At 59.4% G+C, this 57,671-nt stretch carries 49 protein-coding genes (2 of these 49 cut by a window edge); 23 read left to right on the forward strand and 26 right to left on the reverse strand.

The genetic code is table 11. The features are described 5' to 3' along the window. The 3 genes from GUC22_RS19630 to GUC22_RS19640 form a co-directional block, all read left to right on the forward strand. Positions 1–671, forward strand: the 3' portion of a protein-coding gene (locus GUC22_RS19630) for an ABC transporter permease (protein WP_004100048.1). 385 nt of this gene lie to the left of the window's left edge; only the last 671 of its 1,056 coding nucleotides appear in the window; its start codon lies beyond the left edge, outside the window; its stop codon occupies positions 669–671. A gap of 60 nt (positions 672–731) precedes the next feature. After that, on the forward strand, positions 732–1,529 hold the full coding sequence (locus GUC22_RS19635) for an SDR family oxidoreductase (protein WP_004132240.1): 798 nt from the start codon (positions 732–734) through the stop codon (positions 1,527–1,529). Positions 1,530–1,728: 199 nt separating this feature from the next. Further along, the gene (locus GUC22_RS19640) at positions 1,729–2,514 is read left to right on the forward strand and encodes an SDR family oxidoreductase (RefSeq protein ID WP_004130297.1); all 786 of its coding nucleotides are present in this window, start codon (positions 1,729–1,731) and stop codon (positions 2,512–2,514) included. Positions 2,515–2,707: 193 nt separating this feature from the next. On the opposite strand, the gene GUC22_RS19645 is transcribed toward GUC22_RS19640, so the two are convergent. Then, positions 2,708–2,860 carry a Hok/Gef family protein gene (locus GUC22_RS19645; RefSeq protein ID WP_102649651.1) on the reverse strand — a complete coding sequence of 51 codons (153 nt, stop codon included), beginning with the start codon at positions 2,858–2,860 and terminating at the stop codon, positions 2,708–2,710. Between the two features lie 222 nt (positions 2,861–3,082). After that, positions 3,083–5,116 carry a choline transporter gene (locus GUC22_RS19650; protein WP_049131322.1) on the reverse strand — a complete coding sequence of 678 codons (2,034 nt, stop codon included), beginning with the start codon at positions 5,114–5,116 and terminating at the stop codon, positions 3,083–3,085. 128 nt (positions 5,117–5,244) lie between these two features. Here GUC22_RS19650 and betI point away from each other — a divergent pair, with 128 nt between their 5' ends. The 3 genes from betI to betA are packed head-to-tail and all read left to right on the forward strand — an operon-like array spanning position 5,245 to position 9,000. Continuing rightward, the gene (gene betI, locus GUC22_RS19655) at positions 5,245–5,838 is read left to right on the forward strand and encodes a transcriptional regulator BetI (protein WP_004132233.1); all 594 of its coding nucleotides are present in this window, start codon (positions 5,245–5,247) and stop codon (positions 5,836–5,838) included. Positions 5,839–5,848: 10 nt separating this feature from the next. Next, complete coding sequence (gene betB / locus GUC22_RS19660; RefSeq protein WP_160183735.1) at positions 5,849–7,321, forward strand: betaine-aldehyde dehydrogenase; 1,473 nt, start codon at positions 5,849–5,851, stop codon at positions 7,319–7,321. Positions 7,322–7,335: 14 nt separating this feature from the next. Then, positions 7,336–9,000, forward strand: coding sequence for a choline dehydrogenase (gene betA / locus GUC22_RS19665; protein ID WP_116943845.1), 1,665 nt, complete (start codon positions 7,336–7,338; stop codon positions 8,998–9,000). Positions 9,001–9,049: 49 nt separating this feature from the next. On the opposite strand, the gene GUC22_RS19670 is transcribed toward betA, so the two are convergent. Continuing rightward, positions 9,050–9,745 carry a GNAT family N-acetyltransferase gene (locus GUC22_RS19670; RefSeq protein ID WP_064362407.1) on the reverse strand — a complete coding sequence of 232 codons (696 nt, stop codon included), beginning with the start codon at positions 9,743–9,745 and terminating at the stop codon, positions 9,050–9,052. 186 nt (positions 9,746–9,931) lie between these two features. Continuing rightward, positions 9,932–11,269, reverse strand: coding sequence for an aspartate aminotransferase family protein (locus GUC22_RS19675; protein ID WP_064371454.1), 1,338 nt, complete (start codon positions 11,267–11,269; stop codon positions 9,932–9,934). Between the two features lie 182 nt (positions 11,270–11,451). On the opposite strand from GUC22_RS19675, the gene GUC22_RS19680 reads away from it, so the two are divergent. Beyond that, positions 11,452–12,216 (forward strand): SDR family NAD(P)-dependent oxidoreductase, encoded by a 765-nt coding sequence (locus GUC22_RS19680; RefSeq protein WP_049087080.1) that lies wholly within the window; start codon positions 11,452–11,454, stop codon positions 12,214–12,216. A gap of 497 nt (positions 12,217–12,713) precedes the next feature. Here GUC22_RS19680 and GUC22_RS19685 read toward each other — a convergent pair whose 3' ends face one another. From GUC22_RS19685 to GUC22_RS19700, 4 genes are read right to left on the reverse strand one after another with little or no spacing between them, the layout of a single operon-like run. Continuing rightward, positions 12,714–13,475, reverse strand: a complete 762-nt coding sequence (locus tag GUC22_RS19685) for an amino acid ABC transporter ATP-binding protein (RefSeq protein WP_024358860.1) — start codon at positions 13,473–13,475, stop codon at positions 12,714–12,716. Further along, a complete protein-coding gene (locus tag GUC22_RS19690; RefSeq protein ID WP_004132434.1) occupies positions 13,468–14,133 on the reverse strand; it encodes an amino acid ABC transporter permease in 666 nt (221 codons plus the stop codon). Before GUC22_RS19690 ends, GUC22_RS19685 begins: the two co-directional genes overlap by 8 nt. Positions 14,134–14,147: 14 nt before the next feature. Continuing rightward, the gene (locus tag GUC22_RS19695) at positions 14,148–14,789 is read right to left on the reverse strand and encodes an amino acid ABC transporter permease (RefSeq protein ID WP_004132432.1); all 642 of its coding nucleotides are present in this window, start codon (positions 14,787–14,789) and stop codon (positions 14,148–14,150) included. A 49-nt stretch (positions 14,790–14,838) separates the two neighbouring features. After that, positions 14,839–15,690, reverse strand: a complete 852-nt coding sequence (locus GUC22_RS19700) for a transporter substrate-binding domain-containing protein (protein ID WP_004132430.1) — start codon at positions 15,688–15,690, stop codon at positions 14,839–14,841. A gap of 234 nt (positions 15,691–15,924) precedes the next feature. Here GUC22_RS19700 and GUC22_RS19705 point away from each other — a divergent pair, with 234 nt between their 5' ends. Beyond that, positions 15,925–17,391, forward strand: a complete 1,467-nt coding sequence (locus tag GUC22_RS19705) for a PLP-dependent aminotransferase family protein (RefSeq protein WP_004132428.1) — start codon at positions 15,925–15,927, stop codon at positions 17,389–17,391. Between the two features lie 24 nt (positions 17,392–17,415). On the opposite strand, the gene GUC22_RS19710 is transcribed toward GUC22_RS19705, so the two are convergent. Both GUC22_RS19710 and GUC22_RS19715 read right to left on the reverse strand, forming a co-directional pair. Next, a complete protein-coding gene (locus tag GUC22_RS19710; protein WP_024358862.1) occupies positions 17,416–18,057 on the reverse strand; it encodes a LysE family translocator in 642 nt (213 codons plus the stop codon). A 308-nt stretch (positions 18,058–18,365) separates the two neighbouring features. Continuing rightward, positions 18,366–19,700, reverse strand: coding sequence for a PLP-dependent aminotransferase family protein (locus GUC22_RS19715; protein WP_004132425.1), 1,335 nt, complete (start codon positions 19,698–19,700; stop codon positions 18,366–18,368). A gap of 108 nt (positions 19,701–19,808) precedes the next feature. On the opposite strand from GUC22_RS19715, the gene GUC22_RS19720 reads away from it, so the two are divergent. Next, complete coding sequence (locus GUC22_RS19720; RefSeq protein ID WP_024358863.1) at positions 19,809–20,699, forward strand: DMT family transporter; 891 nt, start codon at positions 19,809–19,811, stop codon at positions 20,697–20,699. 468 nt (positions 20,700–21,167) lie between these two features. On the opposite strand, the gene GUC22_RS19725 is transcribed toward GUC22_RS19720, so the two are convergent. From GUC22_RS19725 to GUC22_RS19755, 7 genes are read right to left on the reverse strand one after another with little or no spacing between them, the layout of a single operon-like run. Beyond that, entirely contained in the window at positions 21,168–22,436 is a 1,269-nt protein-coding gene (locus GUC22_RS19725) for a Zn-dependent hydrolase (protein WP_064411375.1), read from the reverse strand. Beyond that, complete coding sequence (locus GUC22_RS19730) at positions 22,426–23,610, reverse strand: amidase (protein WP_049088996.1); 1,185 nt, start codon at positions 23,608–23,610, stop codon at positions 22,426–22,428. Before GUC22_RS19730 ends, GUC22_RS19725 begins: the two co-directional genes overlap by 11 nt. Before the next feature lie 17 nt (positions 23,611–23,627). Beyond that, entirely contained in the window at positions 23,628–24,638 is a 1,011-nt protein-coding gene (locus GUC22_RS19735) for an ABC transporter ATP-binding protein (protein ID WP_024358866.1), read from the reverse strand. Next, positions 24,628–25,671, reverse strand: a complete 1,044-nt coding sequence (locus tag GUC22_RS19740) for an ABC transporter ATP-binding protein (protein ID WP_004132154.1) — start codon at positions 25,669–25,671, stop codon at positions 24,628–24,630. Before GUC22_RS19740 ends, GUC22_RS19735 begins: the two co-directional genes overlap by 11 nt. 3 nt (positions 25,672–25,674) lie before the next feature. Then, positions 25,675–26,568: an ABC transporter permease gene (locus GUC22_RS19745; protein ID WP_004132151.1), complete on the reverse strand. Its 894-nt coding sequence runs from the start codon at positions 26,566–26,568 to the stop codon at positions 25,675–25,677. A 2-nt stretch (positions 26,569–26,570) separates the two neighbouring features. Further along, on the reverse strand, positions 26,571–27,524 hold the full coding sequence (locus tag GUC22_RS19750) for an ABC transporter permease (RefSeq protein ID WP_004100013.1): 954 nt from the start codon (positions 27,522–27,524) through the stop codon (positions 26,571–26,573). Between the two features lie 18 nt (positions 27,525–27,542). After that, the gene (locus GUC22_RS19755; protein ID WP_160183736.1) at positions 27,543–29,207 is read right to left on the reverse strand and encodes an ABC transporter substrate-binding protein; all 1,665 of its coding nucleotides are present in this window, start codon (positions 29,205–29,207) and stop codon (positions 27,543–27,545) included. 324 nt (positions 29,208–29,531) lie between these two features. Between GUC22_RS19755 and GUC22_RS19760 the strand changes: the two genes are divergently transcribed. Both GUC22_RS19760 and GUC22_RS19765 read left to right on the forward strand, forming a co-directional pair. Continuing rightward, positions 29,532–30,647: a YbdK family carboxylate-amine ligase gene (locus GUC22_RS19760; RefSeq protein WP_024358867.1), complete on the forward strand. Its 1,116-nt coding sequence runs from the start codon at positions 29,532–29,534 to the stop codon at positions 30,645–30,647. Positions 30,648–30,699: 52 nt separating this feature from the next. Continuing rightward, positions 30,700–31,419, forward strand: coding sequence for a phosphodiester glycosidase family protein (locus GUC22_RS19765; RefSeq protein ID WP_049085986.1), 720 nt, complete (start codon positions 30,700–30,702; stop codon positions 31,417–31,419). A 173-nt stretch (positions 31,420–31,592) separates the two neighbouring features. On the opposite strand, the gene GUC22_RS19770 is transcribed toward GUC22_RS19765, so the two are convergent. From GUC22_RS19770 to GUC22_RS19780, 3 genes are all read right to left on the reverse strand, one after another. Further along, the gene (locus GUC22_RS19770) at positions 31,593–34,685 is read right to left on the reverse strand and encodes an efflux RND transporter permease subunit (RefSeq protein WP_049131733.1); all 3,093 of its coding nucleotides are present in this window, start codon (positions 34,683–34,685) and stop codon (positions 31,593–31,595) included. A gap of 13 nt (positions 34,686–34,698) precedes the next feature. Next, positions 34,699–35,778 carry an efflux RND transporter periplasmic adaptor subunit gene (locus GUC22_RS19775; protein WP_049131734.1) on the reverse strand — a complete coding sequence of 360 codons (1,080 nt, stop codon included), beginning with the start codon at positions 35,776–35,778 and terminating at the stop codon, positions 34,699–34,701. Positions 35,779–35,847: 69 nt separating this feature from the next. Next, positions 35,848–38,571, reverse strand: a complete 2,724-nt coding sequence (locus GUC22_RS19780) for a cation-transporting P-type ATPase (RefSeq protein WP_049131735.1) — start codon at positions 38,569–38,571, stop codon at positions 35,848–35,850. A 492-nt stretch (positions 38,572–39,063) separates the two neighbouring features. On the opposite strand from GUC22_RS19780, the gene GUC22_RS19785 reads away from it, so the two are divergent. Further along, a complete protein-coding gene (locus GUC22_RS19785; protein WP_004135363.1) occupies positions 39,064–39,312 on the forward strand; it encodes a DUF1158 domain-containing protein in 249 nt (82 codons plus the stop codon). Here GUC22_RS19785 and GUC22_RS19790 read toward each other — a convergent pair. Then, complete coding sequence (locus GUC22_RS19790) at positions 39,241–40,863, reverse strand: alpha/beta hydrolase (protein WP_004135361.1); 1,623 nt, start codon at positions 40,861–40,863, stop codon at positions 39,241–39,243. The genes GUC22_RS19785 and GUC22_RS19790 overlap by 72 nt on opposite strands. 153 nt (positions 40,864–41,016) lie before the next feature. Between GUC22_RS19790 and GUC22_RS19795 the strand changes: the two genes are divergently transcribed. Beyond that, positions 41,017–43,161 (forward strand): TonB-dependent siderophore receptor, encoded by a 2,145-nt coding sequence (locus tag GUC22_RS19795; protein WP_004135359.1) that lies wholly within the window; start codon positions 41,017–41,019, stop codon positions 43,159–43,161. 36 nt (positions 43,162–43,197) lie between these two features. Here GUC22_RS19795 and GUC22_RS19800 read toward each other — a convergent pair whose 3' ends face one another. Both GUC22_RS19800 and GUC22_RS19805 read right to left on the reverse strand, forming a co-directional pair. Next, positions 43,198–43,539 carry a RamA family antibiotic efflux transcriptional regulator gene (locus tag GUC22_RS19800; protein ID WP_004130221.1) on the reverse strand — a complete coding sequence of 114 codons (342 nt, stop codon included), beginning with the start codon at positions 43,537–43,539 and terminating at the stop codon, positions 43,198–43,200. A 32-nt stretch (positions 43,540–43,571) separates the two neighbouring features. Beyond that, positions 43,572–44,672, reverse strand: coding sequence for an MBL fold metallo-hydrolase (locus GUC22_RS19805; RefSeq protein ID WP_049103412.1), 1,101 nt, complete (start codon positions 44,670–44,672; stop codon positions 43,572–43,574). 190 nt (positions 44,673–44,862) lie between these two features. Between GUC22_RS19805 and GUC22_RS19810 the strand changes: the two genes are divergently transcribed. The 9 genes from GUC22_RS19810 to GUC22_RS19850 all read left to right on the forward strand — a co-directional run bounded on the left by GUC22_RS19810 (position 44,863) and on the right by GUC22_RS19850 (position 51,475). Beyond that, complete coding sequence (locus GUC22_RS19810; protein WP_004135355.1) at positions 44,863–45,444, forward strand: TetR/AcrR family transcriptional regulator; 582 nt, start codon at positions 44,863–44,865, stop codon at positions 45,442–45,444. Beyond that, positions 45,444–45,812, forward strand: a complete 369-nt coding sequence (locus tag GUC22_RS19815; RefSeq protein WP_004135353.1) for an MmcQ/YjbR family DNA-binding protein — start codon at positions 45,444–45,446, stop codon at positions 45,810–45,812. Before GUC22_RS19810 ends, GUC22_RS19815 begins: the two co-directional genes overlap by 1 nt. 118 nt (positions 45,813–45,930) lie before the next feature. Further along, a complete protein-coding gene (nfsB, locus tag GUC22_RS19820) occupies positions 45,931–46,584 on the forward strand; it encodes an oxygen-insensitive NAD(P)H nitroreductase (protein ID WP_004135351.1) in 654 nt (217 codons plus the stop codon). A 248-nt stretch (positions 46,585–46,832) separates the two neighbouring features. Then, positions 46,833–47,267 carry a PTS sugar transporter subunit IIA gene (locus GUC22_RS19825; RefSeq protein WP_004099989.1) on the forward strand — a complete coding sequence of 145 codons (435 nt, stop codon included), beginning with the start codon at positions 46,833–46,835 and terminating at the stop codon, positions 47,265–47,267. After that, positions 47,260–47,730, forward strand: a complete 471-nt coding sequence (locus tag GUC22_RS19830; protein WP_004099987.1) for a PTS sugar transporter subunit IIB — start codon at positions 47,260–47,262, stop codon at positions 47,728–47,730. The genes GUC22_RS19825 and GUC22_RS19830 overlap by 8 nt, the downstream gene beginning before the upstream one ends. 14 nt (positions 47,731–47,744) lie before the next feature. Then, positions 47,745–48,488 (forward strand): PTS mannose/fructose/sorbose/N-acetylgalactosamine transporter subunit IIC, encoded by a 744-nt coding sequence (locus GUC22_RS19835; RefSeq protein WP_049085621.1) that lies wholly within the window; start codon positions 47,745–47,747, stop codon positions 48,486–48,488. A gap of 2 nt (positions 48,489–48,490) precedes the next feature. Further along, positions 48,491–49,345 carry a PTS system mannose/fructose/sorbose family transporter subunit IID gene (locus GUC22_RS19840; protein ID WP_004099982.1) on the forward strand — a complete coding sequence of 285 codons (855 nt, stop codon included), beginning with the start codon at positions 48,491–48,493 and terminating at the stop codon, positions 49,343–49,345. A gap of 17 nt (positions 49,346–49,362) precedes the next feature. After that, positions 49,363–50,424, forward strand: a complete 1,062-nt coding sequence (locus GUC22_RS19845) for an SIS domain-containing protein (RefSeq protein WP_049132047.1) — start codon at positions 49,363–49,365, stop codon at positions 50,422–50,424. A 64-nt stretch (positions 50,425–50,488) separates the two neighbouring features. Continuing rightward, the gene (locus GUC22_RS19850; RefSeq protein WP_049087489.1) at positions 50,489–51,475 is read left to right on the forward strand and encodes an SIS domain-containing protein; all 987 of its coding nucleotides are present in this window, start codon (positions 50,489–50,491) and stop codon (positions 51,473–51,475) included. A 52-nt stretch (positions 51,476–51,527) separates the two neighbouring features. Here GUC22_RS19850 and GUC22_RS19855 read toward each other — a convergent pair whose 3' ends face one another. From GUC22_RS19855 to GUC22_RS19865, 3 genes are all read right to left on the reverse strand, one after another. Next, entirely contained in the window at positions 51,528–54,257 is a 2,730-nt protein-coding gene (locus tag GUC22_RS19855) for a sigma 54-interacting transcriptional regulator (protein WP_024273887.1), read from the reverse strand. Between the two features lie 91 nt (positions 54,258–54,348). Further along, the gene (locus GUC22_RS19860; protein ID WP_049132048.1) at positions 54,349–55,386 is read right to left on the reverse strand and encodes a hypothetical protein; all 1,038 of its coding nucleotides are present in this window, start codon (positions 55,384–55,386) and stop codon (positions 54,349–54,351) included. 193 nt (positions 55,387–55,579) lie between these two features. Beyond that, a complete protein-coding gene (locus GUC22_RS19865) occupies positions 55,580–56,446 on the reverse strand; it encodes a helix-turn-helix transcriptional regulator (RefSeq protein ID WP_154932378.1) in 867 nt (288 codons plus the stop codon). Between the two features lie 109 nt (positions 56,447–56,555). On the opposite strand from GUC22_RS19865, the gene GUC22_RS19870 reads away from it, so the two are divergent. Next, positions 56,556–57,671, forward strand: the 5' portion of a protein-coding gene (locus tag GUC22_RS19870; protein WP_049099585.1) for an MFS transporter. 312 nt of this gene lie beyond the right edge of the window; 1,116 of the gene's 1,428 nt are visible here — the first part of the coding sequence; the start codon lies at positions 56,556–56,558; the stop codon falls past the right edge of the window.

The following is a 57,671-nucleotide window of genomic DNA, read 5'->3' on the forward strand; positions in this document are numbered from 1 at the left end:
CGCCCTTTATCTGCACCCTGGGCATGATGTATGTCGCCAGGGGTTCAGCGCTGCTGTTCAACGACGGCAGCACCTACCCGAACCTTAACGGCATGGAAGCGCTGGGTAATACCGGTTTCTCCACCCTGGGATCCGGGACGCTGATGGGCATTTATCTGCCAATCTGGCTGATGATCGGCTTCCTGCTGCTGGGCTACTGGCTGACCACCAAAACCCCGCTGGGCCGCTATATCTACGCCATCGGCGGTAACGAATCCGCCGCTCGTCTGGCCGGCGTGCCTATCGTTAAGGCAAAAATCTTCGTCTACGCCTTCTCCGGCCTGTGCTCGGCGTTCGTTGGCCTTATCGTCGCCTCCCAGCTGCAAACCGCGCACCCGATGACCGGCAATATGTTCGAAATGGACGCCATCGGCGCCACCGTGCTCGGCGGAACCGCGCTGGCGGGCGGTCGCGGCCGGGTGACCGGCTCAATCATCGGCGCGTTCGTCATCGTCTTCCTCGCCGACGGCATGGTGATGATGGGTGTCAGCGATTTCTGGCAGATGGTCATTAAGGGCGTGGTTATCGTCACCGCCGTCGTCGTCGACCAGTTCCAGCAAAAACTGCAGAACAAAGTCATCCTGATGCGTCGTCATGAGGAGAAGCTGGCTGCGGCAGGCGCCACCAGTTAATCACGTCTTTATTACCCCGCCGGACGCTCTGCCGTCCGGCCTCTATAAGGGATGAAAAATATGCAAAGAAATTTCACACATAAAACGGTGGTTATCACCGGAGCCTGCCGCGGAATTGGCGCCGGTATTGCCGAGCGCTTTGCTCGCGACGGCGCGAATCTGGTGATGGTCTCTAACGCCGAGCGCGTTCATGAAACCGCGGAAACCCTGCGCCAGCGCTACCAGGCCGATATCCTGTCGTTACAGGTTGATGTCACCGATGAAGCGCAGGTGCAGTCGCTGTACGAGCAGGCGGCGGCGCGTTTCGGCGCCATCGACGTCTCTATCCAGAACGCGGGCGTGATCACCATCGACTATTACGATCGCATGCCGAAAGCCGACTTTGAAAAAGTGCTGGCGGTTAACACTACCGGCGTCTGGCTGTGCTGCCGCGAGGCCGCCAAATATATGGTCAAACAGAACCACGGCAGCCTGATCAACACCTCTTCCGGCCAGGGCCGCCAGGGGTTTATCTACACCCCGCACTATGCCGCCAGCAAAATGGGCGTGATCGGCATCACCCAGAGCCTGGCCCACGAGCTGGCGCCGTGGAATATCACCGTCAACGCCTTCTGTCCGGGCATTATCGAAAGCGAAATGTGGGATTACAACGACCGCGTCTGGGGCGAAATCCTCAGCACCGAGCAGAAACGCTACGGTAAGGGCGAGCTGATGGCGGAGTGGGTCGAAGGCATTCCGATGAAGCGCGCCGGTAAACCGGAAGACGTTGCCGGGCTGGTGGCGTTTCTCGCCTCCGACGACGCGCGCTATCTCACCGGGCAGACCATCAATATCGACGGCGGCCTGATTATGTCGTAATGCGGTCCCCCGGGTTGCGGCTGATGCCTTACCCGGGCTTCCGGTCGGCACAATTTTGTAGCCCGGATAAGGCGTTTACGCCGCAATCCGGGTAAATAACAGATCAGCACCGTCTGGTAGCCCGGACAGGCGCAACGCGCCGCCTCCGGGAACGCCAACTCCGGGCATGCTAAAGAATATTTTTTAGAGAGTGATAACTATGATCGCAAAAGATTTCGCCCAACAGCTGTTTAATCTGCAGGACCGCGTGGCCTTTGTAACCGGCGCGGGCAGCGGCATCGGTCAAATGATTGCTTACGGCCTCGCCAGCGCGGGCGCTCGGGTCGTCTGCTTCGATCTCCGCGAAGACGGCGGCCTTGCCGAAACCGTCAAAAATATCGAAGCCATCGGCGGCGAGGCCTGTTTTTACACCGGCGATGTACGCCAGCTTAGCGACCTACGCGCTGGGGTGGCGTTGGCAAAAAGCCGCTTTGGCCGCCTTGATATCGCCGTCAACGCCGCCGGTATCGCCAACGCCAATCCGGCGCTGGAGATGGAAACCGAGCAGTGGCAGCGGGTAATCGATATTAACCTCACCGGCGTGTGGAACTCCTGTAAAGCGGAAGCCGAACTGATGCAGGAAACGGGCGGCGGTTCGATTATTAATATCGCGTCCATGTCCGGCATTATTGTTAACCGCGGCCTCGATCAGGCCCATTACAACTGCTCCAAGGCGGGCGTTATCCACCTGTCGAAAAGCCTGGCGATGGAGTGGATCGGCAAAGGGATTCGGGTCAACTCCATCAGCCCCGGCTATACCGCCACGCCGATGAACACCCGGCCTGAGATGGTTCATCAGACCCGCGAATTCGAAAGCCAGACGCCGATCCAGCGTATGGCGAAGGTTGAGGAGATGGCCGGCCCGGCGCTGTTCCTCGCCAGCGATGCCGCGTCGTTCTGTACCGGCGTTGACCTGGTGGTCGATGGTGGTTTTGTCTGCTGGTAGAACGGACCGAATGCCAGTATGGATGTCAATATACTGTCAGCGACCGGCGAAGCAGTATGCAGGGTGGCGGCGCGATTGTTTTAACCGGTCGTTGTTCTCTCGCCGTCCATCCTGCTCCCATAAGAAGAAAAAAGGTGCCTTAAGGTTCCTTACCCAGCCTGCGGATAAGCGGGGATAGCTCCCCGCATACCGGCTACTTCTTCGTTTCGTAAGCGAGAACGGCCTTAAACTCTATACTACGTTCTTTGATGCTCAGCTTGCACAGCGAGTCGCGCACCATTAACGTCAATCCCAGCGCTGTCAGACACAGCACGATGATTGCCACCAGGGCGTATTTTGTCAGCATCTCGTTGCCTCCATGCGAAGAAGAGGCTACTATCCAACGTGCTAGGGTTGGATCGTGAGCCTCAGGTTGATGGGAACATCTCCTGGGGCTTCGTCTTTCTGAATCCTCACCTAAGCCTGAACGCAGAAAGCCTCAGGCACCCGCCGCCATCATACGCTTCCCTGCGCAATTCACTGTATATTTAACCAGCCCAATCCCTTTTTCAGAAAACGTTTAGACGGCCTACATTCCGGGGAAGGTCACGCTGTTGCCCGGCGCTTCGCGATGCAGATGAATAAAGTTCAGATGGCGCTCGTACTGGTCAAGAATATCGGTGATCACCTGCTCTTTGCTGTAGTCCATCAGGTCGTTGCCCTGACTCCCCTCCAGCAGGAAGGTCTCCAGACGATAGTAGGTCGACTTCCCGCTGCGCGCCCGGTAGGTAAAACCGGGAATGGAGTACTGCTGCGGCCAGATCTGATAAACAAAGTTCTGCTCGTCGCCCATATGCACCAGCAGGTCGAGATGGCCCAGGCTGTCCCCCTCTTCCGGAGGCAGACTTTTCAGCTCGACGTAAGCGCCGCGCAGCTTCAGCTCCTGCGCCACCTCTTCCATCGCCGGGAAGCACACCGTCTCCATCATCTGGCGGGTATAGCGCGTGCCGGGGTAGTTCATCAGCCGCGACAGACGCTTCTTCCAGCTCAGGCGATCCTGCACGCCCATCGGTCGCGGGGCGGTGTCGCGGTTGGCGCTCTCGCGGCGATAATCTTCCACCTTCAACGACTTATACAACCCCGCCATCACGAAGAAGATCACAAAGCTAAACGGCAGCCCCATAATCACCGTCGCGTTCTGCAGAGCGGAAATGCCGTTAGTCATCAGCATCCCCAGGGTCAGCAGGCCGATGACCACCGACCAGAAGATGCGCAGCCAGTTTGGCGCATCGCTGTTGATATCCTTCAGCTTCGAAGTGAAGTTACCCAGCACCAGCGCCCCGGAATCCGCGGAGGTCACGTAGAACAGCAGGCCGGTAATGGTGGCGACCGAAGCGCTAAAGGTAAACGCCGGATACTGCGCCAGCAGGTTATAGAAGCCGCGCTCCGGGTGGGCGACCGCCTCGGCGGCGAAGGCCGCATTGCCGTGGATGATTTCATACAGCGCGCTATTGCCGAACACCGACAGCCACAGCAGGGTAAAGGTGAACGGGATAATCAGCGTTCCCACCACAAACTGACGAATGGTGCGTCCACGTGAAATACGCGCCAGGAACAGACCGACAAACGGCGACCACGCCACCCACCACGCCCAGAAGAACAGGGTCCAGTTGTTCATCCACTCGACCGGACGATCGAAGGCGAAGCTGTTGAGGGTCATGCCCATAAAACGATTCACGTAGTCGCCAACGTTAAGCACCAGCGCGTTGAGCAGGAACTCGGTATCGCCCATAAACAGGATGAACAGGATTAGCCCAAGGGCCAGCACCACGTTAAGCTCGGAAAGAATACGGATGCCTTTATCCACCCCGGAGGTCACCGAGATGGTGGCGATTATCACCGACAGTACGATCAGCGCCGCTTTCGCCCCCAGCGAATCCGGAATATTGAACAGCACGCTGAGGCCGTAGTTAAGCTGTACCACGCCAATTCCGAGGGTAGTGGCGATACCGAAGATGGTGCCGATCACGGCGGCGATATCCACGCTGTGGCCAATCGGCCCATTAATCTTCTTGCCGAAGATCGGATAGAGCGCGGAGCGGATGGTCAGGGGTAAATTATAACGATAGCTAAAGTATCCCAGCGCCATCCCCATCAGGGCATACATCGACCATCCGGTCAGCCCGTAGTGAAACAGCGTCCACACCATCGCCTGGCGCGCCGCCTCCATGGTCTGCCCCGCCCCTTCCGGCGGCTGCATATACTGGGTCACCGGCTCAGCGACGGAGAAGAACATCAGGTCGATGCCGATACCGGCGGCGAACAGCATTGCCGCCCAGCTGAGCACGCTAAATTCCGGCTTCGAGTGCTCCGGCCCGAGCTTCACCGAACCGAAACGCGAGCAGGCGATGCACACTACAAACACGATATAGAGCGTCGCGGCCAGCAAATAGTACCAGCCGAAGGTGCGGGAAACCCAGTTCAGGGTGCGGCCAATCCAGGCCGCGGAAAAATCGCTGAAGAAGAGAGTCATCAGGGAAAACAACAAAATCAGTCCGGCGGAAGTGTAAAAAACCACCGGATTGATTTTGTCCTTTTCTCTGCTCGGCGAAAGGTCTGTCATCCATTCTCCTTACTGTTTTTGCAACTATTATAACCAAAATCGGCAACAATTAAGACACATTTTATATTGAACGTCCAATCAAAAACCGCTTTAATAGATAAACAAAGCTGATGAATGGAGTCTGAGAAATGCCCAAACTGGGGATGCAACCGATACGGCAGCGGCAGCTGATTGACGCGACCCTGGCCGCCATCAATGAAGTGGGAATGCACGATGCCACCGTCGCGCAGATCGCCCGACGGGCTGGCGTATCGACCGGCATCATCAGCCACTATTTCAAGGATAAGAACGGGCTGCTGGAAGCGACGATGCGCGATATCACCGGCCAGCTGCGCCAGGCGGTGTTGAGCCGCCTGCACGCCCTGCCCGATGCCGGCCCGCGGGAACGCCTGCGCGCCATCGTGGCCGGCAACTTCGACGACAGCCAGATAAGCAGCGCGGCGATGAAGGCCTGGCTCGCCTTTTGGGCCAGCAGTATGCATCAGCCGATGCTCTATCGCCTGCAGCAGGTCAGCAGCCGACGACTGCTGTCGAATATCGTCTATGAATTCCAGCGCGCCCTGCCGCGCGAAGAGGCGCAGGAGGCCGGATACGGTCTCGCCGCGCTGATCGACGGGCTGTGGCTACGCGCGGCGCTGAGCGGTAAACCGCTGGATAAAGCCCGCGCAGAAACGCTCGCCGAGCACTTCATCAGCCAATATCTGCCACCGACTTCTCAATAATGGAGGACCCATGTCCCGAATGGCCGAACAGCAGCTTTACATCGACGGTGGTTATGTTTCCGCCACCAGCGGTAAAACCTTCGAGACGATTAACCCCGCTAACGGGGAAGTGCTGGCGACCGTCCAGGCCGCCGGCCGCGAAGACGTCGACCGGGCGGTAAAGAGCGCTCAAAAAGGGCAAAAAATCTGGGCGGCGATGAGCGCCATGGAACGTTCGCGCATTCTGCGTAAAGCGGTCGATATTCTGCGCGCTCGCAACGACGAACTGGCGCGTCTGGAAACTCTCGATACCGGCAAACCGCTGAGCGAAACCGCCTCCGTCGATATCGTCACCGGCGCAGATGTGCTGGAGTACTACGCGGGCCTGATCCCGGCGCTGGAAGGCAGCCAAATCCCGCTGCGCGACAGTTCATTCGTTTATACCCGCCGGGAACCGCTGGGCGTGGTCGCCGGGATCGGCGCCTGGAACTACCCGATCCAGATCGCCTTATGGAAATCGGCGCCTGCGCTGGCGGCCGGTAACGCGATGATCTTTAAACCGAGTGAAGTTACCCCGCTCACCGCTCTGAAGCTGGCGGAGATCTACCGCGAAGCGGGCCTGCCGGCGGGCGTGTTTAATGTGCTACCGGGCACGGGCGCCGAAACCGGTCAGTATCTCACCGAGCACCCGGATATCGCCAAAATCTCCTTTACCGGCGGCGTTGCCAGTGGCAAAAAAGTGATGGCTAACGCCGCCGCTTCTTCACTGAAAGAAGTGACCATGGAGCTGGGCGGCAAATCGCCGCTGATCGTCTGCGAAGACGCCAACCTCGACCTCGCCGCCGACATCGCGATGATGGCTAACTTCTACAGTTCAGGCCAGGTCTGCACCAACGGCACCCGGGTATTTGTTCCGGCGCGACTGAAAGCGGCGTTTGAAGAGAAAGTCCTCGCCCGCGTGGCGCGTATTCGCCCCGGCGATCTGTTCGCTGAAAGCACCAACTTCGGGCCGCTGGTGAGCTTTCCACACCGCGATAACGTGCTGCGCTATATCGAGACCGGTAAGCAAGAAGGCGCGCGCCTGCTCTGCGGCGGCGAAGCGCTGAAAGGCGAAGGCTTCGACCACGGCGCGTGGGTCGCCCCGACGGTGTTTACCGACTGCGATGACCAGATGACCATCGTTCGCGAAGAGATCTTCGGCCCGGTGATGTCGATTCTGAGCTACGACGATGAGGAAGAAGCCCTCCGCCGCGCCAACGCCACCGAATATGGCCTCGCCGCCGGCGTCGTCACCCCGGATTTAAACCGCGCCCATCGCCTGATTCATCGGCTGGAGGCCGGGATCTGCTGGATCAACTCCTGGGGCGAATCCCCGGCGGAGATGCCGGTCGGCGGCTACAAGCACTCCGGCATTGGCCGCGAAAACGGCGTGCAGACGCTACACAGCTACACCCAGATAAAATCCATCCAGGTTGAGATGGGTCAGTTTCAATCCATATTTTAACCAGGAGGTCATTTTTGCAGTTTGACTACATTATTATTGGTGCCGGTTCCGCCGGCAACGTACTGGCTACACGACTGACGGAAGATCCCGATACCACCGTCCTGCTGCTGGAAGCGGGCGGCCCGGATTACCGTTTCGACTTCCGCACCCAGATGCCCGCCGCGCTGGCCTTTCCCCTACAGGGTCGGCGCTATAACTGGGCCTACGAGACCGAGCCTGAACCGCATATGAACAATCGCCGCATGGAGTGCGGACGCGGAAAGGGCCTCGGCGGATCCTCGTTAATTAACGGCATGTGCTATATCCGCGGCAACGCCATGGATCTCGACAACTGGGCCTCGGCGCCGGGGCTGGAGCACTGGAGCTACCTCGACTGCCTGCCCTACTACCGTAAAGCGGAAACCCGCGATATCGGCGCCAACGACTACCACGGCGGCGACGGCCCGGTCAGCGTCACCACGCCAAAGCAGGGCAACAATCCGCTGTTCCACGCGATGATTGAAGCCGGTGTACAGGCCGGCTACCCGCGCACCGACGATCTCAACGGCTATCAGCAGGAAGGGTTTGGCCCGATGGATCGTACCGTGACGCCGCAGGGACGCCGCGCCAGCACCGCGCGCGGCTATCTCGACCAGGCCCGCGCGCGTCCCAATCTGACTATTCGCACCCACGCGCTGACCGATCATATTATTTTTGCCGGCAAGCGCGCCGTCGGCGTCGAATGGCTGGAGGGCGACAGCACCGCGCCGTCAAAAGCCACCGCCAATAAAGAAGTGCTGCTCTGCGCGGGCGCTATCGCCTCGCCGCAGATCCTGCAGCGCTCCGGCGTCGGCAACCCGGAACTGTTGCGCCAGTTCGATATTCCGCTGGTTCACGCCCTACCCGGCGTCGGCGAGAACCTGCAGGATCATCTGGAGATGTACCTGCAGTACGAATGTAAAGAGCCGGTGTCGCTCTACCCGGCGCTGCAGTGGTGGAATCAGCCGAAAATCGGCGCCGAGTGGCTGTTCGGCGGGACCGGCATCGGCGCCAGCAACCAGTTTGAAGCGGGCGGATTTATCCGCAGCCGCGAGGCGTTTGCGTGGCCGAATATTCAGTACCACTTCCTGCCGGTGGCGATTAACTACAACGGTTCAAACGCGGTGAAAGAGCACGGATTCCAGTGCCACGTCGGCTCCATGCGCTCCCCGAGCCGCGGCCACGTGCGTCTGAAATCGCGCGACCCGCACCAGCATCCGGCGATTCTGTTTAACTATATGTCGCATGAACAGGACTGGCAGGAGTTCCGCGACGCCATTCGCATCACCCGTGAGATCATGAGCCAGCCGGCGCTCGATAACTATCGCGGCCGGGAGATCAGTCCGGGCATTGAGTGCCAGAGCGATGCCGAACTGGATGAGTTTGTGCGCAACCATGCGGAAACCGCCTTCCACCCCTGCGGCACCTGCAAGATGGGCTACGACGAGATGGCGGTGGTCGATGGCGAAGGTCGGGTTCACGGGCTGGAAGGCCTGCGCGTGGTCGACGCCTCGATTATGCCGCAGATTATTACCGGCAACCTTAACGCGACCACGATTATGATTGGCGAAAAAATGGCCGATGCCATTCGCGGCCGCCAGCCGCTGCCGAAGAGCACCGCGGCGTACTATGTGGCGAACGGCGCGCCGGTTCGGCGGTAAGAGTAAGCCCCGCCCCTCTCCCTGCGGAGAGGGTTAGGGTAAGGGAAAACTAGCGAAAATCTTCCAGCCGCTTTATCTGCCGTCCATCAGCATCAAAATTCTCCGGCGCCAGCCACGCTCGCAGCGCCGCGTCGCGCGCGGGCCATTCGCTATCGATAATCGACAGCATATCGCTATCGCGGGTGCGTCCTTTACGCACCATCCTCTGGCGAAGACGCCCTTCCCAGGTAAACCCCAGCCGGGCGGCGGCGCGGCGGGAGGCGAGATTCATTGAGTCGCATTTCCACTCCAGCCGACGATAGCCGTGAGCAAAACCATTTTGCAGCAGCAGCCAGACTGCCTCGGTCCCGAGCGGCGTATTTTTCATCGCCCGCGACCAGGTGACGTGCCCTATCTCCACCGTGCCCATCGCCCGCTCAATCGCCATATAGCTGACCAGCCCGACGGCCCGCTCGGCGTGCAGATCGATAACCGCATACGGCACCAGCCCATCGTCCATGACCTTGCCGGTAATCCAGTGCGCCGTTGACTCCACGCTCTGCGGACAGTTGCTGGCAAGCCACGTCCAGTCGCTGTCGTCGCCGAGGGTGTAGGCGGCAAACAGATCCGCCGCGTGCCGCTCGGTATCCAGCGGCTCCAGCCGGCAAAAGCGGCCATTTAACGCCGTGCGGCGCAGAAGCCCCGCGCCCTGCCACCCGGGCACGCGATCGTTGACCTGCTGACCAAACTCATTGATTTCCGGCACGCTTATCTCTCCCGTAGTGTTATCAGGTTGTTATATCAAGAAACCCGGATTGCAGGAAGATGCTGGCAGAATAAGCTATTGAGTTAAGATGGGATGAAAATCAGCCCCGTTCGCGCGAGGCTTAGCGGGGCTACGAGTAGGTGGCCCGGGTCAGGCGGTTACGCCGCGACCCGGGAAATCATCCCCTTACTTCGCCAGGCTCGCGAAGCGGGCGAATACCGCATCAAAAATCGCCAGCCCTTTTGCCACCTGTTCGGCGCTGATGGTGCACGGCGGCACCACGTGAATGCGATTTTCCACGACGAACGCCAGCAGGCCGGCTTCGGTCAACGCGCCTTTAATGGCCGCCATATCGGCAGCGCCCAGCGGCGTTTTATGTTCGCGGCTGCTAACCAGCTCCAGCGCCTGGAACAGACCGCGGCCGCGCACGTTGCCGATAATCGCGTGCTTCTCCGCCAGCGCTTCCAGCCCCGGACGCAGCACCTCGTTGCCGATGGTCGCCGCGTTCTCTACCACCTTCTCTTCTTTCATCGCGTCAATGGTGGCGACAATCGCCGCCATCGCCAGCGGATGGCCGGAATAGGTCAGGCCGCCGGCAAAGAAATGGTCATCAAAGTAGCGGGCGATCGGCTCGCTGATCAGCACGCCGCCGGCCGGGACGTAGCCGGCGTTAACCCCTTTGGCGAACGTCACCAGATCCGGCACCACGCCGTCCTGCTCGAAGGCAAACCAGCTCCCGGTGCGGCCAAAACCGGCCATCACTTCATCGAGGATCAATATAATACCGAACTCGTCAGCCAGCGCCCGCACGCCCTGCATATAGCCCTCCGGCGGCACCAGAATCCCGGCGGTCCCCGGGATCGACTCCAGCAGAATCGCGGCAATCGCGTTCGGGCCTTCACATTCGATCATCCGCCGCAGATGGGCCAGCGCGCGCTGGCACTCCTCTTCTTCCGTCGTGGCGTTAAATTCGCTGCGGTAGAGATAGGGGTTAAAGAAGTGAACGTGACCGCGCGAATACTCGTTCGGTACGCGCCGCCAGTCGCCGGTGGCGGCAATCGCGCTGCCGGTATTGCCGTGATAGGAACGATAGGCGGAGAGCACTTTATCGCGCCCGGTATAGAGCCGCGCCATACGGATGGCGTTCTCATTGGCGTCGGCGCCGGCGTTGGTGAAGAACACTTTGCTAAAGCCTTCCGGCGCCAGCTCGACAATCCGCTTCGCCGCTTCGCCGCGGGCGAGGTTGGCGGTGGCGGGAGCGATAGTCACCAGCGCTTCCAGCTGGGCCTTCATCGCCGCCAGTACGCGAGGGTGCTGATAGCCAATGTTGACGTTGACCAGTTGGCTGCTGAAATCGAGGTAAGTATTGCCTTCGTAATCCCACAGCTCGCAGCCTTTTGCCCCGGCGATCACCAGCGGATGTAAATTGCCCTGCATCGACCATGAATGAAACACATAAGCGCGATCCAGCTGCCGAACTTCATCATTGCTTATCGCTACCTCGTTCTGTAGTGCCAGCTTCATACCCTGCCCTCTCTCATGTCGTTGTTGTTGGCCTCATCATTGGCCGTTCAGGGAAGAAACGGATAGAGCCAGTCAGGCGAAAATGATGTGACACCGTGTCACATCGCCGCGCGCCGACTGGCCCTGTGCCCGCGCGCGCGGGGTTTCTATAGTGGGAACGACAACCTGCACAGGAGAATGAAATGGCAACGAGCAAAGTGGTGTTTATTACCGGGGCGACCTCGGGTTTTGGGGAAGCGGCGGCGCAGGTCTTCGCCGATGCGGGCTGGTCGCTGGTGCTGAGCGGACGCCGTTTTGAGCGGCTGAAGACGTTACAGGATAAGCTCGCCTCGCAGGTACCGGTGCATATTATCGAACTCGACGTGCGCGATAGCGATTCGGTCGCCGCGGCCGTGGCGGCCCTGCCCGCTGATTTCGCCGACATCACGACATTGATTAACAACGCCGGACTGGCGCTGTCGCCGCAGCCCGCGCAGAAAGTGGATCTGGACGACTGGAAAACGATGATCGACACCAACGTCACCGGGCTGGTCAACGTGACCCACGCGCTGCTGCCGACGCTGATTAACCACGGCGCGGGGGCGAGCATCATCAATATCGGCTCTATCGCCGGGCAGTGGCCCTATCCCGGCAGCCACGTCTACGGCGCCAGCAAGGCTTTCGTGAAGCAGTTTAGCTATAACCTGCGCTGCGATCTGCTCGGGACCGGGGTGCGCGTGACCGATCTCGCGCCGGGGATTGCCGAGACGGAATTTACCCTGGTGCGCACCAAAGGCGACCAGGCGGCGTCGGACAACCTGTATCGCGGCACCACGCCGCTGAGCGCGCGGGATATTGCCGAACAGATGTTTTACATCGCCACGCTGCCGGATCATATGAATATCAACCGGGTCGAGGTGATGCCGGTGCGCCAGGCCTGGCAGCCGTTCGCCATCGATCGGGATTAAGGTTTGGTAGACCGGAGACGCGCATCAGACATCGCGCTCGGGCCTGGTAGCCCGGACAGGCGCGATAAGCGCCGCCTCCGGGACGGTGTTGAGGGGTTCCGTTCACTATTATCCCGCAGAAAATGTCTCACCGTGGTACGTGAACGGGTAAAGGGGGAGAAAACCGTCTCCCCCTTTACAATCCCCGCGGTCCCGCAAAGAAATCGGTGCTGCGCACTGCGCTCACCTCCCGGACCTCAGGTTCGCCGATTTCAGCGGGGGCCAGGGCATCGCTGCATATCACGTTGTTTCAGAGACATATCCGCTGCTGCATGAAAATCTCCCGGAGGCGGCGCTTACGCGCCTGTCCGGGCTACCCAATCTGCCACCCTCCAACACCGAGCCCGAAAATCCCGGGTCGCGGCGTAAATGCCTTACCCGGGCTACATGACCGCAGACGGCTGGAAACCCGTAGCCCCGGTAAGCGCAGCGCCACCGGGGAGATTGGCCGCTGATGCTTACCGGCTGCTCTGCAAAAACTGCCTGACGCGCTCGGAATCCGGGTTGCTGAAAAACTTCTCCGGCGGCGCTTTCTCAATCAACAACCCTTTTTCGAGAAACACCACCTCATCCGAGACCTGGCGCGCAAAATCCATCTCATGAGTCACCACCACCATCGTGTAGCCCTCGGCGGCCAGCGCCTTCATCACGCCCAGCACCTCGTTGACCAGCTCGGGGTCCAGCGCCGAGGTCGGCTCATCAAACAGAATGACCTCCGGCGACATCGCCAGCGAACGGGCAATCGCCACCCGCTGCTTCTGTCCGCCGGAGAGCGTAATCGGATAAACGTCGGCTTTATGCGCCATCCCCACTTTCTCCAGCTGCTGCATGGCGATGGCTTTCGCTTCATCACGCTTCATCCCCTTCACGTGCAGCAGCGCTTCGCTGACGTTCTGCTGCACCGTCAGGTGCGGCCACAGGTTAAAGCTCTGGAACACCATGCCAACCCGCTCGCGGATTTTCGACAGCTGGCGGTGGGACATCGCCCGGCCATTATGCTCATCAATACCCAGCCGCTGGCCGCTGATGCGGATCTCGCCGCGATCCGGCTGTTCCAGCCAGTTCATGCAGCGTAGCAGCGTCGATTTACCCGACCCCGACGAGCCGAGAATGCTCACCACGGTCCCCTTCTCTACCGTCAGATTGATATCACGAAGAACTTCAACGTTATCAAACTGTTTAGAGACGTTTTTGACGCTTACTGCAGTGGTATCAGACATGACTCATTCCTCTTCTGACTCCCCAGGCGCTCAGACGCTTAATCAGCAGCTCCAGCAGGATGCTGATCGCCCAGTAGAGCCCAATCGCGACGATAAAGGCGTTAAACGGGATAAAATAAGTGGCCTGCACGCTATTAGCCGCAGCGGTTATCTCCTGGACGGTGATAATGCTGAGAAACGCGGTATCTTTCAGGCAGATAATCAGCTGGTTGCCCATCAGCGGTAGCGCTGAAGAGAGAATATTGGGCAGAATAATGCGGCGGAATATTTTGTAGCGCGAAAATCCCTGCGCCACCGCGGCCTCGATATAGCCGCCGGAAAATACCCGACGCTGGCTGCGTAAAATCTCAAAGAAATAGGCGCCGTGGTAGATAACTAAGGCGATTAGGCCGGCGGTCCAGGGTTCCATACTAATACCAACTTGCGGTAGCCCGTAATAGAGCAAATAGGCAAGAATCAAAAAAGGAATCGCCCGCATTAAGCTAACAAAGGCAATAATAAGCCGGTTAAGGGTTTTCTTTTGATATTCGGTTAAATAGCACAGGACCACACCGATAATTAATCCGGCGATGGCCGCGGTAATAAAAAGCTCAAGGGTGGCGAGTAAACCAGCAATAAAGCTGTCGCGCACCGACCAGATAACGGCCCACTGATTCATAGCACCTCCTGTATTTATCGCGCCAGACGTTTCGCTTTACGCTCGGCCATCCCCTGCAGTTTCAGCAGCAGGCCAATAATCACCACGTACAGCAGACCCGCCGCCAGAATTGGCGAAAGAGGTTCATAGGTGACCGAGGAAATTCGGTTAGTGACGCGCGTCAAATCCACCACGCCAATCACCGCAATGGCCGGGCTACCCTTGATCAGGAACGACATCTCATTAACCAGCGCGGGCAGGCTTTCAATCCACATCTGCGGCAGCATGATATAGCGGAAGTAGGCCCAGCGACGCATTCCTACCGACTCCGCCGCTTCCCGCTGTTCGCGGGGGAAGGTGCGAAAGGCGTTGCGCCAGATTTCGGCGTTAAAGGCCGAGGTATTGAGCGTCAGCGCCACAATCGCCGCGACGTTTTTATCGAGGTTAATCCCGACGGTCGGCAGAGAAAGAAACAGAAACAGCACCAGCGTGACCAGCGGCGTCGCGCGGGCAAGGCTGATATAGACCACCAGCAGCTGATCGATAACCGGGATACGCAACATGCGCACCAGGGCAATCAGCAGACCGATCGCCACGCCAAAAGCAATGGCGATGGCCGAAATCCAGAGGGTCGTCCATGCGCCTTCAATCAGTAACTGCCAGGAAATTGCATCCATGAAGCCCTCCTTCACCTAAACAGGCGGCGGTTTCCCGCCGCAGAACCCATTACAGACCGGCTAATTTATGGAACTGTTCCGGGCTGGTGATTGGCACGTTCGGAAGATCGTCATAGGTTTCGCCAAACCACTTTTTCTGTAGTTCCGCGAGCTTGCCGGTCTCCTTCATGTGGTTCATAAATTTGGTCATATAAGCCAGCAGCTGCGGCGAGTTTTTCGGGATCGGCCACGCCATATAGCCCGGGCCGGATACCGCCAGCCCCTTGGCGAACACCTTCGGTTTGGCCTTCGCCAGATCGTTGACTGAGATAACCACGTTAATCACGTAATCCAGCCGTTTGTTGGCAAGGTCGGCGTAGGCTTCAGGATAGGAGGGATACTCCACCACCGGCCCCAGCTTGCCGCCGGTTTTCTCCAGCATCGCTTTCAGTTCCGGCAGCCGCGCCAGCAGCGCGCTGCCCGCCTGGACGCCCACTTTTTTCCCGCTCAGTTCGGCAATGGTGTTCAGGGAGTTATCGCCCGCGCGTTTAACAAAATAGTGCTGCGCTGACGCCCACGGCGGCGTGAAATCAAAAACCTTGAGACGGTCGTCGGTAATCACCGCGCCGGTTAACGCCATATCGTATTGCCCGGTGGAAACCGCCGCCAATAATCCGGTCCACGGCAGAATGCTCTGGTCAACGTTGAATTTCGCGTATTTACGTAATTCATCGAGCATATCTTTGTTAAAGCCATCCGCCTGGCCGTTATTCATAAAGTTAAAAGGCGCGTAATCATCTTCGGTCGCGACTTTCAGGGTGCCGGATTTTTCTATTTCCGGAAGATCTGCGGCTGCTGCGTGATAAGAAAAGGCCATCGCCATGATGGCGCCCAGACAAATTGAACCTAATGATTTGTTCATTAATTCACCCCTAATTAATTCGCCAGACGTGTTCATTCCAGAACATGAAAAGGTTTTGCAAAATATGTGCCGACGGAAGTTCCGAACCGCGACTGATGAATGCGTTTTTACTGTAGGGAGCGTTTTTAATTTCCGGATAGAGCCAGATTCACCGCGCGGATGTGTCAGTCATTCTCAGGGTGGTATGGAATTTGCTCGAGTTTCTGTACTGAGCGTTTGAGTAAGGAGCCTGGCATGATCCGACACCTGTTACACGTTGATTTCGACCCGCGCCGCGGTTTGCAGGAGCAGGTGCGCGAGACGCTGATTAACGCCATTCTGGGCGGTATTTTTTCCGCCGACACGCCGCTTCCCTCCTGCCGCCAGCTGGCCAGCCAGCTGCGGGTATCGCGTAACACCACGGCGCTGGTTTTTGAGGGGCTGGTTAACGAAGGCTATCTGCTGAGCCGTCCGCGCAGCGGTTACTACCTGCACCCGGATTATCAGCATGCCAGCCGCGCCGCCGCGCCGGAAGCTGCACCCCAGGATGAGCGTTCTGCACCACGCTGGGGCACGCGGCTGCAAATCACGCCCAGCCAGCAGGAGTCGATTCTGAAACCGGCCGGCTGGATGAACTACCGCTATCCGTTTATCTACGGTCAGCCGGATACCCGCCAGTTTCCGCTGGCGACCTGGCGTTCGGCGGCAAACTGGCTGCACGGCGGCGTGCGCGACCCGGCGTGGGTGGTGGATCATATCGATCAGGACGTACCGATGCTGATTGAGCAGATCCGCACCCGGGTGCTGCCCAAGCGCGGCATTGTCGCCTCGCCGGACGAGATTCTGATTACCCTCGGTTCGCAAAACGCGCTTTACCTGCTGACGCGCCTGCTGATGTCATCCAGCACGCGCGTTGGCGTGGAGAATCCCTGTTTTCGCGAGGCCATTAACACCTTTCTGCTCGCCGATACCGATATCGTGCCGCATCCGGTGGATGAGCAGGGGATCGTCCTCAATGACGCCCCCTGCGATTACTACTATGTGACGCCCGGCCACCAGGTGCCGACCGGGGTAGCCATGAGCAAAGCGCGGCGCAGCCAGCTGCTGGAGCATGCCGCTCGCCATGACGCGGTGATAATTGAGGACGATTACGACTCTGAAAGTAACTTTATGCTCAACCCGCTGCCGGCGCTGAAGGCCAGCGATCGCTGCGGTAGAGTGATCTACGTGAGCAGCCTGTCAAAAGCGCTATCGCCGGGCCTGCGGCTGGGCTTTATGGTCGCTGACCCGGATCTGATTGATGAAGCCCGGGCGCTGCGCCGTCTGGTGTACCGCCATCCGCCGACCAATATTCAGTATCAGATGGCCCATTTCCTCGCTCAGGGCCACTATGAAACCCACCTGCGGCGCTACCATTACGACTCGGCCCAGCGCTGGGACCGTCTCAACAACGCGCTGCAGCAGCATCTGCCGGAGTGCCAAATCATCCCCGGCAGCGAACACGCCAACGCGTTCTGGCTGGCCACGCCGGAGCAAATCAATACCCAGCAGCTGACCTGGCGCGCCGCCCACGCCGGGGTGCTGATTGAGCCCGGCGCGCGGCATTTCCTCAGCGACGCGCCGCCGGCTAACTTCTTCCGGATGGGGTTTCACGCCATTAATCCTGACGCTATCGAACAAGGCGTGGAGGTGCTGCGCGGCCAGCTGGCGCAGATGGGCTGAGCGCCGGGCCCCGCGTCCTCACGGTCATGATGACAAATAAGGGTGAACGGCGGAAACAATCAGACCGACGGCAAAACACATAAAGACGATGCCACCGGTTTTATTCAACTTAACAAAGGCATTCCCGGACGACATTTTCGTTTTTACGCTGTGTGCGAAAAGGCCGTAGAGTGAATGAATGACAACAACCAGAATACAGAAGGTTATCGACAGCACGCTGAACTGCGGAATAAAGGGCTGCTGGGGATGAATAAACTGGGGGAACAGCGCCATAAAAAACACAATGGGTTTGGGATTAAATAGCGACACCAGCAACCCCTGACGAAACCGGTAGCTGGCGGAAGGTATCACGTCCTCTGAAGACGAGAGAGGTTGATTCAGTACGCGGGGCACCGAGCGATAGAGTTTTATGCCCAGATAGATCAGATAGGCCGCCCCGACCCCCTTGACGATCAACAGCGTCAGCTGAGAAGTGGTAATCAGCACGCCAACGCTGCTGGCGGCAATAATCGAGATGACCCCCATTCCAACCGCCACGCCGATGATCCCCGCCATCGCATTACGCAGATTGTAATTCAGCGTGTTGGTCAGCGTCAGTAATACTCCGGGTCCGGGACTGGCAATGGTCAAACTGGCGATCAGAATATAAATGTAGAGCTGCTGCATTGAAAAAAGATCCTGTACAGAACAGGGCGCCACTCCGCCCCTGAAATGATTAACGACGTAGTATCTTCAGGACGTGCGTGCGCTCAGCGTCAAAAGCACAACCGTACATGATTTTTTGTACACTACAGTAACAATTTTAAATTGTCATTAAATTTAAAATTATCCATATAATTCATTAAAATAAATAATAATCGTTTATTTTAATATCATTACCCTGCTATTTATCCATTAAAAGATTACGGATAAGTAAACCTGTATAACGCAGCTAAAACGCCATCGTTATTATCCCGGCGACGATCGCCGATGGACTAGCGGTATTGTTCAAACTCCACGGCTTCGCGAACCTGGAGCAGCGCCGCACGCAGGCTATCCAAGGGGACTGAACCAAGGGCGATGCGGAGCGCCTGCGGCACGTTCGCGGCAGCGCAAAACGGTTCGGCGGTCGACACGGAAATATGGCGATCCATCAGCATTTTCACCAGCCGATCGGCCCGGCTCTCCTCGCCCAGAGGCAGCCAGAGGAAGTACGAACTCGGATGGCTCACAAAGGGAAGCGCGCCGAGCGTCTCACGCGCGAGCGACTGCCGCAGCCGCGCATCCCGTCGCTTCTGCGCCGCAAAACGCGCAACCGTCCCATCATCAATCCAGGCGCAGATCAGCGAGCTCATCAGCGAAGGGGTATTCCACGTCGTGGCCCGTATGGCGCGTACAATCTCAGACCGATAGCGGGACGGGCAGATAACCGCCCCCACGCGCAGCCCGGTGGCGACGTTTTTCGAAAAACCGGTGATATAAACCGTTCTTTCCGGCGCATAGCTGGCCAGCGGCGGCGGCGGATTGCGGACCAGCCAGGCGTATGCGGTATCTTCAATAATCAGCAGGTCATGCAGGCGCGCGAGGTCCGTCAGCGCCTGCCGCTGGCGAGAAGTGAGCACCCAGCCGAGCGGATTGTGCAGCGTCGGCATGGTATAAACCGCCCGTACCCGCCGCTGCCGGCACAGCTGGTGAAGCGCTTGCAGATCCGGCCCCTCCGCGCGACAGGGGATCGCCACCAGTTCCAGATGATAAAGCGCGGCCAGGGCCTTAAAGCCCGAGTAGGTCAGCGCATCAACCGCCACCACATCGCCGGGGCGCAGAAGGCCCATCACGGTCACCGCCAGCCCGTGCTGGGCGCCGCTGACGATCAGCACGTTTTCCGCGTCGGGCGCAAAGCGGCTACCGGTCAAATGGCGGGCGATAGTTTCGCGCTCGGAGAGCCGCCCGGCATGAGGCTGGTAGCGCAGATGAGATTCAATATCCCCCGCCATCGCCAGCCGCCTGAGCGCCTCGCGCAGCGCATCCCCCTGCGCCGGCAGCGAAGGATAGTTGAAGTTGAGATCGATAACATCGCCCGCCACCGACTGCTGATCGACGCCGTGCCCCGGCGGCAGCGAGATATCCCGCACAAAGGTGCCGCGCCCGGTTTCGCCGCTGACCAGCCCCATTGCTTCCAGTTCACGATAAACGCGGGTGGCCGTGGCCAGCGAGATGCGTTCATCGGCGGCAAGGGTACGATGGGTCGGCAGACGGGTTCCGGCCGGCATCTGTCCGCGATGAATCGCCTGCGCGTATCTGTCGACAATGGTTTTGTATCGGGCTTTCATCGGTGAATGTATCTATGACAATAATTTGATTGTATTAGATTAAGAACACTACCATCGCTTCAGACATTGCTCAAGCGGGCACTGCACAGCCAATATTGCGAGGTTAGCGTGGTAGATTCAGCGGTTCATAACACAGCTCCGGGGCCGTGGTCCGGATGGCTTAATGGTTTGCTGGGCGTCATCATTTTTAGCGGTTCGCTGCCCGCGACGCGTCTGGCGGTGCTGGAGATGGACCCTTTTCTATTGACCTTTCTGCGCGCCTCCATCGCCGGGCTCCTGGCCATCGTGCTGGTGGTCGGCTTTCGCCAACAACGCCCGCGCCTGTCGCAGCTTATGCCGCTGGCGATTGTCTCGTCAGGGGTGGTGATCGGTTTTCCGCTGCTCACGGCGCTGGCGCTGCGACACGTCACTTCAGCGCATTCGATAGTTTTTCTTGGGCTTTTGCCGCTGACGACGGCCATTTTTGGCGTGCTGCGCGGCGGCGAACGTCCGCGTCGCGCTTTCTGGATCTTTTCGGTTATTGGCAGCCTGCTGGTGGTGGGATTCGCCCTGACGCAAAACGCGGCGGCGTCGCTCAGCGGCGATCTGCTGATGCTGGCGGCGGTGATCGTCTGCGGCCTGGGCTATGCGGAGGGCGCGAAGCTGACCCGGGAGCTCGGCGGCTGGCAGGTGATTAGCTGGGCGCTGATTATGGCGCTGCCTTTTATGCTGGTGGCCTCGTGGATGACCCGGCCAGCGTCATGGGGCGCCCTGACGGTATCGACCTGGGCTGCGCTCGGCTACGTGTCGGTTTTCAGTATGCTTATCGGTTTTATCTTTTGGTACAAAGGGCTGGCCGCTGGCGGTATCGCCGCCGTCGGCCAGCTCCAGCTATTACAGCCATTCTTCGGGCTTGGCCTGGCGGCGGCGCTGTTGCACGAAACCGTCAGCCCCGTGATGCTGGCGGTGACGCTGGGCGTGATTCTGTGCGTTGTCGGTTCGCGTAAATTTGGTCGCTGAAGCCGTTCCCGAAGGCGGGTTGCTAATATTGCCCTGGTAGCCCGGACAGGCGCGCAGCGCCGCCTCCGGGACGGTGTTGAGGGGTTCCGTTCACTATTATCCCGCAGAAAATGTCTCACCGTGGAACGTGAACGGGTGAAGGGGGAGAAAACCGTCTCCCCCTTTACAATCCCCGCGGTCCCGCAAAGAAATCGGAGCTACGCACTGCGCTCATCTCCCGGTTCGCCGATTTCAGCGGGGGCCAGGGCATCGCTGCATATCACGTTGTTTCAGAGACATATCCGCTGCTGCATGAAAATCTCCCGGAGGCGGCGCGTCGCGCCTGTCCGGGCTACCCGATCTGCCTCCCTCAGGCGCCGAGCCGGAAATCCCGGGTCGCGGCGTAAACGCCTTACCCGGGCTACTCCTTCGCAGACGGCTGGAAACCGTAGCCCCGGTAAGCGCAGCGCCACCGGGGAGAACGGCCGTTTACACTACCCGCGCGTACTGCAGCATCACCTGCAGCAGCACGTTCGCGCCGGCCTCAACGTGCTCCGGCGACGCATACTCGATTTCGTTGTGGCTGATCCCATCCTTGCAGGGGATAAAAATCATCCCGGTTGGCGCCAGGTAGCTCATATACACCGCGTCGTGTCCGGCGCCGGAGACAATCTCCCGCGCGGGATAGCCCAGACGCTGCGCGGCGTCGGCAATCGCCGCCTGGCAATCCGGGTGGAACGGCGCGGCCGGATAGTGGCTCACCTCTTTCAGCGCTATTTTCAGGCCGCTCTCCCGTTCAACGTCGGCGATAAACGCCCGCAGCTGACGGTCCATCTCATCCACCAGCGCATCGCTGAGATTGCGCATATCAATCGAAAAGGTTACCTCGCCCGGCACCACGTTGCGGCTGTTCGGATAGACCTGCACCATTCCTACCGTACCGCGCCCCTCGTCGCTGCGCCCGGCGATCGCCACCACCTCCTGCATAATACGCGTCGCCACCTGCAGCGCATCCTGGCGCAGGCGCATCGGCGTCGGTCCGGCGTGGGACTCCTGGCCGGTCACCACGCAGTCATACCAGCGGATCCCCAGCACGCCCTGCACGATACCGATCATTTTCTCTTCATCCTCCAGAATCGGCCCTTGTTCAATATGCGCTTCGAAGTAGGCGCCAATCGGATGATCGCCCGGCGTCTGGCTGCCGATATAGCCGATGCGCGCCAGCTCCTCGCCCACGGTTTTACCGTCCGCATCCTGAGCGGCATAAATGGTTTCCAACGGGAAAACCCCGGCAAACACCCCGGAGCCCATCATCACCGGCACAAAGCGCGATCCCTCTTCGTTAGTCCAGAACACCACTTCAATCGGCGCTTCGGTTTCGATATCCCGATCGTTCAGGGTGCGCACCACCTCCAGCGCCGCCAGCACGCCGTAGTTGCCATCAAATTTACCGCCGGTCGGCTGGGTATCAATATGGCTGCCGGAGACAATCGGCGGCAGCGCCGGATTACGCCCTTCGCGGCGCATAAAGACGTTGCCGATTTTGTCGACGGTGACGCGCATCCCGGCCGCCTGCGCCCAGCTAATCACCAAATCCCGCCCCTGGCGATCGAGATCGGTGAGCGTCAGACGACAGCAGCCGCCCTTCGGCGTGGCGCCGATTTCCGCCAGCGTCATCAGCGAATTCCACAGGCGTTCGCCGTTAATCCGGCAGTCGGTGGTGTCGGTCATCGGGGTAAAAAGGACATCACTGCTCATTTCGGTCTCCTTGCATAAACGCGGCGGCCAGCTCAACCAGCAGACGATCGCTGCCGCGCGGCCCTAAAAATGAGATCCCCAGCGGCAGACCGCCCGTCTGGGCGACCGGCAGCGTCACCTGCGGACGTTGGGTCATCACGGAAATTAACAGCAGGTCATGGGACAGGCGGCGGACCACCTCTATCTCCTCGGCCTGCGCCGTCAGCAGCGGCGCGCCGTCGGGAACGGTCGGCATCACCAGTACCGCATCGCCCAGCTGCGCGTCCCACCAGGCGGCAAAACGCACGCGCTGCTGGCAGGCGGCGTCAAACTGCGCGCGGGTAACCGCTTTGCCCCAGAAAAAGCGCTCCCGGACGTCCGGCCCTAGCTGCAGGCCGTAGCGCTCAATGGTTTCGCCCTGCGCCTGCCACGCTTCGTAGCCCTGAATCTGGCGAAAGGCGAGATAGATATCGTCCACGTCCGGCAGCGGCGCGGCAAGCGGGGTTACCGCGCCGAAAAAGCGCGCCAGCCGTTGGCGAACCGGCTGCAGCGCCTGCTGGCTGCGCAGCGGCAGGCGGGAAAACAGCCCATCATGACAGGCCAGCCGAACGCCGCTCAGATCCGCGCGTTCATCGGCAAACAGGCAGGCGGCGACGGCGGAAAAGACCTCCGGCGAGCGGGCAAAGAAACCGCAGGTATCCATGGTGGCGCACAGCGGCTGGCAGCCGTCGAGGGAGAGACGGCCGTGGGTCGGACGCAGGCCGAACAGTCCGCAGTAGCTCGCCGGCGTCCGAACCGAGCCGCCGGTATCGGTACCGAGGGCAAAATCGCACACTTCGTTCGATACCGCTGACGCCGAACCGGACGAAGAGCCGCCGGGAATATGGTTCGGCGCGGCGCCGTTGCGCGGGGTGCCGTAATGGACGTTGTGCCCGCTCATCGAATACGCCAGCTCGCTGGTATGGGTTTTACCGATAAAGCGCGCGCCGTTATTTAACAACGTTTGCACCACCGGCGCGGTGCGGTTTTTAATCCCGGACAGCGCCAGCAGATGCGGATTGCCGCCGCCGGTCGGATAGCCCGCCACGTCGAACAGATCTTTGACCGCAAAGGTTAACCCGCTCAGCGGCCCGCTGAGCGCATGCGCCACCGGATGCGGCGGATAGGGCATAAAGGCGCGAAGGTCATCCTGCATCGTGTTTTCTCCTGGCTTCAGGCGTAAAGCGCCTGGTTTTCAACGGACGGGCTCAGCTCGCGCCAGCGATGGCAGCTCACCACGTGACGCGGCCCGGCCTGGTCGGTGGCCGGCTGGCTTTGCGTACAGGCGGGACGCGCGTGCGGACAGCGTTCGGCAAACGCGCAGCCCGGCGGCAGGCGCGAGAGATCCGGCGGCGAGCCGGGAATGCAGCGCAGCGCATCGCCCTTTTTCAACCCCTCTTTCGGACGGCTGCCCAGCAGCACCTGGGTATAAGGATGGCGCGGGCGATACAGAATCTCCTCAATCGACGCCTCTTCGACGATGCGCCCGGCGTACATCACCGCCACCCGGTCGGCGATCTCCACCGCCGCGCCAATATCGTGGGTCACAAATATAATCGACAGATCGCGCTGCTTTTGCTGCTCACGCAGCAGGATCAGGATCTGGATTTGCACCGTGGCGTCGAGGGCGGTGGTCGGCTCATCCGCCAACAGCAGCTGCGGGTTGCAGGAGAGCGCGAGGGCGATCATCGCCCGCTGGCGCATTCCGCCGGACATCTCGTGCGGGTAAGCATCCAGCCGCCGCTCGGGGCTCGGAATACGCACCTGGCGCAGCGCCTCCAGCGCCCGCTCCCGCGCCGCCTGCCGCGACAGGCCTTCATGACGACGCAGCCCTTCGACAATCTGCTGGCCCACGGTATAGACCGGGTCGAAGGCCAGCAGCGGCTCCTGGAAAATCATCGCGCAGCGCGCGCCGCGGTAGCGCCGCAGCTGCCCGGCGTTCATGGTCAGCACCTCTTCCTCACCGACCTTCAGGGTGCCGGAAAGCACGCTGCTTTTCGGCGGATGCAGCCGCATCAGGGCGCGCAGGGTCACGCTTTTCCCGGAGCCAGATTCGCCGATCAGCGCCATGACCTCGCCCTTTTGCACATCAAAGGAGACGCCGTTGACCGCGTTGACCGTCTGACCGTCGCGGCGGAACTCAACCCGCAGATCGCGGATATGGACGTAGGCTTCATGCGACATGGCTGACCTCCTGAATGGCGATATTTTGATGCCAGGGCGACGCGGGCTGCGCCATCAGACAAGCGCTCTGGTGCCCCTCGCCGACGCTTTGCAACGTCGGTTTCACCTCGGCGCACACCGCTCTGGCGTGCGGACAGCGGGTATGAAAGCGGCAGCCGGAAGGCGGCGAAATCGGGCTGGGCGGATCGCCGTTCAGCGCAGAGGTTAAGGTGCGATTATGCGGGTCCATCGACGGCATCGAGCTTAACAGCGCCCGGGTATAGGGGTGGGCCGAGGCGGTAAACAGCTGCTCCGCCGGGCCAATCTCCACCACCTCGCCGAGATACATCACCAGAATGCGGTCCGACAGCCAGCGCACCACGTGCAGATCGTGGCTGATAAACACATAGGTCAGCGCCAGCGTCCGCTTCAACTCCTGCAGCAGCTGCAGTACCTGGGCTTCCACCGATTTATCCAGCGCCGAGACAGCCTCGTCGAGGATCACCAGCCGGGGCTTCATCGCCAGCGCGCGGGCGATATTCACGCGCTGGCGCTGGCCGCCGGAGAGCGCGTGCGGATAACGGTGGGCGAAACGTTCCGGTTCAAGGCCGACGTGCGCCAGCAGATAGCGGGCGTATTCGCTGGCCTCTTTGGCGCTGACGCCGTGTACCCGCTGGCCGAACGCGATGCTCTCTTCCATGGTCATACGCGGGTTGAGCGACGCGTAGCTATCCTGGAAGACCATCTGCACCTGGCGGCGATACGCTTTCATCGGCAGGCGCGATGAGCCCACCTCCAGGCCATCGAAGATCAGCTCCCCGCTATCCTGTTTGAGCAGCTGCATCAGCAGCCGCGCGGTGGTGGATTTACCGCAGCCCGACTCCCCCACCACGCCGAGGGTTTCGCCTTTAATCACCGCGAAGCTGACGTCGTCCACCGCCTGCACCACTTCACGCGCTTTGCCGCCGCCGGCGGGAAAATGCTTCAGCAGGTTGTTGACCTTCAGCAGCGGCTGCGCCGGTCCGCCGAGATCGATATTGATAAAGGGTTGCATCGCTTACTCCTTAATCGCCATTGCCGCACGCAGGCGGTCCGCGAGGATATTGAACGAAATGGAGGTGATAAAAATCATCAGGCCGGGCAGCGCCGCTACCCACGGCTGGGTATAAATCGCCGTACGCAGGGTGTTCAGCATCAGTCCCCATTCCGGCTCCGGCGGGCGAACCCCGAGGCCGAGAAAAGAGAGCCCGGAGGCGAGGATCATGCACACCGAAATGAGTCCGGTGGAGAAGACGAAAATCGGCCCCAGCACGTTGCCCAGCACCTGCACGCGAATAATGGTGAACGCGCTGGCCCCGGTGGCCCGGGCGGCGTCGATGTAGTCCATATGCCGGACCTGCGCGGTGACGCTTTCGGCGATACGCGCCACCTGCGGCACGAACACCAGGGTCAGCGAGAGCAGCGCGTTACCGATGCCCGCCCCCAGCGCGCCGGAGAGCGCGATCGCCAGCAGCACCGAGGGAAAGGCGTAAAACACGTCCACGGTGCGCATAATCAGGGTATTGGTTTTACCGCCCGCATAGCCGGCGATAATGCCGATCGCCCCGCCGATAAAAAAAGCGAACACTACCGGGACAATCCCCATAAATAGCGACAGCCGGGTGCCGAGAATCAGCCTTGATAGCATGTCGCGCCCGAGCTCATCGGAGCCCAGCGGGAAGCCGTCGGTACCGATCGGCTTGAGGCGTAAAAACATCGACGTTTGGTACGGGTCTTTGACGATAAGCCAGGGGCCGAACAGCGCCAGCGTCAACAGCACGAGGATGATCGCGCCAACGAATACGCCGCCGGGGTCGCGCAGCAGGCGGCGAAACACGCCGCGCCAGTAGCCTTGTCTGGCGACCGTCGTGGCGGAGACGGCAATGCCTTTGGTCGTCACGGTATCCACCATCGTTAGCTCCTCTTAATTCGCGGGTCGAGACTGGTTTGCAGAATATCCACCAGCAGATTGAGCAGCACAAAGAACAGCGCCAGTACCCAGATGGTGCCCTGCAATAGCGGCAGGTCGCGCTGGAAAATGGCGGTGTTCAGCAGCAGGCCGGTGCCGGGCCAGGAAAAAACGGTTTCCACCAGAATCGAGCCGCCCATCAGATAGCCGACCTGCAGCCCCATCACCGCCAGCGCGGTCGGCGCGGCGTTTTTCACCACGTGCAGAAAGATCCGCGATTCGTTGAGCCCCCGGGCGCGCAGGCCGACGATAAACTCCTGGCTGAGAATATCCGCCACCTGAGAGCGAACGGTGCGGGCGATGATGCCGGTCGGGATCACCGACAGGGTGAAGGCCGGCAGCAGCATAAACTGCAGGTGTTCCCAGTCCCACTGCCAGCCCACTTCGCCGATTGGCCCGCCGCCGGTCGCCGGCAGCAGCGCGAATTTGACGCTAAAAACGATCACCAGCAGCATCCCCAGCCAGTAGTGCGGCACGCTGACGCCGAACACCGACAGCACCGAGGCCAGACGGTCAATAATGCTGTTACGAAAGTAACCGGCGACAAAACCAAACAGGCTGCCCAGCACAAAGCCGATCGCCGTCGCCAGCAGCGCCAGACGCAGAGAGTAAGTGACCGCCGTCATCACCTCATCGATGACCGGACGCCCGGTGGCGACCGACATCCCCAGATCGCCGTGCAGCGCCCGCCATAGCCAGTGCACAAACTGCAGCGGCAGCGGTTTATCAAAGCCGTAGGCCTGCATTAAGGTCTGACGCAGCGATTCCGAGGCGTCCGGCGGCATCACCGATACCAGCGGATCGCCCGGCGCTATCTGCACCAGCATAAAACAGATCACCGCCACCCCGAGCATGGTGGGGACGGCCAGCAGGATGCGATATAGCAGGGTATTGATCATCTCTTGCTCCCGTGTCGATTACTCTTTTTTGCTCACCAGACTGAGATCGATAAACCAGCTTTGCGGCTGCACCACTCCGGTGACGGCTGGCGATATCGCCCGTGGTCCGACATCGTGGGCAACGAACAGGAACGGCACCTGATCGACCAGCGCGGCGTGCAGTTCGCCGGCGGCTTTATCCATTTCGGCCGGGGTAAACGCGTGCTTCACCGCCGCCGCCAGCTTTTCGGTTTCCGGGGTCGAGAAGTAGCCCCAGTTGGTCGCCACCGGCGGGAAGGCCTTCGCGGTGGAGAAGCGGATCATGCCGAAATAGGGATCGTTAACCGCGGCGCTAACGTTGATCGCGTCGATCCCTTTCGCGGAGGGATCTTTCGCCCCGAGGCGCCAGTTAGTGAACAGGGTGTTCCATTCGTTGACTTTAATATCGACGTTAAAGAAGCAGCTTTTCAGGCTCTGCTGGATGTACTCGTTCATCGGCAGCGGCTGCATCTGCCCGGAGCCGGAGGCCGAGGTGGCGACCGTGACGTGCAGCGGTTTCCCGGCGCTATACCCGGCTTCGGTCATCAGCTTGCGGGCGGTATCCGGGTCATATTTGATCTGGAAGGTAGGTTTACCGCGCCACGGACTGCCGGCCTCGTAGACGCCGGTCGCTTCGGTCATATAGCCGCCGAGATAGCTTTTAAGCTCCGCGCGGTTCAGGCACAGGTTGGCGGCTTTGCGCACGCGAATATCTTTCCACGGCGAGCCCTCTTCGAAGGAGAATTGCCACGGCCACAGGTGCGGCTGGGTGTTGGCGTAGATTTTAAAGCCCTGGGCTTTAATCTGATCGACCGCATCCGGGGCCGGGGCTTCGATCCAGTCCACCTGCTTCGAGAGCAGCGCCGCGGTGCGGGCGTTGGCTTCCGGCAGCGGGATCAGCACCACTTTATCCACCCGCGGAATGCGATCTTTGTTCCAGTAGTCGGGGTTTTTATCGAGGATCAGCTGCTGGCGGGGAACCAGTTTTTCCATTTTGAACGGACCGCTGCCCACCGCGTGGGCGGCGAATTCGGTCCACGCCTGCTTACTGCGCGCGGCGGTATCGCCGGTGCCCGACGGCACCGCGTCGTACAGCTTCTGCCACGCGGTCGGCGACACGATAAACAGGTTAGTGAGGTTATATGGCAGCAGCGCGTCCGGTTCGGAGGTGGTCAGCGCCACGGTGTGGTCGTCAATCTTTTCCGCGCCGGTGAGAGTCGGCATGCGCGACAGCGTGTTGCCGATCTGGCCGGGCGCATACTGCGGCGCGGCTTTATTCAGCACCTTATCCACGTTCCAGACGATGGCGTCGGCGTTGACCGCAGAACCATCGTGAAATTTAACTCCCGGGCGCAGGGTGAAAATCCAGCGGCTTTGATTTTGCGGGTCAACGTGCCACTCGGTCGCCAGCCCCGGCACCAGGCCGCTGGGTTTCTCTCCCTGCGACAGATCCCATTCAACCAGGGCGTCGTAAAGCGGAATGCCGGTAAAGCGGTTGCCCTCAAAACCCTGATCGGGCTGTCCGAAGGTCAACGGGATATCGGCGGCGGTCATGGCGATCCGCAGGGTTGAGGCCTGAGTCGGCACAGAGGCAAACAGCGCCAATGCCCCGCTAACAGCAACGGCGAGATGGCGTTTACGCGAAAGTAATTTTGTCTTCAGCATCACATTGTCCCTGTTAAATAAAAGTCGCTATTTAACAGGCAAGATACATACCAGTTCTGAACGCGCGGAAAATAAGTGTGAAATGGCTTATAAAATAAGAATGACTTATAACATCCCTATGATTTTACTTGAAAAATAAAATCACCTTATCTTTTTGCACCGCCAGCGGGAATTCTGTTGCAGGATTGCACCAGCCTAACTTTTTACGCAAAGGAATCATCACGTGACGTCACTTTTTATAAAATAAATTCATAATCTTCGGCAAATCATCAGTTTGAGGCGTTGTCTTCTATACTTCTTGATAAAGAGAAAGAGGGAGTCGCCATGCCGTTACCTGATTTTCACCGCTCCGAGCCGTTTACCCTCGGCATCGAGCTGGAGCTCCAGGTCGTCAACCCGCCGGGCTTTGATTTAAGCCAGGACTCTTCCGCGCTGATTGACGAGATCCAGGGTACGCTGAAAGCGGGCGAGGCCAAGCATGACATTACCGAAAGCATGCTGGAGATCGCCACCGGCGTCTGCCGCGACATCCACCAGGCGACGGCGCAGCTGAGCGCGGTTCAGCAGGCGGTGCTTCGTGCCGCCGCCCGCCATCACGTACAAATCTGCGGCGGCGGAACGCATCCGTTTCAAAGCTGGCAGCGCCAGCAGATCAGCGATAGCCCGCGCTACCGGAAAACCGTCGAGCACTTTGGTTATCTGGCGAAGCAGGCGACGATCTTCGGCCAGCACGTGCACGTGGGGTGTCAAAACGGCGATGATGCCATTTATCTTCTGCACGGCCTGTCGCGCTTCGTGCCGCATTTTATCGCGCTGAACGCGGCATCGCCCTGGCTCGACGGGACCGATAGCGGCTTTGCCTGCTCGCGGCTTAACCTTTTCGCCGCCTATCCCGATAACGGTCCGATGCCGTGGGTCAATAACTGGCAGGCTTTCATCGGCCTGTTTCGGCGCCTTAGCTATACCAGCATGATCGACAGCATGAAGGATCTGCACTGGGATATTCGCCCCAGCCCGCGCTTTGGCACCGTCGAAGTCCGGGTCATGGATACCCCGCTGACGGTTAGCCAGGCGGTGAATATCGCCGGGTTTATCCAGATCATCGCCTGCTGGCTGCTGACGGAGCGGCCGTTTAAGCATCAGCCCGAGGATTATCTGCTCTACCCCTTCAACCGCTATCAGGCCTGCCGCTATGGGCTCGACGGGATCAATACCGATGTGAACAGCGGCGAACAGCGAACATTGCGCGAAGAGATTTTACAGCTGGCGGATAAGCTGGCGCCCAGCGCCCATAAGCTCAATGCCGACAGCGCGCTGGAGGCGATGGTGCGCCAGGCGAAGCAGCATCGCAGCGAGCCGCAGCAGATGCGCGAGTTTGTCGCCAACGGCGGTTCATTGATCGGACTGGTGCAAAAGCATTGCGAGATCTGGACGGCGTAGCGGCGATAAAAGGCTATACTGCACGCTCTCGTTGGTTGTCTGGAACCCTGCCGTGCGCTTGCCATCACTTCTGCCGCTGTTGCTGTTATCTCTGCCCGCCTTCGCCAGCGGGACATGCTCGCTGACCGACCCGTCCCTGACGCTGCAAAGCTATACCGTCGATCCGCAGCGCGAACGCATCGTGATGTACTGGCAGAATGAGGACGGTAAAGCCTGGGGATCGCTGCGCTCGCTGCTGGGGGATATCAACCGCGACGGGCAGGTGCAGATGGCGATGAACGGCGGAATTTATGATAAAGCCTACGCGCCGCTGGGGCTGTATATCGAGAAAGGTCGGCAGTTGACCCCGCTTAACCGCGCCTCCGGCGGCGGCAACTTTTTTATTCGTCCCGGCGGGGTGTTTTATCTGCGCGGGCAAAACGCGGGGATTGTCAGCATCAATAAATTCAGGGCGTCGCCGGCCATCCGCTACGCCGTGCAGTCGGGCCCAATGCTGATTGAAAACGGCAAGATCAACTGGCGACTGAAGCCATCCGCCAGCTCGCGCAAGCTGCGTAACGGCGTGGGCATCACCGGCGATGGCAAGGTGGTGTTTATGCTCAGCGCGCGTGAAACCAATTTCTACGATTTCGCCTGCTACGCGCAGGCGAAGCTCAACGTGCGCCAGATGCTCTATCTCGACGGCACCATTTCGAAGATGTACCAGAAAGGCGATAGCGTGCCGTGGCAGTATCATCCGTTCGTCACCATGATTGCGGTGGAGAGTAGATAGTCGGCAAAACATCGTCTGCGGGGGTGTTTCGCAACCCGGCAATATTCTGCACCGATTTCCCCGGTGGCGCTGCGCTTACCGGGGCTACGGGTTTCCAGCCGTCTGCGGAGGAGTAGCCCGGGTAAGGCGTTTACGCCGCGACCCGGGATTTCCGGGCACCGTGCCCGAGGCATCTACATCCGGCGATGCCCCCACTCGCGCAGGCGCTGGAACAGCACGTACAGCGACGGAATAAACAAAATGCCGATGACCGTCGCCACCAGCATGCCGCTGAACACCGTGGTGCCGATAATCCGCCGACTCTGCGCCCCGGCGCCGGTGGCGAGCATCATCGGCACAATCCCGATGATAAAAGAAACCGCCGTCATCATCACCGCGCGGAAGCGGCGGGTGGCCCCTTCGCGGGCGGCGTCGACGATCGACATTCCCTCTTCGCGCTTCGCCCTGGCAAACTCGACGATCAAAATCGCGTTTTTCGCCGCCAGCGCGATCAATAGCACCAGCCCTATCTGCACGTACACATCGTTGGCGTACCCGGCCCACCAGAGCCACAGCAGCGACCCGCCGATGGCGAACAGCACCGACAGCATTACGCTCGCCGGCAGCGTCCAGCTCTCATACTGGGCGACGAGGAACAGCCACGCCATCGCTACCGCCGCCAGCACAATCCACACCGCCTGGTTACCGGTCTGCTGCTCCTGCCAGGAGATGCCGCTCCAGGCGTAATCATAACCGTGGGGCAGGTTCGCTTGTAAAATCTGCTCCATCACCGCCATTGCCGTCCGGCTGCTGACGCCTTCGGCCGCCGACCCGCTCACCGATACCGACGGAAACTGGTTATACTGCTGAATAAACGGCGCGCCCACCGTCGGCGTAATCGTCACCAGATTACTCAGGCGAACCCGCTCGCCGCTGTCGCTGCGCACGTACAGCTCGCTTATCTGCTCTGCCCGCTCGCGCCACTGCATCTCGTTTTGCATTACCACGTGGTAGACACGATTGTTAATGCTGAAATCGCCGGCGCGAGTGCCGCCAAACGCGGTTTGCAGGCTGCTGAAAATCCTCGCCACCGGTACGTTCAGCCGGGCCGCCTGGTCGCGGTCAACGGTGAGCGTCAGCTGCGGCACGTTACTGCTCCAGGTGGTAAATACCCGGCTCAGCTGCGGATACTGGTTGGCCGTCCGCAGCACCTGCTGCGTCACCTGCTCCAGCTCCGCCGGCGATTGTCCGGCCTGGGCCAAGATGCGTAAATTAAATCCGGAGGCGTTGCCCAGCCCCGGCAGCGTCGGCGGCGCAAAAGTCATGATCGTCGCCTCCGGTAGCCCCATCAGCTGGCCCTGCACTTTTTCCATCACCGCCTCCAGCGGCGGCCGCTGGTGCCAGTCCTTCAGCATCACCGAGATAAACCCGCCGTTTGAAGCGCTGGTACCGTTGAGAATATTAAAACCGGAGACCTGAATCACATCCTCAACCGCCGGATTCAGTTTCAGCAGCTCGCGCGCCTGGGCCATCACCGCTTCGGTACGCTCCAGCGAGGCGGCTTCGGGCAGCTGTACGCTGGCAAAGAAATAACCCTGATCTTCCTGCGGCAGAAATCCCTTCGGCATGGTGGTGAAGCTAAACACCACCACCCCGGCCGCCGCCGTCGTCGCCGCCAGCGCCAGCCAGGGGCGACGATTCATCCTCCCGACCAGACGCCCGTAGCCATCGCGCACCGTATCCAGACCGCGGTTAAAACCGCGCCAGATGGCGGCTGGCTGCTGCGGCCGCGGACGCAGCAGCAGCGCGCACAGCGCAGGCGTCAGGGTCAGCGCCACCACGCTCGACAAAGTCACCGCCGTCGATAGGGTCACCGCGAACTGGCGATAGAGCTCGCCGACGATCCCCGGCAGCATCGCCACCGGCACAAACACCGCCAGCAGCACCAGGGTGGTGGCGATCACCGGCCCGGCGATTTGCCGCAGCGCCTCGGCGGTTGCCGCGCCGCGCGCCAGCCCCTCCGCCATTTTGCTTTCCACGCTCTCCACCACCACGATGGCGTCATCCACCACCATCGTCAGGGCGAGAATGATTGCGAACAGGCTCAGGGTATTGGCGCTGTAGCCCAGCGCATAGAGCACGGCGAAGGTACCGATAAGCGAAACCGGGATCGCCAGCGCGACTATCAGCGTCGCCCGCCAGCTCTGCAGAAACAGCGAGACCACCACCACCACCGCCAGCAGGGTCAGCGCCAGCGACACGCCGATCTCTTTGATCGTCGCCGCGACAAAGCGGGTGGTATCAAACTTCACTTCCCAGGTGAGATCCGCCGGGAAACGCGCATGCAGCCGGGTCAGCTCGGCGCGCACCGCGCTGGCGACCTGTAGGGCGTTAGCGGTGGGCGTCGGATAGATGCCGAGATAAGCGGAGTCTTTGCCGTTGAGCTGCGCGCCGGAGCTGTAGCTGCGCGCGCCCAGCTCGATGGTCGCCACGTCGGACAGGCGCACCAGTTGGCCGCGGTCGCCGCTGCGAACCACAATCTGCCCGAAGCCGGCGGCGTCGCTCAGTCGCCCGATACCGTTGATGGTCAGCGTCTGCTGTTGGCCGTTAAATACCGGCGGCGTCCCTACCTGCCCCGCCGCGCCCTGCACGTTCTGCTCGCGCAGCGCCCTGGCAACATCATCGGTAGTGATATTCAGCGCGTTCATGCGGTCGGGCCGCAGCCAGATGCGCATGCTGTAGTCGCGCGCGCCGAACATCTGCACTTCCCCGACGCCCGGCAGACGCGCCAGCGCCTCGCGCACCTGGGTGCTGGCGTAGTTGCTGACAAACAGCGGCGACAGCGTGCCGAGCGGCGAGTAAAGACTGACGCCCATCAGCAGGTTCGTCGCCCGCTTGCGCACCTGAACGCCGTTTTGCTGCACGTCGGCAGGCAGCTGCGCCACCGCCTGCGACACGCGGTTCTGCACGTCGATCGCGGCTAAATCGGCATCGGTCCCGGCGGCAAAGGTCAGGCTCAGGCTGTAGGTTCCCTCATCGGAGCTGGTGGACTCCATGTACAGCATATGATCGACGCCGTTGAGCTGGGTCTCCAGCGGCGCGGCAATGGCTTCCGCCACGTCCGCCGCGCTGGCGCCCGGCCAGCTGGCGCTGACGTTGACGACCGGCGGCGTAATTTGCGGATACTGCTCAACCGGGATCAGCTTCAGCGAGACCGCGCCGACGAAGGTCATCAGCAGCGCAATCACCATCGCAAAGCGCGGACGACGGATAAAAAACGTAAGCATCCTCTCTCCCTCTTTAGTTGAGCAGTTGAACGGCTGCACCGTCACGCAGGCGCTGGGCGCCCTCCGTCACCACGCGCTCGCCCGGGTGGAGGCCTTCCGCCACCGCGAACTGCTGCCCCTGCTGCCCCGCGGGGGTCAAGCGGCGCATCGTCACGGTGTTGTCCGCCGTCAGCACCCAGCTGTAAAAGCCCTGCGCGTCCTGCTGCATCGCCGCCGCCGGGATCATCGGGCTCTCCTGAAGCTGCCGCGGGCGGAAGAAAATGGTGACGTTGCCGCCGGGCAGCAGACGGTGCTGCGGATTAGCGAATTCAGCGCGCAGCGCCACGCTGGCGGTGCGGCTATCAATACGGTTATCGACGGAGGTCAGAACGCCGTCTTCACGCCGTCCATCGACATCCACCTGCGCGAGCCACGCTTCCTTCAGTGCGGCAATATCCGTGTGCTGCCCCGCTTTGGCGAAAAAGGCGGTTTCATCCAGCGAGAACGCCACCCGAATCGGATCGAGCTGAACCACATCGACCAGCACGCCGCTGGCGGGGTTCACCAGGCTGCCAACGTGAAACGGGCTATGGCCGACGCGTCCGCTGACCGGCGAGGTAATGCGGGTGTAGCCGAGCGTAATCTGCTGGGCGGCAATGCGCGCCCGGGCCTGCTCCACGGCGGCAGCGGCGACATCGCGCTGCATCTGCGCGGTATCAAGGTCGTTGCGGCCGATCGCGTGGTTATTGATCAGCTGCTGGTAGCGGCTCAGCAGCTGCTGGGCCTGGCGTAGCGACGCCTGCGCGCTCTTCAGTTCGGCCTGGGCCAGCGCCAGCGCGGCTTTCGGCTGGGCGTCATCCAGCGTAAACAGCAGATCGCCCTGGTTGACGTACTGCCCATCCTGGAAGTGGCGCTGCACAATCTTCCCTTCGGTGCGGGCGCGAATATCGACGGAGTGAATGGCCTCGACGCGGCCGGAGATTTGCCGTTCGCCGGCGTGCGGCGCTTGTTCCACGGTGACGACGCGGACCGGAACGGCCGGCGCGGCGGCGGCGGCGAGCGCGTAGCCTGCCAGGCCGCAGGCCAGCAGGGCGGAGCGGATGATCTTGTTCATGGGGAATTCCTTACGACGATGCGGCGTCCCTCCCCCGCAGGAGAAGGGACGCCGGGCGGGTCAGACACGCTACGCGGTTTTACGGAAACGACGGGTCAGGCGTTTCTCAACTTCGACCACCAGGAACATCGCGATACCGATGACCAGCGTGATGAACCAGTAGCGCGGCGGCAGCCCTTCGGTGCCAAACATCGTCTGCATCACCGGTACGTAGATGATGACCAGCTGCATCAGCAGCAGTACGCCGCTCACCAGCCAGATGCCTTTGTTACGCAGCAGCCCCATGTTGAGCGAGAAGGTATCGCTGCTGCGGCAGTTAATCATGTACACCCACTGTGCGGTAACCAGCATCTGCAGCAGGACGGTGCGGATAAACTCCGGGCTGTGGCCGCGCGGCGCCAGCCAGGCTTCCAGAATAAAGGCAGCCACGGCAATCATCGTGCCGACGAAGGCGACGCGCCAGACGGCGAAGGCGTCCATAACGTGCTGGCCGGTTTTACGCGGCGGACGGTTCATGGCGTTGCGCTCGGCGGCTTCAAACGCGAGGCCGAAGGAGAGCGTCGCGGAGGTGGCCATGTTCATCCACAAAATCAGCACCGGCGTCAGCGGAATGATGTTCCCCGCCAGCAGGGCGATGATAATCAGCAGCCCCTGCGCCAGGTTGGTCGGCATGATGAACAGAATGGTCTTCTTCAGGTTGTCGTAGACCCGACGCCCCTCTTTGACCGAACTGGCGATGGTGGCAAAGTTGTCGTCGGTCAGGACCATGTCGGCGGCCTCTTTGGTCACCTCGGTGCCTTTGATCCCCATGGCGATCCCGACGTCGGCCTGGCGCAGCGCCGGGGCGTCGTTGACGCCGTCGCCGGTCATGCCAACCACTTCACCGTTACCCTGCAGCGCTTTCACCAGGCGCAGCTTGTGCTCCGGGCTGGTACGGGCAAAGATATCGTACTCAACGGCGGCTTTCGCCAGCTCGGCGTCGTTCATGTGCTCCAGCTGGTAGCCGGTCATCGCCTGGCTGCTGTTGGTGATCCCCAGCATCTGGCCAATGCTCATCGCCGTCTGCGGGTGGTCGCCGGTAATCATCTTCACGCGGATCCCCGCGTTCTGGCAGGCGTGGATAGCGTCAATCGCTTCCGGACGCGGCGGGTCCATCATTCCGGCAATGCCGAGGAACACCAGACCTTCGCGCAGATCGTCGTGGGTCAGCGTGGTGCTGCCGACGTTGGCCGGTTTGTAGGCGGCGGCGACCATACGCAGGCCCTGGCGGGCAAAGCGCGCCATCTCCTCTTCCCAGTACTGAGGCTCAAACGGCACCGCCCCCTGCTTGCTCAACTGCTGGCGGCACAGGGCAAAAATCACGTCCGGCGCGCCGGTAATCAGCACCTGCTCGACGTCGCCCATTTTCTGGTGGGTCGCCATGTATTTATACTGCGAGTCGAACGGTATCTTCGCGACCAGCCGCGCGTCGACGGGCGCAAGCCGCGCTTTCGCCGCCAGCACCTTCAGCGCCCCTTCCGTTGGCCCGCCGGTAATGCCCCACAGGCCGCGCTCGTCCTGAATCATCTGGCTGTCGTTACACAAGTCGATGGTGCGCAAATAGGTTTCCAGCACGCTGCCCGCTTTAATCTGCACCGGCTCGTTGCTGCCTTCCAGGCAGATGTTACCCTGAGGCTCGTAGCTGTCGCCCTCGACGCGGTAGCAGCAGTCGGCGGTGATGATCGCTTTGACGGTCATTTCGTTCATCGTCAGGGTGCCGGTTTTATCCGAGCACACCACGGTCATGGCGCCCAGGGTTTCCACCGTCGGCAGCTTGCGGATAATCGCCCGCTGACGCGCCATCGCCTGTACGCCCAGGGAGAGAATAATCGAGATAATCGCCGGTAAACCTTCCGGCACGGCGGCCACCGCCAGGCTAATCAGGGAGAGCAGCAGCTCGCCGAGAGGAATGTCGCGCAGCGCGAGGCTGAAGACGAACAGTGCGGCCATCATCGCGAGGATAATGACGAAAATCGCTTTGCCGAGCTTATCCATCTGCACCAGCAGCGGCGTACGGTGCTTCTCAATCCCCGCCATCATCTGGTTGATGTGGCCGAGCTCGGTCTCCTGACCGGTTGCGGTCACCACGCCAACGCCGCCGCCGGCGCTGATGGTGGTGCCGGAGAAGAGCATATTGGTACGGTCGCCCAGCGGCAGTTCGCCTTCCAGCGCGTCGGTGGTTTTATCCACCACCGTCGACTCGCCGGTGAGAATCGCTTCTTCAACCCGCAGATTATGGCTCTCAATCAGGCGCATATCGGCAGGGACGCGGTCGCCCGCGCGCAGAATCACGATATCGCCCGGCACCAGGTCGCGGGTGGGAATGGTTTCATGCTTGCCGCCGCGCTGCACGCGCGCGTCGCTGGAGAGCATATTGCGGATGCCCTGCAGCGATTTTTCGGCGTTGCTCTCCTGGATATGGCCGATCAGGGCGTTGATCACCGTGACGCCAAGGATGACGAGCGTATCGACCCAGTGGCCCATGACCGCGGTGAGCGCGGCGGCGGCCAGCAGGACAAAAATCAGTACGTCATTAAAGTGGGCAAGGAAGCGCAGCCAGGCCGGCTTGCCTTTTTTCTCCGGCAAGGCGTTGGGGCCGAAGGTTTTCAAACGCTCTGCGGCCTCGGCGGCGCTGAGGCCGCTGGCATGGCTTTTAGTCTGCGCCAGCACCGCATCAACCGTCTGCTGATATGCGCGGCGTGGCGCGACATCCCCTGAGGGGGTGGTATTATTAGTTTTGATCGTTTTGGTCAAAATATATCTCCCTTAAAATTCCGTGAGGCGGAAAGCCTGGAATCATTCCGGGCCAATGAGAAAAATTTTAAACAGCGGAGATAATTTAAGCTTGCGCAATATTTAATCTCTCGCAAATACAAAATTTATGGTAAGTTAATTCTATAAAACAACTATTGCAGAATATTAATAAACCAAAACTAAACGAGGTCTACTATGTTTGGAATCTACCGCGGACGCCGTCTGGTACTGTACATCCTGCTGGCCATTATTATCGCGACTCTGGTGGGATATAGCACCTATACTTTTGTAAAAGCGCTGGCTTAATAATGACGTTAATTTACATTACGGTGTAATTAACTTAATCACAAATAGTGCCAAAATAATTAACATGGGAATAAGCGAGGATGTTTAAATATAATACTTAAGGCGTAATATGATTGCGTACGAAACGATATTGCATTGATTCTCTTTTTACCGGACAATATGTTTTTAACTGATGATTAACAAATAATGAAACATCCGCTAGAAACGCTCCTCAGCGCCGCCGGCATTTTGCTGCTGGCTTTGCTCTCCTGCCTGCTGCTGCCGGCGCCCTCGCTGGGCCTGACGCTGGCGCAAAAGCTGGTGGCGACATTCCATCTGATGGATCTCAACCAGCTTTATACCCTGATCTTTTGCCTGTGGTTTTTAGCGCTGGGCGCGGTTGAATATCTGCTGCTGCGCTGGGTCTGGCGTCGCTGGTTTTCCGTTGAGCGCTAGGCCGGTCAGGTCACGCATGCCGCTGATCAGCGCTTCGCACCAGGCGGCGTAATCGTGGCCGCTGGAGGAGGGGTGGAAGCTCACCGTATAGCCCTTCTCTTTGAGCACCTGCTCAAATTCAAGCGTATTGGCATAAATGCCGCCGTCCGGCCCGTTGGTTTCGAATTTCCCCGCCTGCAGCCAGAAGCGCACCGGATAGCGCGGCGACTGCTGGTACTGGCGGGTCAGCCAGCTGGCCTCCTCCCCTTGCGGCGCCCACCAGTATGACCCGGACAGGCTCAATACGTTGCCAAACTGTCGCGGATAGCGCAGCGCTACCCAGGACGCGGCCAGCCCGCCGTAGCTGGAGCCGGCGACCACGGTTTTTTGCCGACTCAGGCTGAGTCCCTGGCGGCGCAGCCACGGCAGCAGCTCATGGGCCATAAAATCGGCGAAGTGCGGATTTGGCGGCAGCTCCTTCGCCCGTCGCGGATGATCGAGACTATCGATAAACACCACGTTGATCGGCGGCAGCCGATGGCTGGCGATCAGGGCATCCAGCACGTTGGCGAGGCGGTACTCGTGCTGGTAAGTTTTGCCGTCAAAGAGCAGTAGGGTCCAGCGCGCGGGCTGCGGCAACCGCGGGCGATAAATCAGCACTTCCCGCGTATTTTGCAGAAAGTCGCTGCGCAGCTGATGGCGGGTTAAGGTTCCGTAGCGGAGCGGCTGCGCCATCCGCTGGGCGGTGCAAAAACGCGCGGCGTTGAGGGCCAGCAGAGAGTAGCGATTCCAGCGGTCGTGGGCGGCATTGACGCTGTTCGGGTTGAGCGGGTCAGCCTGGGCGCTGACCAAAATCGCCCGCCGCTGCTCCCGCGCGCTGCCGGTTACCTGCGGCACGTCCGGGGCCAGCTTATACTGCATGAGGGTATCGGCGGGCACCACGTAGCTGCGAAACCAGACGTCAGAATCGCCGAGGCGAAACAGCGGATCGTGCTCCCCCGCCGGCGAACCCAGAATAAACACGTTGCGGCTCGCCCCGCGCCACAGGAAAGTTACCCGCTTATGGCCGGCGTCCACCGGTTCCACCATTGGCGTCCCTTCCCGCTCGAGCTCCTGCCAGAAATGCGCCGTTGAACCTCCCGCCGCCAGTTCACGCTTCAGCCGCTGCAGGCGCGGGCTGACCGGATCCAGCGGCTGAATTTTGGCCAGCGCGGTGGTTTCCCGCATCTGCCACTGAAAGCGCCAGCGCGCACCTTCTTCGCCGTGCAGCACCAGCGATGAGGCGCGGTGTACCGGCAGAGAAAACAGCAGGGTTTGCTCGCCGTCCGCCGGACCGCCCGCCAGCAGCGTGCGCAGACGGCGGTTATTGTCATCCAGCAGTCGGGCATCGGTGACGCCGGAGAGGGTCGCCGCGACGTAGTTCTCGCCCAATGTCGGCAGGTCAAAACAGACCTCGCCGCTGGCGTCGAATTTCCCCTGTAGTTCACCCTGTAACGAGGGAGATTCGCAGTTCATTGCCGCCGCCGGTAGGGTACTCATGCCAATCAGCAGGCCGCTCCACGCCGTCTTCATTAGCCGAAATTTCCTTGTAAGAATTTGTTAATAACGCTAATGCAAATAATAACTATTTGCAATAACATTAACGCCGTTAATGATAGGCGTCGGTCGATTCCCCTCGACGTGGGCGTTTTTTGATGGCGATTCAACCAAGGATAAAAAATAAACATGTTTAAATATAATAAGATAACAGCTTTCTGGGCCGCGGGCGTGGCGGCATCTCTGTTTGGCGGGCTGGCGCTGGCGGCGGAGGAAACGATCGTCGTCACCGCCGGCAGCGGCGAGGATCCCACCGCGCCGCTGAAGGGAATCGTGGCGACAAAAACGCTGTCGGCAACAAAGACCGCCGCGGAGATCGTCAAAACGCCGCAGTCGGTATCGGTGGTCACCCGCGATCAAATGCGGGCGCTGGACGTCACCTCGGTTTCCCAGGCGCTGCGCTATAGCGCGGGCGTTTTTACCGAATACCGAGGTTCATCTAACCGCAACGACGAGGTATTCGTACGCGGCTTCAGCTACGTGCCCAAATTCCTTGATGGCCTGAGCTACGGCGCCACCGCCTCGTCGCAAACCGGCACGTTCGACCCGTGGCTGCTGGAGCGCGTCGAGCTGGTGCGCGGCCCGGCCTCGGTGCTGTTTGGTCAGGTCAACCCCGGCGGGCTGATTAGCATGACCAGCAAACGACCGACCAGCCAGCCGATTCATGAGGTGCAGTTCCGTACCGGTAATAACCACCTCGCCGAAGGCGCTTTCGACGTTGGCGGTACGCTGAGCGATGACGGCCACCTGCTCTATCGCCTGAACGGGATCGCCCGCACCCAGAATAACCAGATCGATGACTATAAAGAGACGCGGATGGCTATCGCTCCCGCCCTCACCTGGTATCCTAATGACGCCACGCGCTTTACCCTGTTAACCAGCTATCAGAAAGACCCGGACGCCGGCTACCGTAACTTCCTGCCGCGTTACGGTACCGTGGAAAGCGTCGACGGCAGCTATATTCCGCGCGATTTTAACGTCAGCGATCCCAGCTACAACCAGTCGTGGCGTGAACAAACGATGATTGGCTATGAATTTGAGCACCAGCTCAACGATACCTTGACTCTGCGCCAGAATGCCCGCTACGCCACCATCAAACAGAAGTATCGCTACCTGGTTTACTCCACCAGCGCCGCCAACAGCTCGGTACTCTCCCGCCGCGCCCAGCATGAACAGCGCCAGACCGATGAGTTTGGCATCGATAACCAGCTTGAAGCGCAGTTCGCCAGCGGTCAGGTGGCGCATACGGTGATTGGCGGTGTGGATTACAAAACCAGTAAGGATAAGCAGTATCTTGGTCGGGCCGGCGGCTCGCAGTACGATATCGACTGGCGCAGCCCGAGCTACGGGGTTAACGTCGATGAAAGCGCCTTCAGTCCCGCCACTAATGAACAGCAAAATCTCGACCAGACCGGGGTGTATGTTCAGGATCAGCTGAGCTGGCGGAACTGGGAACTGTTAGTTTCCGGGCGCTACGACTGGGCGGAAGTGCGCACCACCGATTTTACCGACGCCAGCGGCACCCAGCAGAATGATAATAAGTTCACCTGGCGCACCGGCCTGCTGTACGCCTTTGATTCCGGTCTTTCCCCCTATATCAGCTACAGCACCTCCTTCGAACCTAACCTGCAAACCAACCGCGCACCGGGCGTCGGACCATTCGATCCCAGCGAAGGCAAACAGGTTGAGGTGGGTCTGAAATACCAGCCTGACCCAAACGCGTTGATGACCCTCGCGCTGTACGATCTGACGCAGAGCAACGTCGCGACCTACAACAGCGCGGCCGGGTGGTTTGAAAACAGCGGTAAAGTGCGCTCGAAAGGCGTTGAAGCCGAAGCGCACGCGACGGTTTTCGATAACCTCAATCTGATCGCGTCTTACACCTACACCGACGCGGAAACCGTCAATACCACCGTCGTCGGTACCGAAGGGAAAACGCCGGCACGCATTCCGACCCATATGGCTTCGGCGTTCACCAGCTATACCCTGCCGGACGGCGCGTTAAAAAGCCTGACCGCGGGCGTTGGCGTACGCTATATCGGCACCAGCTACGGCGATGCGAAAAACACGTTTAAGGTACCGGCAGTGGATCTGTACGACGCCATGGTCAGCTATGAGTTAGGCGAGCTGAATTCGAGCCTGAAAGGGGCGAAAGTGCAGTTCAACGTCAACAACCTCGCCAATACCAAATACGTGGCCTCCTGCGCCAGCGATAGCGCCTGCTTCTACGGCATTGGTCGGACGGTGACGGCGACGGTGAACTACGCCTGGTAAGAAAAACGTCCGCCGGTCTTCCCCCGGCGGACGCTTTCAGTGCGCGCGGCTGTGGTTTTCTTTACGGTAGGCGCCCGGCGGCAGGTTAAACGTGCGGGTGAAGATACGGGTAAAGGTTTGCTGCGAGTCAAAACCGTATTTCAGGCAAATATCGTAGACCCGCTGATCGGTATCGCGCAGATCGCGCGCCGCCAGCAGCAGCTTACGCTCGCGGATATAGCGCCCCAGACTCTCCCCTTTGTACTGTAAAAACAGCCGTTGCAAATGCCACTTCGAGTAACCGGCGTGGCGCGCAATATCGTCGATACGTAGCGGTTGATGCAAATTATCATCAATCCACTCGACGATAGTATCAATGACCTGAGCGGAAATAGTCATATGTCCTCTCTCCTCCTGAACCACTCTCATCGTTAGCGCCACCAGGCGTTAAATGATTGCGTTTTATCAGCGACCCAAACCGGCTCACCCAACATTGGCGTCAGCAGTCGCCACGGTCGCCCTGTGCTGGCCTCCGCCAGCCTTATGTACGGATCGTCCCATGTGTGTTTTGCCAGCACGAAGCGCCCGGCATGGCCCGGCAACACCGCGCGTGCGCGCACATCGTCAGCGGCTTGCGCCGTCTCTTCCGGCATCATGTGGATGTACTTCCAGTCCTGGTCATACTGACCGTTTTCCATGATCGCCAAATCCACCGCGCCAAACTGTTCGCCGATGGCTTTAAAGTGCGGGCCGTAGCCGCTGTCGCCGCTGTAGTAAATTTTCTGCTGCGGGGTGACGAACATGAAGCTGGCCCACAGGGTCTGGTTGCGCTTGAGGCCGCGGCCGGAAAAGTGGCGCGCCGGCAGGACGTGCACCGTCAGCTCACCGCTCACCTGAACCGACTGATTCCAGTCCGCCTCGCTGATTATCGCGCTCTCCATTCCCCAGTAGCGCAGATGCGACCCGACGCCCAGCGGCGTCACCACCCGCTTGACCTTCGGCATCAGCGCTTTAATGGTGGCGTAATCGAGGTGGTCGTAATGATCGTGCGAGATAATCAGCAGGTCGATCTCCGGCATGCCCTCAGCGTGCCACGGGTAATCCCCGGCAAAGGCCTTATTAATAAACGAGAACGGCGCCGCATAGCGACTAAACACCGGGTCAATCAGGATGCGCTGGCCCGCCAGCTGCAGATACCACGAGGAGTGCCCCAGCCAGACCATCGCGTCCTGCCCTAACGGCAGGCTGGCCAGATCGGTGTTCACCAGCGGCAGCGGCTGGGCAGGTCTGGCGTTTTCCCGTTTGGCGACCAGAAATTCCCACCACGCGGCCAGCATATTTTTTTGCCCGGTAAACCCAGGCGTCGGAAGCTGATTGTGAAACTGGCCGTCGCGATAGTGCGGAGACTGCTCCACCAGGCTGAGCTGCGCGCCCTGCGGCGCCTGACCAAATCCGGCATTTAACACAAACGGCAAAGTTGTTGCTGACGCTAATAACATGATGGCGACCACGCTGAAAGTGACACGGTTCATATCCTGACCTGGCGAAATCCTCCTTCCTGGAGGTTTTAGTTATAAGGCTTGATTATGAGTGAGTAAGCACTCATTATTAGGAAGAAGCTGAAAGTCGTCAAGACGATTTTCAAATTTTGACAGACAGCGTTGCAGTGCCCATGTCAGGCATGCTTAGATCGTGGTTTTATCATGTGTGAGGTAAAGTGTAGTGGCTCGTCCTAAGAGTGAAGATAAAAAGCAAGCGTTACTGGAGGCCGCAACCGCCGCCTTTGCCCAATCGGGAATCGCCGCCTCAACCTCCGCCATCGCCCGCAGCGCCGGGGTTGCCGAGGGTACGCTGTTTCGCTACTTTGCCACCAAGGACGATCTGCTCAACGAGCTTTATCTGACCATAAAAGCGGATCTGGTTAAGACAATGATCGCCGGTCTCAACCCGAACGAGACCGAGTCGAAAGAGAACACGCGCAATATCTGGAACAGCTATATCGGCTGGGGCGTGCGTAATCCCATGGAGCATAAAGCGATTCGCCGGATGGCGCTGAGTGAAAGGATCACCGACGAAACCCGCAACCGCGTCAAAGAGATGTTTCCCGAGCTCAATGAACTCTGCCAGCGTTCAATCAAGCCCGTTTTTCAATCCGAAGAATACCGCACCTTTGGCGATGCGCTGTTTCTTTCGCTGGCCGAAACTACCATTGAATACGCCTGCCACGAGCCGGAGCGCGCCGTACGTTTTGTCGAGCTGGGCTTTGAAGCGATGTGGCAGGCGCTTGCCGAGGACAATCGCTGATGGACCACCGCTCGCTGCATGACCACGCGCATCGTATCGCGCTGGAGCTCCCCTTTACCGAGCACTGCTGGCCGTTTGGCCCGGAGTACGATGTGTTTAAAGTCGGCGGGCGGATTTTTATGCTGACCGCGACGGTTCGCGGCCGCGCGCTGGTTAACCTGAAGTGCGATCCGCAGAAATCACTGCTTCATCAGGCGATTTACCGCAGCATCGAGCCCGGCTATCACATGAACAAAAAGCACTGGATCACCGTGGTTCCCGGCGAAGATATCAGCGTAGATCTGCTGGCGGAGCTGATCGATGATTCGTGGAACCTGATCGTCGATAAACTCAGTAAAAAAGAGCAGCAGCGGCTGCGCCCGCGGTGATTTTCAGCGCTGCGCGATAAGTGTTATCGCATTTTTGCCCCTTATCTTTTTTCCGTCATCGCTGTACTCTTCCTTCACGAAACGCACCCGCAAGGGGTTGTAAACAGTGAGGAAGAGTATGGATATCGTATCGGTTGCCTTAAAGCGCTACTCCACAAAGGCATTTGACGCCACTAAAAAGCTGACTGCCGAGCAGGCGGAAAACCTGAAAACGCTGCTGCAGTACAGCCCGTCAAGCACCAACTCCCAGCCGTGGCACTTTATCGTTGCCAGCAGCGATGCAGGTAAAGCGCGCGTCGCCAAAGCGGCAAGCGGCACCTACGTGTTTAACGAACGTAAAATTCTCGATGCCTCCCACGTGGTGGTTTTCTGCGCCAAAACCGCAATGGATGACGCCTGGCTTGAGCGCGTGGTCGATCAGGAAGAGGCCGACGGCCGCTTTGCGAACGCCGAAGCCAAAGCCGCGAACCACAAAGGCCGTACCTTCTTTGCCGATATGCACCGCAAAGAGCTGCACGACGACGACCAGTGGATGGCGAAGCAGGTTTATCTCAACGTCGGCAACTTCCTGCTTGGCGTCGCGGCCATGGGTCTGGACGCCGTGCCGATTGAAGGCGTCGATTTCGCGATTCTCGATGCCGAATTCGACCTGAAAGCCCAGGGCTACACCAGCCTGGTGGTGGTACCGGTCGGCCATCATAGCGTCGAAGACTTCAACGCCGCCCTGCCGAAGTCACGCCTGCCGCAGGCGACGACCATTACCGAGATTTAATTCCCTTCTGCCGGGAACGCCCGGGCCATGGCGCAGCAGCGTCTCGCCCGGGACTTTCTCCCCCCACTCTTTCCCCCTCTTTTTCTGCCTTTTGTGCCAGGTTTCCGGCGTTAATAAGCCCGCTTGTGCCAGGAATAACGCCTTTAGTGTGAACCAGCCGCTTTAATTAATTGATAAATAATATTTTTTATTTCTGGCACGCCCTTTGCTCTTAACAGATACCACTATCTGGATGAAGGAGAAACCGGGTGAAACATATCTATGTGGCCAGCCACGGCCATTTTGCTCGCGGACTGGTGAACAGTTTATCGCTGCTGATTGGCGACGAACACGGCGTTATCCCGGTCTGCGCCTATGACGAAGATATCGTGACCACCGAACAGCTGGAGCAAACCCTGGAGCATCTCATCGTCCAGGCGAATGGTGATGAAGTGGTGATCTTTACCGACCTGCTTGGCGGCAGTATCAACAATAGCGCCGTGAGCGTCTTGATGCGCCATCGTAACGTTTTCGTGGTCGCCGGCATCAATCTGACTCTGCTGCTGGAGTTTCTGCTGTGCGAAGAAGCCACTACCGAGGCCGCGATTGTCTACGCCACCAGCGCGGCGCGTGAATCCATTGTTTTCATCAACCCTCTACTAACACAACCATCCTCTGACCCACAGGGAGAATCTCATGATTAAACTCGTGCGCATTGATTATCGGCTGCTGCACGGCCAGGTGGTTTTTGCCTGGACCCGAGCGCTGGATATCGACCATATCATCGTCGCTAACGCCAAAGCCGCGGCGGATGCCTTCATTACGATGTCGCTTAACCTGGCTAAGCCGGCGGGCGTCACGCTGGACATCGCCACCGTTGAACAGGCGGCGGAAAAGCTTAACGGCGGCAAGTTGGATCATAAAAAAGTCATGGTGGTCCTTGGCAATACTGCTGAAACCCTCGCGCTGGTAGAAAAAGTCCCGGGAATTAACGCCATTAACTACGGCGGTCTGCCGCAGAAGGAGGGCGCAAGACAATTCGGCAAGGCCATCTATCTGACCGAAGAGGAAATCGCCGATAGCAGAGCGCTGAAAGAGAAAGGCATTCGGCTGGAGATGCGTCAGGTACCCGCCCACTCGGCCGAGCTCCTCAACGAACAACTTTAACTTCGGAGGTCACTATGTTGCTCACCGCAACGTTACTCGGACTGATTGCCGCCCTGGGGATCCTCGATGGCCGCCTGCTTGGGGTATCGATGATCGACCGGCCGCTGGTGATGTGCACCCTCACCGGTCTGGTCTGCGGCAATCTGCATGAGGGGATTCTGATTGGCGCTACGCTGGAGCTTATTTTTCTCGGCAACGTCGCCATCGGCGCCGCGCACCCACCCGATATCGTGACCGGCTCCGTACTGGCGACCGCGTTTTCGATCATGTCCGGCCGCGGTCCGGAGGCTGCACTCACCATCGCCATCCCCGTCTCAATGCTGGCGCAAACGCTGGGCATTCTGGTACGCGTGGTGAACGCCCGCTTCGGTCATCTGGCGGACCGCTATGCGGCGCAAGGTAATACCCGGATGGTCGGCCTGATGCACCTCGGCGGTCCGACGCTGCTCTATTTTTTAAACGGATTTCTGCCGGTTTTTTTCGCCATCCTGCTCGGCTCTTCGGCGGTTAGCTGGTTCCTTGAGGCGATTCCGCCGGTGATCACCAACGGATTGATCGTCGCCAGTAAGATCCTGCCGGCGCTCGGCTTCGCCCTGCTGATCAGCATGATGCTCAGCAGCAAACTTATGCCGTACCTCGGTCTGGGATTTTTGATAGCGGCATATACCAAACTGGATATCATCGCCATCGCGCTATTCGCAGTGGTGTTGGCTTTTATCATCAGCCAGTTTCTTAATCTTAAGCAGCAGGAGAGCTAATCATGAGTGAAATGACGCAGACCCTGTCAGGCGCCGCCCAGCCGCAAAGCGATGACGCAAGCCGGGTCACCGCTCGGGATTTACGCAGCGTGTTCTGGCGCTCCTTTACGCTGCAGGGCTCGTGGAACTACGAGCGCCAGCAGCATATGGGCTACGCCTTCGCAATGTCGCCGGCCCTGAAGCGTATCTATCAGGACCCGACGGAACTGGGGCGCGCCCTGCAGCGCCATCTGGTGCTGTTTAACACTACGCCGCACCTCTCCACCTTTATCTTCGGCTTGTCGATCGCTATGGAAGAGGAGAATCAGCGCAATCCCGAATTTAATGAAGAATCAATAAACGCGATTAAAACCAGCCTGATGGGGCCGCTGGCGGGTATCGGTGACTCCATATTCTGGGGGTCATTGAAGGTGATTGCCGCCGGGATGGGGATTTATTTCGCCCAGCAGGGCAGCCTCCTGGGACCGATAATGGCGTTGTTAGTTTATAACCTACCGCATCTGTTATGCCGCTGGTATGGGCTGAAGCTCGGCTATCGGGCTGGCACCACCTGGCTGATGCGGATTTACCAAAGCGGACTCATGGATCGGGTCACCTATATCGCGTCAATCGTTGGCCTGATGGTCGTCGGCGCGATGACCGCCAGTATGATAGATATCACCACCCCGCTCAGCTTCACTGCCGGGCAGACGACCATGAAGGCACAGGAGTTTATCGACAAAATACTTCCTTCGCTGCTGCCTCTGCTTTTCACCCTTGGGATGTACAAGCTGATCCGTAAGGGAGTCAACATCAACTGGATCCTGTTAGGCACCATCGCGTTTGGCATGGCGGCCAGCGCGTTAGGCCTGCTTTAAGAAGAGGAATATTACCCATGCACGTAGAAGACTATATGAATGAAACCCCCGCTCGCCTGCTCGCTATGCTAACGCAGACGCGGGAAGATCTCTGGCAAGCGGCGAAAGCGCTGGCGGATCGCGGGATCTCTCGAATCATCCTGACCGGTTCCGGTACGTCTTACAACGGCGCGCTGACCGCGCGGTCGTTTATGCAGCAGTGGTGCGGCATCCCGGTCGATGTATACTGGCCCTTCCTGCTGGACGAGATGGCACTTTCCCTCAGCGGCAAAGCGCTGGTCATCGGCATTTCTCAGGGAGGCGGCAGCCTCTCCACTCTCGCCGCAATGGAGCGCGCCCGGGCAGCCGGGCACCTTACCGCTTCCATGGCCGGGGAAGCGCCAGCTGCCATCGACCAGGCGGCAGATTTGATCCTGACGGTCCCCTGTGGAGAAGAGCGCGCCGGCGCCAAAACCAAAGGTTATCACTGCACCATACTCAACCTGATACTGCTTGCGCTTGCCGTCGCCAGCCGCCAGCAGCGCCTGAGCGATGAGGAGCGCAAGGCGCTACTCGTCCGCATGGAGAGGACGTTCAATCATATGCCGACGCTCATTGAGGCCTCGCAGGCGTGGGTTCTCAATCACGCCCGGCCGCTTATCGACAGCGCAGATATTCGCCTGACCGGCCCGGCAGAACTGTTTGGCACCGTTCAGGAAGGCGCGCTAAAGATGCTTGAAACGCTGCGCTGCCCGGTGGCCGGCTATGAATTTGAGGAATTCATCCACGGGATCTATAACGCCTTCGATGAGCGTTCAACCCTGATTATGCTCGATCCGCATCCCGATGAGCGCCAGGATCGTCTGGCGGAAATACTGTCTGGTTGGACGCCGCATATTTATCGCATTGGCCCGCATGTTGACAATAACGGTAAGAACATGCCCTTTACGTTTATTAACGATCCAGACTTTGCAATCTTTGAATATATTATTCCATTGCAAATGGTTTGCGCCAGGCTACCGCCAGTGAAGGGTGTCGATCCCGCAATACCTAAGGATCCGCAGTTCCACCAGAAAATGAAAAGTAAAAAACTTAATTAAATAATGCCCTGTAAAAGTTATCCGCCATGCAGCGGAGGACCCTTTACATCTCAAGGAGACCAATATGTCTATAGCTCAGAAAAACGCCCACCATATTATTCGCGATATTTTAACCAGGCAACGTATTGAACGCGTGTGGTTTGTTGGCTGCGGGGGTTCGTTGACCGGCTTCTGGCCGGGGAAATATTTTCTCGATTGTGAAGCGAAAAAGCTGGCCGTCGGCTATGTGACCAGTAATGAATTTGTCCACGCGACGCCGCAAGCATTAGGGGAAAATAGCGTGGTGATCCTTGCCTCTCAGCAGGGCAACACCGCTGAAACGGTCGAAGCCGCCCGCATCGCGCGTCAAAAAGGCGCGGCTACGATTGGACTGGTATATACCCCCGGCACGCCGCTGTGCGAACACAGCGATTACACTATCGAATACTGCTGGGCTCGCTATCCCGAAACTGTCGATCCGACACAGCAAAAAGCGGCGTACAGCCTGTGGCTGGCGCTGGAGATCCTGGCGCAAACAGAAGGATACGACCATTACGCTGAGATGGTCAGCGCCTTTGCCAGTTTTGAATCCGTGGTGCGCGGCGCTCAGCAGCAGGTGCAAGCGGATGCGCAGCATTTTGCCGAAGCCTGGAAAAGTGAAAAGGTCATTTATATGATGGGCAGCGGTCCTTCGTTCGGTGCCGCGCATCAGGAATCCATCTGTATTCTGTTGGAGATGCAGTGGATTAACTCCGCCAGCATCCATAGCGGCGAGTATTTCCACGGCCCCTTTGAGATTACCGAACCGGGAACGCCGTTCATTTTATTAAAAAGCAGCGGCCGCACCCGTCCGCTGGACGATCGCGCGATCTGCTTTATCGAACGCTATCAGGGAAAACTGCAGATTATTGACGTGGAAAAAGTGGGAATTGATGCGCTTCACGCCAGCGTGCGCGAATATTTCTGCGGCCTGCTGCACAACTGCGTTCTTGATGTGTACAACCTGGCGCTGGCCACCGCCCGCAACCATCCTCTGACCACCCGCCGCTATATGTGGAAAGTCGAATATTAATTCGCTAACCCTCTGCCAGCCCCGGCAACCTGCTCCGGGGCTGCGCTGAGGATTACCAGCGAAAATCGTCAACGCGTAATTCAAAAATATCGTGAATATAACCAATTTCCGCTACCGGCAGCGTCACGTTATAGAGTATTTTCAGGCGCTGAAACGAGTGGTTCACCATAGCAATAAATTCTCCGTGCTGGCGAGAAAATTGCTCAAGATTTTTATAATGGGTAATTTCATTACGCATTACCAGACGCTCAATCATGCAGCTGAGATGCACATACAGGCTAATAATTAAATTATTATTAAAATTAAAGCCAAGCGTGTTTTGCCACTCTGCAATAATAGTCTCAATATGGCTCATCGTTTTTCCGGCATTCAGTATCGTCAAGGAGTTGACGACGTTATGCAGCGAAAACTCACGAACCATATTTTTATTAATCAGCGCAATTTGCTTCTCATTGAGATAGCCGCTTAAGAGCTGACTGAGATGCCGATGCCCCTGCTCGCCCAGCAGCTCTTCAATACCTACCCATGGCACCCCCGCCAGCTGTGGGTCGTGCGTACCCACAACCGCAATCACTTCATACTGGTGGAGCAAGGATATCGCCGTGCGGCTATTTTTTAAGCGCGTATACTCGCAGGCGATAATGTTAATATCAAAGTCGCTGAGCAGGCTCTTCTCCATCAGATTTTTAAATTTAAACGCAGTACCGATTCCGGTAATGCAGGTCACCAGCAGAGCACGCTCTTTTTTTTCTGTCGGCCAGAAGACATCCCAGCGCGACTGATTGAGCGGCACGATCTCTTCGGCAATATGTTCGATATTTTTCCCCAGCGCGATCTCGCTGGCGACGTTCAGCGCCATGCGCGTCGTGACGTTATCCACCACCACCAGCGGGCCGTTAATCACCGACAAAAGCGCATCGGCAATCTCTTTGGTATAGCCCATATCGATAAGCACCATGACTCCGGCTCGGGTATCGGTATGCTGGAGATAATCAACCACGGCGCGGCTGACGTCGCTGAACGCCACCTCCATCGGCATGTCCATCGCTTGGTAGATCTTCTCGCCAATCAGGCGATTGGCGACCCCCGCAATGCTGCTGGCGGTCGAATAGCCGTGGGCGATAATCACCGCTTTCACTTTTCCGCCGCTGGTCGCATCAATCGCATTGCTGACGATAGCGGCAACCGCCAGGCGGTCAAGCGTATCGATGAGCAGATCGTATTTGTTATTGACGACATCCAGTAGTTTGCCCGCGACACGCTGCGCCAGCCCCGCTGAGGACTCCAGCCAGCGCTGCATCACCAGACGCGCGGGCTCGGCAACGCTGCGCGGAGCAAGAGGCAGGCTGGTCAGGTAGCGGCCAGTAAGATAGGCGAATTCGGCATTCAGCTGGAGATCGTAATTGGCGGCGATCGCCTTGCCCACATCCTCAATAAAGCGCAGCCGCTTGTCCTGAAGAGAGACCGCGCTCTCCTGATTCATCAACGCATCGAGATAGAGCGTCACGTTTTGATAAATGAGCTTTTCAAAGGTCCTTGCGCTGATATTGTCCTTCCCGAGTTCCTCGCAGAGGCTGCAAATATTTTCCGTTAGCCGTTGATACTCATGATGACGACCGGAAAACAAAGGCTGCGCGTCGCCATCGCGGTAAATCATGACCCGTTCGCTATTTTGCTGAAGAGAAAAAGGCGCATCCGCCAGCAACCGGTCGGGCAGTAAACCCGCTTTTATCTGTAAAAGATCGCTATCCCGCTCGCCAAATGTCCAGGCGCTGGCGCAAATATTGCGGATCAAATTCTCTAGTCCGCCGACGTTACCCTCGAGCGTTTCGCGCATCAGCTGGCTGATGATTTCGCCGTCCAGCGCCAGATCGTGATGTAATCGCTGCGCTTCACGGCGAAAAAAGTGATGGATAAACGCCAGTCTTTCATACTGTCCACGCTCGGCGATCGGCAGGATTTTGACGATCACCGGAATACGACGAATAAAAGTCGCCAGGAAGTGCTTTTCCAGATCCTCCGTTGAAGCAAAAATCAGCCGTACCGTGGCGCTGCGCTCCTCGCTGCTCTCCCCCAGCCGCCGCCAGCTACCGTTATCCATAAAATGGAACAGCTTCTCCTGTCCTTCGGGGGGCAGACGATGAACCTCATCAATAAACAGTACCCCGCCGTTGCTGGTCTCGATAAGACCGGGGACTGATTTATCCGCACCGGTAAAGGCGCCCTTCGCGTGCCCGAATAATTTCGAGGTCAGCAGCTCTGGATTATTCGCGTACTCAGCGCAGTTAAACACGGTAAAAGGCGCATCAGCAGGCAAAACGCCCTGTTCCATCGCATAACGCCAGAGCTGGCGCGCAAGGAAACTTTTCCCCGTGCCGGTGGGACCGCGCAGCAGAAGCGGTAGACCTGCGCCGGGGTAGCTGATGGCGGCCTTGCACTGCCGCAAAGCTTCCTGCAGGCTGCCCTGAGCGCCTATCAGCTGCGCCAGACTATCCTGGCGCTCAGCGCACAGGGCCTGAAGGGAAGCGTATTCGCCGTGTCGAACCGCGAGGCGGTGGTGGTCGCGCAGCGCGGCAATGGGTAAAAACAGCACCGGGCGACCATTTACTTTGACCACCCGCTGCTCGCGATGGAGATTATTCAGATGATGGCTGATGATACTGCGTTTTTGCTTCAGGCTATCGGCAATCGCCATCGCATTAAACTCGCCAAGCGCTTCCGCGGTCAGCGGTCGCCCGACGATCCGTTGTTCTAGCTGGCGAAAAATCGACTCCTTATTCATCTTGCGCCCCTGTCAAAAGCGTAAAATTCGCTTATACGACAATTCGCGTAAGACGTCGCTGCCCCCTGCCACACTTCTTAAAAAAGCTTAATTATTCATGGGTTACCCTTCCCGCATGCCAGATGCGCTCCGCATAGCGGCCAATTACCGCCAGCGAGACTGCGAGGATCAGGAAAAATGCGACTTTGTGCATGCCATCCCAGAAGAACTCGAAGAAACGGGTATAGAGGTTGATCGCCAGGAACGTCAGACCGAAGCCGCGCAGCATGCCGTCGTCGGTTTTCAGGCTGATATAGATACAGATCCCCGCCGCCACGGCGAACAGCAGCCCCCACGGCAGCAGCTGCCTTTGCGCTATGCTGGACCAGCTATCCAGGTCATAGTTGCCAAAAATCGACAGGATCCACAGGGCGATAAACAGATAGATCAGCCCCATCGCTTTACTGACAGTAAACAGCTGGCGCTGGCGCAAAGCGTGTTGCGCGCCGTAGCAGAGCGCAAGCAGCGCGCCGCCGAACAGCACGAAGCGGCTCGGGTAGTTCATGCCCAGCCAGTAGGCGCCCCAGCCCGAAACGTAGCCGGTTTCTGCACCGAACCAGTTGCCCAGCGACAGCAGAAAAAAGAGCCACACCAGCCCGGAGCGAGCAAAAAAGCCAATCGCGCCGTAAATCAGGCATCCGGCCAGGAACAGCGGCGCGATATGACCGCTGCCGGTATCCAGACGTTCGCCAAGCTGCCACAGCGCCACGGCGGTAAAAATAACCCCCAGAAAGAGGATCGCCTCAGTGCTGTAGTGCCACTGCGTTTCCCGCCGCTGGCGGCGAAAACCCCAGGCGTAGCAGGCTACCGCCAGCAGCGCGGGCAGGATGATTCGCGTCAGCGCCGAGCGGCTGAACAGGCTCAGCAGAAGCTCAATCAGGGCGCTGTCGGCAAACAGGCTGCCCAGCGCGACCAGCACGCAGGCCAGCGCGGTCCAGAATGCATAGCGGCTCAGCCGCTGCCAGTCGAAGGGAGAGACGCGCAGCGTTTGCGCCAGCCGCTGGCTATCCTCAGGGGCTAAATCGCCGCTGGCCTGCCACGACTTTAGCGCGCGCTGAATAATGCGCTGCTCTTTACGGGTAATATTCATGGGCATTCCTTGAGACTGATGACAAACCTTTTTTTGGCTATTGTGCTCGCACTTCTGCCGGGCGGCGCCTTGCCGAGCCTACGAAAAACCGCAATATCAACCTGCTATGCAATGCGCTGTAGGCCTGCGCAAGCATCGCGCCGCCGGGCAGTTCCTGAAGATTGCACTTTGTCAGCAATCTGATTCCTTGTCATTAGTGTTTATCCAGCCACGCCAGCGCCTGCTCGCCCGTTTCATCCATCGGCAAATAGACCAGCAGGCGCGAACCGTTGCGCGGGGCCGAGTACCAGTACATCTGCTGCAGGCTGAAGCGGCCGAGCTGCGGATGGTTAAAGTGTTTCACCTGATTTTCCACCCCGCGCACCTCATAGCGCTGATGCCAGAGGGACTCGAACTCCGCCGACGCGGCGAAAAAGCGCGCCAGCTTATTTTCCCACAGCGGATCGCCGCGATGCTCCGCCATCGCCGCGCGGAAATAGGAGACAAACGTCGCCAGCACGTCGCGATTCTCGATGCGGCCGCGCCAGGTTTCATTAGTCAGGTACAGATAAATGCAGTTGCGATCTTCCTCCGGGATGGTGGCGAAATCGATACCCATCAGGCGGCAGAAGCTGTCGTTCCAGGCCACAATATCAAAGCCGGGATTCTGAATACTGGCGGGCTGCGGCATCAGGCTATCGAGCATCCGCCGGGTGCCGGGGCTGATGCCTTCGCATACCGTCACCTGAGTGGCCTCAGGCGGAGTCAGCCCGGCCAGCACAAACAGATGCCGGGTCTCAAGCGGGCTGCACTGCAGCGCATTCGCCACCCCTACCAGCACCGCCGCCGACGGATTGACCTCCCGCCCCTGCTCCAGCCAGGTGTACCAGGTAACGCCGACGTCCGCCAGCATCGCCACCTCTTCCCGCCGCAGGCCCGGCGTGCGCCGCCGGCCAACGCGGGGCAACCCCAGGCGCTGCGGGTCGAGGCTCTCGCGGCGGGCGCGCAGAAACGCCCCCAGCTGTTTGCGGCCGTCATCGGGCGCGGCGAGGGTCAATTCACGTTGCGGTATGGTCGTCATAAAACCTCCAGCATGGTAGTACCAATACCAGTATAAGCAGGAACTGGTACCCGTTTAATTTATCGGTGATGCTACGGCTATCCGCTGAATGACGCAATGGAGAGATCCGATGAATTCGTCTGCTGTTTCACCCGGCCGCGCCGGTTTATTCCTTCTGTTGACCGGCCAGATGCTGCCGCTGATCGATACCTCGATCGCCAACGTCGCGCTGGACTCCATTACCCAATCGCTTAACGCCAGCGCCACTCAGCTGGAGCTGATCGTCGCGCTGTACGGCGTCGCCTTTGCCGTCTGCCTGGCGATGGGCAGCAAGCTTGGCGACAACTATGGCCGCCGTCGCCTGTTTATGTGGGGCGTGGCGATGTTTGGCGTCGCCTCCCTGCTGTGCGGGATGGCGAACTCCATCAATACGCTGCTGGCGGCGCGCGTGGTGCAAGGGGCCGGTGCGGCGCTGATCGTGCCGCAAATCCTCGCCACCTTGCATGTCACCCTGAAAGGCACCGCCCACGCCCGGGCCATCAGCCTGTACGGCGGCATTGGCGGTATCGCCTTTATCGTCGGCCAGATGGGCGGCGGCTGGCTGGTGTCGGCGGATATCGCCGGTTTAGGCTGGCGCAACGCCTTCTTTATTAACGTGCCGATCTGCCTGCTGGTGCTGGCCTTCAGTCCGCGATACGTCCCGGAGACGCGGCGCGAAGCGCATTCGCGCATCGACTGGCAGGGCACCTTTAGCCTTGCGCTGATCCTCTGCTGCCTGCTGTTTCCGATGGCGCTGGGGCCGGAACTGCACTGGCCGTGGACGCTGCAGCTGATGCTGGCTGCGGTGCTGCCGCTGCTGATCTGGATGCGGGCCAGCGCGCTGGGCAAACAGCAGCGCGGCGAGCAGCCGCTTTTGCCGCCTCGCCTGTTGAAGCTCACCAGCATTCGCTTTGGCATGGCCATCGCCCTGCTCTTTTTCAGCGCCTGGTCCGCGTTCATGTTCTGCATGGCGCTGACCATGCAGGCCGGTCTGGGGATGGCGCCGTGGCAGTCCGGCAACAGCTTTATCGCCCTCGGCGTGGCCTACTTCATCTCCGCGCTGTACGCGCCGAAACTGATAGCCCGCTACAGCATGGGACGCATTTTGCTGACTGGTCTGGCGGTGCAGATTGTCGGCCTGCTGCTGCTGAGCGCGACCTTTTATCGCCTCGGTATCCACACCACCCCCCTGGCGCTGGTCCCGTCC

Origin of the sequence: Klebsiella sp. MPUS7 (assembly GCF_009905335.1) — a bacterium.
GTDB lineage: Bacteria > Pseudomonadota > Gammaproteobacteria > Enterobacterales > Enterobacteriaceae > Klebsiella > Klebsiella grimontii.

What these genes read in the sequence shown, in the direction of transcription:
- GUC22_RS19635 (WP_004132240.1), top strand. Translation starts at nt 732, where the DNA reads ATGCAAAGAAATTTCACACATAAAACGGTGGTTATCACCGGAGCCTGC.
- GUC22_RS19640 (WP_004130297.1), top strand. Translation starts at nt 1,729, where the DNA reads ATGATCGCAAAAGATTTCGCCCAACAGCTGTTTAATCTGCAGGACCGC.
- GUC22_RS19645 (WP_102649651.1), bottom strand. Translation starts at nt 2,860, where the DNA reads ATGCTGACAAAATACGCCCTGGTGGCAATCATCGTGCTGTGTCTGACA.
- GUC22_RS19650 (WP_049131322.1), bottom strand. Translation starts at nt 5,116, where the DNA reads ATGACAGACCTTTCGCCGAGCAGAGAAAAGGACAAAATCAATCCGGTG.
- betI (WP_004132233.1), top strand. Translation starts at nt 5,245, where the DNA reads ATGCCCAAACTGGGGATGCAACCGATACGGCAGCGGCAGCTGATTGAC.
- betB (WP_160183735.1), top strand. Translation starts at nt 5,849, where the DNA reads ATGTCCCGAATGGCCGAACAGCAGCTTTACATCGACGGTGGTTATGTT.
- GUC22_RS19675 (WP_064371454.1), bottom strand. Translation starts at nt 11,269, where the DNA reads ATGAAGCTGGCACTACAGAACGAGGTAGCGATAAGCAATGATGAAGTT.
- GUC22_RS19680 (WP_049087080.1), top strand. Translation starts at nt 11,452, where the DNA reads ATGGCAACGAGCAAAGTGGTGTTTATTACCGGGGCGACCTCGGGTTTT.
- GUC22_RS19685 (WP_024358860.1), bottom strand. Translation starts at nt 13,475, where the DNA reads ATGTCTGATACCACTGCAGTAAGCGTCAAAAACGTCTCTAAACAGTTT.
- GUC22_RS19690 (WP_004132434.1), bottom strand. Translation starts at nt 14,133, where the DNA reads ATGAATCAGTGGGCCGTTATCTGGTCGGTGCGCGACAGCTTTATTGCT.
- GUC22_RS19695 (WP_004132432.1), bottom strand. Translation starts at nt 14,789, where the DNA reads ATGGATGCAATTTCCTGGCAGTTACTGATTGAAGGCGCATGGACGACC.
- GUC22_RS19700 (WP_004132430.1), bottom strand. Translation starts at nt 15,690, where the DNA reads ATGAACAAATCATTAGGTTCAATTTGTCTGGGCGCCATCATGGCGATG.
- GUC22_RS19705 (WP_004132428.1), top strand. Translation starts at nt 15,925, where the DNA reads ATGATCCGACACCTGTTACACGTTGATTTCGACCCGCGCCGCGGTTTG.
- GUC22_RS19710 (WP_024358862.1), bottom strand. Translation starts at nt 18,057, where the DNA reads ATGCAGCAGCTCTACATTTATATTCTGATCGCCAGTTTGACCATTGCC.
- GUC22_RS19715 (WP_004132425.1), bottom strand. Translation starts at nt 19,700, where the DNA reads ATGAAAGCCCGATACAAAACCATTGTCGACAGATACGCGCAGGCGATT.
- GUC22_RS19725 (WP_064411375.1), bottom strand. Translation starts at nt 22,436, where the DNA reads ATGAGCAGTGATGTCCTTTTTACCCCGATGACCGACACCACCGACTGC.
- GUC22_RS19730 (WP_049088996.1), bottom strand. Translation starts at nt 23,610, where the DNA reads ATGCAGGATGACCTTCGCGCCTTTATGCCCTATCCGCCGCATCCGGTG.
- GUC22_RS19735 (WP_024358866.1), bottom strand. Translation starts at nt 24,638, where the DNA reads ATGTCGCATGAAGCCTACGTCCATATCCGCGATCTGCGGGTTGAGTTC.
- GUC22_RS19740 (WP_004132154.1), bottom strand. Translation starts at nt 25,671, where the DNA reads ATGCAACCCTTTATCAATATCGATCTCGGCGGACCGGCGCAGCCGCTG.
- GUC22_RS19745 (WP_004132151.1), bottom strand. Translation starts at nt 26,568, where the DNA reads ATGGTGGATACCGTGACGACCAAAGGCATTGCCGTCTCCGCCACGACG.
- GUC22_RS19750 (WP_004100013.1), bottom strand. Translation starts at nt 27,524, where the DNA reads ATGATCAATACCCTGCTATATCGCATCCTGCTGGCCGTCCCCACCATG.
- GUC22_RS19755 (WP_160183736.1), bottom strand. Translation starts at nt 29,207, where the DNA reads ATGCTGAAGACAAAATTACTTTCGCGTAAACGCCATCTCGCCGTTGCT.
- GUC22_RS19760 (WP_024358867.1), top strand. Translation starts at nt 29,532, where the DNA reads ATGCCGTTACCTGATTTTCACCGCTCCGAGCCGTTTACCCTCGGCATC.
- GUC22_RS19770 (WP_049131733.1), bottom strand. Translation starts at nt 34,685, where the DNA reads ATGCTTACGTTTTTTATCCGTCGTCCGCGCTTTGCGATGGTGATTGCG.
- GUC22_RS19775 (WP_049131734.1), bottom strand. Translation starts at nt 35,778, where the DNA reads ATGAACAAGATCATCCGCTCCGCCCTGCTGGCCTGCGGCCTGGCAGGC.
- GUC22_RS19785 (WP_004135363.1), top strand. Translation starts at nt 39,064, where the DNA reads ATGAAACATCCGCTAGAAACGCTCCTCAGCGCCGCCGGCATTTTGCTG.
- GUC22_RS19790 (WP_004135361.1), bottom strand. Translation starts at nt 40,863, where the DNA reads ATGAAGACGGCGTGGAGCGGCCTGCTGATTGGCATGAGTACCCTACCG.
- GUC22_RS19795 (WP_004135359.1), top strand. Translation starts at nt 41,017, where the DNA reads ATGTTTAAATATAATAAGATAACAGCTTTCTGGGCCGCGGGCGTGGCG.
- GUC22_RS19800 (WP_004130221.1), bottom strand. Translation starts at nt 43,539, where the DNA reads ATGACTATTTCCGCTCAGGTCATTGATACTATCGTCGAGTGGATTGAT.
- GUC22_RS19805 (WP_049103412.1), bottom strand. Translation starts at nt 44,672, where the DNA reads ATGAACCGTGTCACTTTCAGCGTGGTCGCCATCATGTTATTAGCGTCA.
- GUC22_RS19815 (WP_004135353.1), top strand. Translation starts at nt 45,444, where the DNA reads ATGGACCACCGCTCGCTGCATGACCACGCGCATCGTATCGCGCTGGAG.
- nfsB (WP_004135351.1), top strand. Translation starts at nt 45,931, where the DNA reads ATGGATATCGTATCGGTTGCCTTAAAGCGCTACTCCACAAAGGCATTT.
- GUC22_RS19830 (WP_004099987.1), top strand. Translation starts at nt 47,260, where the DNA reads ATGATTAAACTCGTGCGCATTGATTATCGGCTGCTGCACGGCCAGGTG.
- GUC22_RS19835 (WP_049085621.1), top strand. Translation starts at nt 47,745, where the DNA reads ATGTTGCTCACCGCAACGTTACTCGGACTGATTGCCGCCCTGGGGATC.
- GUC22_RS19840 (WP_004099982.1), top strand. Translation starts at nt 48,491, where the DNA reads ATGAGTGAAATGACGCAGACCCTGTCAGGCGCCGCCCAGCCGCAAAGC.
- GUC22_RS19845 (WP_049132047.1), top strand. Translation starts at nt 49,363, where the DNA reads ATGCACGTAGAAGACTATATGAATGAAACCCCCGCTCGCCTGCTCGCT.
- GUC22_RS19850 (WP_049087489.1), top strand. Translation starts at nt 50,489, where the DNA reads ATGTCTATAGCTCAGAAAAACGCCCACCATATTATTCGCGATATTTTA.
- GUC22_RS19855 (WP_024273887.1), bottom strand. Translation starts at nt 54,257, where the DNA reads ATGAATAAGGAGTCGATTTTTCGCCAGCTAGAACAACGGATCGTCGGG.
- GUC22_RS19860 (WP_049132048.1), bottom strand. Translation starts at nt 55,386, where the DNA reads ATGAATATTACCCGTAAAGAGCAGCGCATTATTCAGCGCGCGCTAAAG.
- GUC22_RS19865 (WP_154932378.1), bottom strand. Translation starts at nt 56,446, where the DNA reads ATGACGACCATACCGCAACGTGAATTGACCCTCGCCGCGCCCGATGAC.